This is a genomic window from Streptomyces sp. NPDC049687, assembly GCF_044465285.1.
GTDB lineage: Bacteria > Actinomycetota > Actinomycetes > Streptomycetales > Streptomycetaceae > Streptomyces.
Genome location: NZ_JBITLN010000009.1, coordinates 59,277 through 116,059 on the forward strand (window position 1 = coordinate 59,277; position 56,783 = coordinate 116,059).

Consider the following 56,783-nt stretch of genomic DNA (forward strand, 5'->3'; position numbering starts at 1 on the left):
GTCCTGGTGGCACGGGTTCTTCAGCCACCTCGCCTCCGGACCGCCCGGGCCCCGGCTGCGGCAGCTGCTCGCGTTGTCCCGGGCCGGCGTGCTGAAGTTCGTCGGCGCCGACATGGCCGTACACGCCGAGGACGGGGTGTTCCGGGCGTCCAGCCCGACCGTGCCCGGGTTCTCGGTGACGGCACGGGCCCTTGTCGAGGCCCGGCTGCCCGAGCCGACGCTGCGGCGCGCCCTGGACCCTCTGCTGCGCGAGCTGCACGCCGACGGCGCCGCGGAGACGGCCGACGGACTGCTGCGGGTGGACCGGGCCGACGGGCGGATCCTGGACCGGGCCGGCCGGCCGCACCCACGGCGGTTCGCGCTCGGCCCGCACACCGACGGACGCACACCCGGCGCGTTCACCCGCCCCCGCACGGGCGGACCCGCGTTCCGGCAGAACGACGCCACCGCGCGTGCCGCCCTGGTGTTCCTGCGGGACCTCGGCGCCGACGCCGCCGCGTAAGCCAACCCCCTGCCAGCAAAGGAATCTCCGCGATGAGCGTCATGGTCGACATCAGGTCCGTGCACAAGAGCTTCGGCTCGCTGGAGGTGCTCAAGGGCATCGACCTGGCGGTGCCCACCGGCGAGGTCACCGTCGTCCTCGGGCCCTCCGGCTCGGGCAAGTCGACACTGCTGCGCACCATCAACCACCTGGAGAAGGTGGACAAGGGCTCGATCAGCGTCGACGGCGCCCTCATCGGTTACCGGCGGTCGGGGGACAAGCTGTACGAGCTGCCCGAGCGCGAGGTGCTGAGGCAGCGCACCCGGATCGGTTTCGTCTTCCAGAACTTCAACCTGTTCCCGCACCTCACCGTGCTCGACAACGTCGTCGAGGCGCCGGTGTCCGCGCTGAAGCGGCCCCGGAGGGAGGCGGTGGAGACGGCGCGCAGACTGCTGGAGCGGGTGGGGCTCGGCGACAGGGCCGACGCCCATCCGAAGCAGTTGTCCGGCGGGCAGCAGCAGCGGGTCGCCATCGCACGGGCGCTCGCGCTGGAGCCCAGGCTGCTGCTGTTCGACGAGCCGACCTCCGCGCTCGACCCCGAACTGGTCGGCGAGGTCCTCGATGTCATCAAGGATCTGGCCCGGCAGGGCACCACGATGATCGTCGTCACGCACGAGATCGGGTTCGCCCGCGAGGTCGCCGACACCGTGGTGTTCATGGACGACGGCCGGATCGTCGAGCAGGGCCCGCCCGGTGACGTACTGGACGCTCCCCGGCACGAGCGGACCCGGGCGTTCCTGTCGAAGGTGCTGTGAGCCATGGGACTGCTGCATCTCGCCGCCGCCGTCGATCAGCCCGGCGTGTACGAGGCCGGCCCCTACGTCGAGCTGGCGCGGCTCGCCGAGCGCGGCGGGCTCGACTTCGTGACGCTGGACGACTCCTCCGCCCGGCCCGGACTGGACGCGCCGGCCGTGCTCGCCCGGGTGGCGCCCGCCACGCACCGCGTCGGACTCGTGCCCACCCTCACCGAGCCCTCCCGCGTCCGGGCCGCCGTCGCCACCCTCGACCGGGTCAGCCGGGGCCGGGCCGGCCGGTGGATCGACCTGTCCACCGGCGAGGGTGACCCCCGCCGCTTCGGCCGCCGGAACACCGCCCCGCCGGACGCTCTGTGGCAGGAGGCGGGCGAAGGCGCCGACGGGGCCGCCGGGTTGAGGGGAAGCGGCCCCTCCGGCGTGCCCCGGCCACCACAGGGCCGCCCCGTGCGCGTCGTCGACGCCACCGAGGGACCGGCGCGTCCGGCCGCCGCACGGTACGCCGACGTGGCCCTGGTGCGGGTGGCGAGTTCCGCGCAGGCCCGCGCCGTACGCGAGCGACTGCGCGCCGAGGCCGCCGCGTTCGGCCGGGACCCGGACGGATTGCGCGTGCTGGTGAGCCTGCTCGTCGACCTCGGCGCCGGCGAACACGCGGCCGAGCCGGGCCACGGCGGCGGAGGTCCCCGGCAGACCGCGCAGGGCCCGCTCTACCGCGGCGGCCCCGTCGACCTCGCCGAACTGATCGCCTCCTGGCACCAGGAGGGCACCGCCGACGGCTTCCACCTCGTCCCCCTCGAACCCCACCGCGACCTGGAGCGCCTGGTCAACGGCACGGTCGCGCTGCTGCAGCACCGTGGCCTGTTCCGCACCTTCTACCCGGGCAGCACACTGCGCGAGCACCTGGGCCTGGCCCGGGCCGTCCACCAGCCGCGGTGTCCCACCCCCCTCTCAAAGGACTGATCGGATGACGACGGACGCGGCAGTCGCCTGGAAGCAGTGGCACGCACACCGCATCGACACGGTCTCGGCGCCCTACGGGCCGCTCGCGCTCACCGGCACGCACTGGCTGGAGGACTTTCCGGACGGTCGACTTCCGGACATCCCCGGGGCCTGGACGGCCGCGGCGGACGGGGTGGTGCTCACCGCGGCCGAGGCCGACGGGCTGACCCTGGACGGGCAGCCGTTCCGTGGTGCGGCGCGGCTCGGCGCCGACCCGGGAGTGGTGGCGGCCAGGGTCGGGTACGGGGAGCGGCGGCTGGTCGTGCTGGTCAGGGAGGGTGTCTGGGGGGTGCGCGACTTCGACCCGGGCGCCGCGGCCCGGCGCCTGTTCCGAGGCGTCGAGGCCACCCCGTACCAGGCGCGCTGGTCGGTACCCGGGCGCTTCACGCCGTACGGCGAGGACCGTACCGTCCGGGTGCCGAACGCAGACGGACGGGAGCGCGGGCTCGGGCTCGGCGGAGAACTGGCGTTCGTGCTGGACGGGCAGCACCACACCCTCCAGGTGAGCGTGCAGGGCGACGGCTCGCTGTGGGCGGTGTTCGCCGACGCGACCAGCGGAATGAGCAGTTACCGGTTCCGGTTCCTGCACCCGGGCGCACCCGACCCGCACGGGCGCACGAGGGTCGACTTCAACCGGGCCGTACTGCCTCCGTGTGCTTTCGCCGACGCCTTCATCTGTCCCTTCCCGCCGCCGGGGAACACGCTGGGCGCGGCGATCGAGGCAGGGGAGCGCAACCTGCTCTGAACTGGGGCGAAGAGGGCTTCCACGGGTCTTGGGCAGGGACAACTCGCGCAGTCCGGTCAAGATCTGACGGCCGAAAGGCGCCCTTGCGCCGACCGTCCGTTCGGCCGAATACTCCCCCACAGCGCTTGTCAGGGTCACGGCGTGTCCGAAATCGGGCACCATCGGTCCTGGCTGCGCCTCACGGGCCCCGACCCCACTCGACGGGCCCCCGACTTCCCCTGGGAGGGAACGAAAAGTGAGGATCAAGCGCACCACCCCCACCCCGCGCGGCATCTCGAGACGGAGCCGGCTGGTCGCCGTCGCCACCGGCCTCGTGGCCGCGGCCGCCGTCGCGATCCCCAACGCGAGCGCGGCCGACACCGCCACCTTCAGCACCGCCCAGCTCAAGAGCGCCGGCAGTTCGGTGCTCAAGGCCGACGTCCCGGGCACCGCCTGGGCCGTCGACAGCAAGACCAACCGGCTCGTCGTCACCGTCGACAGCACGGTCTCGCAGGCCGAGATCACGAAGATCAAGGAGCAGGCGGGCAGCAACGCCGGCGCGCTCACGATCAAGCACACGCCGGGCCAGTTCAAGAAGCTGATCACCGGCGGCGACGCCATCTACGGCGGCGGCTACCGCTGCTCGCTCGGCTTCAACGTGCACAGCGGGAGCACCTACTACTTCCTGACCGCCGGTCACTGCGGTGAGGTCGCCTCCACCTGGTACTCCAACTCGGGCCAGAGCACGACGCTGGGCACGAACGTCAGCTACAGCTTCCCGACCAACGACTTCGCCCTGGTGCGGTACACCAACTCGTCGGTCGCCCACCCGAGCACGGTCGGCAGCCAGACGATCTCCAGCGCGGCCACCCCGAGCGTGGGCACCACGGTCTACCGCCGCGGTTCCACCACGGGTACCCACAGCGGCCGGGTCACCGCCCTGAACGCCACCGTCAACTACGGCGGCGGCGACGTCGTCTACGGCATGATCCAGACCACGGTCTGCGCCGAGGGCGGCGACAGCGGCGGCCCCCTGTACGCGGGCACCGTGGCCTACGGTCTGACCTCCGGCGGCAGCGGCAACTGCACCTCCGGCGGCACGACCTTCTTCCAGCCGGTCACCGAGGCTCTCAGCTACTACGGCGTGAGCGTCGGCTGACGATCCCGCCCGGCGAGTTCCACGAGTGAGGGGCGAGCCCCCGTACGCGAATGGCGTGCGGGGGCTCGCTCATGCCGCGGGACCCTTCGTCCGGCGCTGACAAAGGCGCAGCCCGGAGCTGAGTTCTTGTGAGCACCGCCCGATCGCCCGGTCCCCGCGGTCCTACGGTCCGGCCATGGACACGAGTCGCAGCACAGGAAGAACCGCGAAAGCCCTCCGCAGCGCCGCCCTGGCGGTGCTGCTGACCACCGGGACCCTCACCGTGGCCGCCCCGAACGCCCAGGGGGAGACCGGGAGGACCGAAGAGCCCGTGGCCTCGACGAGTCCGGTCGCCGGGGTGACCGAGACGGTGGTGCGCGTGAAGGCACCCCTGCCGGCCGCCTTCGGAGCGCGTCCGGCGGCGTGCGACTGGCTGTCGTACCTGCGCTACCGCTCCGCCGACGGCCCCACGGCATCGGCCGACGCGGACCGGATCCTGCTCGCCCAGCCGGGCATCCTGGAGGGCGCCGGGGCGTTCGACAGTGTCGCCCGCAACACCGTGGCACGTGCCGCCGCGCAGGGCCGGCACATCGAGTTCTGGGCCCTGGACCGGCGCTCCAACTGTCTGGAGGACCACACCGGCATCGCCTCCGGCGACCAGCACACGGCCGTCGACTACTACCACCGCGGCAGACAGGTCGACGGGCGCTCCTTCGCCGGGTTCGTCGGCAACGACCGGCTGGGCTGGATGGCGAAGCTGGGCATCGAACAGACCGTCCGCGACCAGTACGACCTGCTCGCCGCCGAGTTGCCCGACCAGAGCCTGCGCAAGCGGAAGGTGCTGTGCGGCGGCCACTCGCTCGGCGGAGTCGTCACCGGCTACTTCGCCACCGCCGACTTCGACGGGGACCGCGCCACCACCGCCGACGCCGGATACAACCAGTGCGCCGGCTACTTCGCCCTCGACACCACCGTCTCCACCTCGCTCGCCGACCTCAGCGGCAGCATCCCCGACGACACCAACCTCCCCGACATCGGCCTCGGATACGGTGTCGTCCAGGCCGGGCTCGACAGCGGCGTGCTGCCGCGTTCGCTGTCCGCGCCGGTCCTGCTCAACCCCGAGACCATGACCCTGCTGGCCATCGCCGGCCTGGGCGCCGTACGGGATCCCGACGGCGAGGCCGACCTGCCGGCCTACCTGCCCTCCGACGTCAACATCGAGGCGACCAACCGCTTCCTGTTCTCCAAGGACGCCGCCGCCTTCCTCACCGGCTCACCCGCCGTGAAGGACTTCCGGCTCACCAACGCGGCGGTGCTCGGAGCCCTGCTGGACGACAACTCGGTACCGCTGGCGTTCCTGCAGAGCAGCGTCGGCTTCTTCGACGGCGGGCCGGTGGCCGACAAGAGCTTCCCCGTCGCCAACGGCGGCGACCAGCAGCCGGGGCTGTTCGGCACCGCCTACAAGGCCATCCCCGACCGGCCCCACGGGCCGCTGTACACCTGGCGCGACTACGACCGTGTCGGTGATCCCGACGATCCGGGGTACCGGTCGGCCGACGGGACGCCGTTCACCGGCGCCGACAAGGAGGTCACCGACCTCCAGGAGCTGGCCCGCAGCCTCGCCGAGCAGCCACTGGACTTCACCGAACAGTACTTCCCCACCAAGCTCGTCACCGATCTGGAACTGGCCACCTCACCGCAGGTGAAGCGGCTCGTCGCGCATCCGGAGGGGCTCACCGCCAACCCGACGCTCACCGTGCTCGCGGGCGACGGACTGCTGGCCGGCCGCATCCCGGCCGACCTGCACCCCGTGGTCGCCGACGGCTACCAGCACCTCGACGTGCTGACCGCGGCGCCCGTACAGAACAACGGCCTGCCCGAGCCCGTCTCGGCCGGCCTCACGGAGTTCGCGCGCGATCCCCGGTAGTGGCCGCACCCGCACGGCCGAAGGGCCCGGGAGGATCCTCCCGGGCCCTTCGGTGCGGGGCCGTGGCTCGGACTTCGGCGTGGCTCGTGCTCAGACCTTGCCGGCCGCGAAGACGGCCGCCGCGTCGGCGTCTGCCGTGTAGCCGAGGTGCGCGAGCACGTCGCCGCCGCCGTTCTCACAGATGGGGTCGCCCTCGGCGCAGAAGTCGATGGTGCGGCTCTGGTAGGTGCCGGTGACGCTCTTGCCGAGGGCCCGGATCGGGTTGCCGAACAGCAGCACCGCGGAGACCCTCGGTTCGAGAGCGGCGGGGATGGTGGCGACGATGGGACTGCCGACCACCGCGCCGGCGCTGCTGATGCCGATGGAGTTGTCGACGACGTTCGCGCCCTGCGAATAGCCGACGAGCACGAAACGCTGATTCGGGCAGGCGGCCGCCTGGCTGGTGACGTGGTTCACGAGATCCGCGTTGCCCTGTGCGGCCGACGTGAGGGAAAGGTCGGCCGGATAATTCACCCGGTAGCTGGAGAGGCTTTTACCCGTCAGTTTCCTCTGCAGGGCGGAATACACCGGGTCGCCGACGATCAGACCGAGTGTGCCCGGTTCGAAGGTGCCACGAGCTGCCACGACGTCGATGTCCGAGCAGGCGGCGGCCGATGCGGCGGGCGCCGTGAGAGTGGCCAGTCCGGCCCCGCCGAGCAGCGAGAGCGCGGCGAGGCACAAGCGAATACGCATGGGGATCCTTTGCGGGTGGGGCGCGGTGACGCGCCTGGGGAAAAGGACGTCCCGAAGGTATTCGCGTTTCCTGACGGGGTGTTATGGACGGGAATTCAGAAACTCCCGCTTTTTTGTTGCCGACGTGAGCGGACCATCACGTCGTGGCACAGCCGCCGCGGCCCCGCAGTTCCTCGGCGTGCAGGGCCAGGATGAGGTCCAGCCGGGTACCGGGGTCGTGCAGCGCGTCGCCGAACAGCTTCTCCAACTGGCGCAGGCGGTAGCGGACCGTCTGGGGGTGGACGTGCAGCCGGGTGGCGACGTCGGGCACGTTGCTGCCGCCGAGCAGCCAGGCCAGCAGGGTCTCGGCGAGCCGGGGGCGCTGCCCCTCGGAGACCGTGTCGAGCGGCGCGAGGACACGCGCCCGCAACTGGGCGAGCAGCGGCTCGTCGTTGTGCAGCAGCAGGGTCGACAGATGGTCGGAGCACCGCACCACGCCCTGCCGGGGCAGCACCCCACGGCCCATCAGCCCCAGGGCGCGGGTGGCCCAGTGCAGCGACTGGGCGGCCGCGGTGAGCGGGACGGTCGGGCCGATCGCCGCCGGACGGCCGCGCAGCGCGAGGGCGAACGCCCGCCCGCCGAAGCGGCCGGAACCGTCCGGGTCGGGTACCAGCATCCGCGGCGGCCGGGACTCCATGTCCACCAGCGCCCCGGCCGCCGCGAGCGGCCGGTCCTCCTCCCGCTGCTCCGGGGTGGCCGCGAGGGCGACGACCGCCACCTGCCGCGGCACCGACCACCGGGCGCCGTGCGCCAGATCCTGCACGGCGTCCAGGGACGGCGGGACGTCGCCGAGCAGCAGGTCGAGCAGCCGCCTGCGGCGCCGTTCCAGCTCGTCCGTGCTGCGCAGCCGGGCCTCCGCGTAGCCGGCCGCGGCCGCCTCGGCCACCTCGTGGACGGTCCGGAACGCCAGCTCGCCCAGGGCCGCCACGACCGCGGAGTCCAGCCCCAGCTCCTCCGCCGTACGGCCCATCAGCCGCCAGGCGTGCAGTCCCCCGACGCGCAGCGCGGACTGCAACGCGTCCAGACTGCGGCCCTCCAGGGCCTCGCCCCGCCCCAGTTCGTAGTACGTCGCGGCGATCGCGTCCCCCTGCCCGTGCGGGTCGGCGATGTGGTCGACGAACAGGGTGAGAGCCTGCACGACCCCGGCTCTGAGATGCGCGCGGTACGTCCCGTCGGCCGGCCGCGCGTACTCCGGGACCTGGCTGCGCACCTCCTCCTCCACCTCGTCGGCGACGGCCTCGAGCTGAGCGCGCAGCAGCTTGGCCAGATCGGGTGGCACGGCGGAGGCTCCGGGGCCGTCCGCTGTGCCGTGCGGGGTGGGGGAAGCCACGGCGGACCCTCCTTTCACCCGGAAACGGCTCACCCGCGGGCCGCTGCCCGTGGGGCGAGGGAACAGTCCTGTGTTGGACGGGCGTCCCCTGCGCTCCGTTCCGTGCCCCGACGGCACCGACATCACTCCGGCACCCCCAGCGCACGGGCGAGCATCGGCCACGACGCGCTGAACTCCCGCTTCCAGTACGCCCAGCTGTGTCCTCCGCCGGTGTAGTAGTGGGTGGTCACCGGGATGCCGAGCAGCGCGAGCGTGTCGGTGAAGCCGTGGGCGGAGGGCCACAGGGCGCTCTCCAGCGCCTCGGGCAACCAGTCACCGCTGCCGCCCGCCACACCGCTGCCGCCGGAGACGTACAGGCTGGTGCCGCGCAGTCCCGCGGCCCGGGCACGCGGGTTGAAGTCGCGCCAGGTCAGGAGGTTCAGCACCGGGCTGCCCCAGAGGGCGCGGGGCAGCAGGTTCTCGCGCGCGACGATGGCGTCCACGATCGGCGGCACACCCGGTGCCGTGGTGTCGAGGATGCCGCTGTAGGAGGCCGCCGCGGCGAACATGCCCGGATGACGTGCCGCGTGCGCCATCGCGCCGTAGCCGCCGGTGGAGACCCCGGCGACGGCCCGCACCCCGGAAGCCCGGTAGTCCCGGGCGAGCAGCGCCGGCACCTCCTGGAGCTGGAAGGCCTCGTAGTCGGGACCACTGCGCCAGGCGGTGGGAATGCCGGTGGGGCCCGCGTCCGGTATCGCCACGATCAGCTGCCGGCCCTCGGTGAAGGCCTCGATGTCCGTCTCCCGGGTCCAGGAGGTGTAGTCGTCGTGGGCGCCGTGCAGCAGGTACAGCACGGGATACGTCCGCCCCGTCTGCGTGTCGAAGTCCGACGGCAGGATCAGCCGTACCGGCGCGCTGCGGCCCAGGGCCGCGGAGGGCACGGACACGTCCAGGGTGCGTGGTCCGAGCCGGGTCGCGGCCCGGGCCGTGCCGGGCCTGACGCCGAACAGCGCGGAAAGACCGACGGCCGTCGCGGCTCTGGCGACGGCACGGCGGGACACTCCGTCGGTGGGGTGGGACATGGCGGCTCCTCGTCGTCCGGTTCAGCGGCTCTGCTCGGCGAGCGCGCGCCGCAGATGGGCGGCGATCTCGTCGACGTGCGGTGGGTCGAGCAGCGACAGATGGTGTCCCGTGACCCGTACGACGCTCAGGCGTGGGCACACCTCGTCCCACCCCAGCGCCTCGTCGTCCCGTTCATGGGCGGGATCGCGCACGGTGTGCGGGGCGGGCCAGGTCGCCCGGTACAGGACCACCCGACCGTCGTAGGGCCCCGGGACGTGGGCCTCGCCGACCCTGAGGTCCAGGTAGGAGGACCGCTGGTGCTCCAGGGCGGCGGCCGGCACATCGGCCGCCTCGCGCAGGGCCCGCAGCACGGTGTCGATGCGGTCGCCGTCGTCGTCCACCGCGACGAGTTCGTCGTACGGCAACTCCAGCCGGACCCCGTAGGCGTCGGCGACGTGCCGGGCGAAACCCGTGAGGTGGGCGCGGATCCGGTCGGCCGGTGTCACGCCCGGCCGGGGGAGGGGACGTACGGAGTCGATGAGCGCCACCAGTTCCACGTGCCGCCCGGCGGCGGTGAGCTGCCGCGCGGTCTCCTGGGCGAGGAAGCCGCCGAAGGACCAACCACCCAGCGCACACGGCCCGTCGGGGTGGACGGCCGTGATCTGCTCGGCGTAGCGGTGTGCCTTCTCGGTCACCGTACGGGCCTCCTCGATCCGCTCAAGGCCGTACACCGGCCGGTCGTCCCCCAGCCGTTCGGTGAGTGTCCGGTAGACGTCGGTCGTGCCGCCGGCGGCGTGCAGGAGGAAGAGCGGGGGCAGCGTGCCGGTGGCGCGCAGGGTCCGCACCGGGGAGTCCGGCTTCCTCGCGGCAAGCGTCCGCCGTAGGTGATCGGCCACCCGCTCGACGGTGCCGGCGCCGAGCAGGCCGCGCAGCGGCAGTTCGATCCCGAACTCGCGTTCGAGGGCGGTGCGGATGCGGACGGCCATCAGGGAGTCCAGGCCGAGGTCGGCCAGGGCGGTGGTGGGGGTGACGCGGGCCGCCGGGTGGCCGGTGACCGCCGCGATGTGGTGGCGCAGGCGGCCGGAGAGGGAGGTGTCCTCCGCTGTCTCCGTCTCCCCGGCCGATGGGGGCGCGGCCGCCGGACGCCCGTCCGTCCACCAGTGCCGTACGTGCCGCCAGCGCGGGGCGGGCAGGTCGATGACGCGGCCGGGCGGCGGCGGCAGGCGTACGCCTGCCGCGTACAGGGCTCCCACCTGGGTGAGGAACGCGGCGACGTCGTCGGCGTCGCGGCGCAGCGTGCCCAGGGCCACGGCGCCGGGCGCGGTGTCGGTGACGGCCCGGGTCAGGACCGGGTGGGGGGAGATCTCGACGAAGACGGCGTGGCCGTCGGCCGCGGCGGCCGCGACGGCCCGGTCCAGGCGCACGGGCCGCCGCAGGTTCGCGGCCCAGTGGGCGGCGTCGAACACCCCGTCTGCGCGCGGGTCGTCCAGCACGGTGGAGTACACCGGGACGCGCGGCCGCCCGCCCGGGACGCCGGCGAGGGCCTCGGTCAGCTCCGGCAGCAGCGCATCGACCTGGGGCGAGTGCCCGGCGCCGACGACCCGCATGGCGCGGGCGGCCCGCCCCCGCCGCTCCAGCCTTCGCACCAGCCGGGCGACCGCCGGCTCCTCACCGGTGACGACCTTCTGACCGGGCGAGGAGTGCACGGCGACCTGCACGCCGGGGAACTCCTCCGCCAGAGCGGCGAGTTCGCCGTCGTCGAGGTCGACGACAGCCATGGCGCCGCCGCGCAGCCCGCTGAGCAGCCGGGCCCGTACGGCGACGACCCGGGCCGCGTCCGACACGTCCAGCGCGCCCGCGCACACCGCGGCGGCCACTTCGCCCAGCGAGTGCCCGATGACGGCGGCGGGCTCGACACCCTGGGCGCGCCACAGCTCGGCGAGCGCCAACTGCGTACCGAACAGGACGGGTTGGGCGACCTCCACGCGATCGAGGGCCGCACCGGAGGCCAGACAGTCGTACAGGGACAGACCGCACTCCGGGGCCAGCTGGGCGTCGAGCTTCTCCACGGCCGCGGCGAAGACGGGTTCCTCGGCCAGCAGACGGCGCCCCATGCCGGCCCACTGGCTGCCGTACCCGGAGAAGACCCACACCGGTCCCCGTCCGATGAGCCCGCGGTCGTCGGTGACGACCCGTGGGTGGGGCCGGCCCCGCGCCAACGAGGCGAGGCCCTCGGCCAGTTCGTGACGGTCGCGGGCGGTGACGGCGGCCCGCACGGGACCGCGCCCGGCCCGCCCGGCGAGCGTACGCGCCACGTCGGCGGGGTGGGCCGCACTCCCCTCGGGCGTACCGAGCCAGTCGGCCAGCCGGGCCGCGGTGTCCCGGACACGGGCGCTGTCGAGGTCGGAGAGGAGATGGAGCCGGGCGGCCGGCTCGTCGGCCGGGGCCTCGGGCGGCAGGGTGCCCGGCCGCCATTCCTCCAGTACCGCGTGGGCGTTGGTGCCGCCGAAGCCGAACCCGGAGACCCCGGCGGTGGCCGTACCGCCGTAGCGGGGCCACGGCTCCGGCTCGGTCACCACCCGCAGCCGTTCGTCGTCCGGAGCGCTGCCCTCCGCGCAGTGCAGGGACGGCGGAACGAGGTCGTGGTGCAGCGCGAGCACCGTCTTCACCAGCCCGGCGACACCCGCGGCGGACTCCAGGTGGCCGAGGTTGCCCTTGACGGAGCCGAGGAGCAGCGGCTGGTCGGCTTCGCGGCCCGCGCCGAGCACGGCGCCGAGGGCGCCCGCCTCGATCGGGTCGCCGAGCGGGGTGCCGGTGCCGTGCGCCTCGACGTGGTCGATGAGCGCCGGGTCGAGCCCCGCCCGCGCGTAGGCCGTGGTCAACAGGGCTCGCTGCGCTGCCGGGTTGGGCGCCAGGAGCCCGTTGGAACGGCCGTCGGAGTTGACCGCCGTGGCACGGATGACGGCGAGGACGCGGTCGCCGTCCCGCTCGGCGTCGGACAGCCGCTTCAGCAGCACGGCCGCGCAGCCCTCGCCCCGCCCGATACCGTCGGCCGCCGCGGAGAACGGTTTGCACCGCCCGTCCGGGGCGAGGGCACCGGCCCGCCGGAACGCGACGCCGACGGCGGGGGAGAGCAGCACGTTGACCCCGGCGGCGATCGCCGTGTCGACCTCCCCCGTGCGCAGACTGACGCAGGCCTGGTGCACGGCGACCAGCGAGGACGAACAGGCCGTGTCGACAGCCATGCTCGGCCCCCGCGTGTCCAACACGTAGGCCAGACGTCCCGCGGTCACGCTCAACGCCCCGCCGGCCGGTGCCCAGGGGTCGACGGCGGCGGGGTCCGCGCCGGTCAGCGAGCCGTACTCCGGGGCGGAGACACCGACGAAGACGCCGGTGGCGGTGCCGGCGAGGGAGGCGGCCGGGACGGCCGCGTGGTCGAGGGTCTCGTGGACGACCTCCAGCAGAATCCGCTGCTGCGGATCCATCACCGCGGCCTCGCGCGGTGTGATCCGGAAGAAGTCCGCGTCGAACCCGGCGATGTCGTCGAGGTACCCGCCGAACAGGGGCGCCTCGGCAGGCGGGAAGGCGACGAAGTCACGCCACCGCTCCTCCGGGACCCGCCGGATCGCGTCGACGCCCTCGCACAGCAGCCGCCAGTAGTCCGCCGGGCCGTGCACGCCCCCCGGCAGCCGGCAGCCGACCCCGATGACCGCGACGGGCTCGCCGGGCAGTCCCGGCCCGGCCGGGGGAGCGGCGGCCTGCGTCTCGGTGCCGCCGCACAGCCGCGCCACGAGGGCGTCGCCGGTGGACGCCTCCCACAGCAGCGTCACCGGCAGCTCACGACCCGTGGCCCGGGAGAGCTCCCCGGCCAGGACCACCGCGTCGCGCGAGGACATGCCGAGGTCCGCCAGCGGCCGGTCCATCAGGACGTCCGAGGCGGACACGCCGGTCCAGGACGCCACCCGTTCGGCGATCAGCCGGCGCAGCGCTCCCTCCCCGACGGCGCTCACCGCGCGGTCCCCGCCGCGTAGGCGCCCGCCAGATACCGTTCGCGGGTCAGCGCCCGCGACACCTTGCCGCTGGAGGTACGGGGCACGGTGCCCGGCGGCACGAGGACGACGTCGGCGAGCCGCAGTCCGTGCCGGGCGGACACGGCCGCCCGCACCGCGCGCACCAGGGCCGGTACGTCGATCCCGGTGAGACTCGTGGTGCGTACGTGCTCCACCACGACGGCCGCACGCTCGCCCCCGGGGCCGGGCACGGCGAAGGCGGCGAGCCGGTCGCGCCGCACGGCCGGGTGCGCCTCCTGGGCGGTGGCCTCCAGGTCCTGCGGATAGTGGTTGCGGCCGTCGACGACGATGAGGTCCTTCAGCCGGCCGGTGACGACCAACTGGCCGTCCAGGACCGTCCCCAGATCACCGGTGCGCAGCCAGCCGTGCGAGCCGTGCGCGTCGGCCGCCGTGTCGGCGAACGCGGCCCCGAAGACGCTCCTCGTCAGCCGGTCCTGGTTCCAGTAACCGCGCCCGACGTTGGGGCCCCGAACCCAGATCTCACCGATCTCGCCCTCGGCCAGGGCGGTGCGGGACACGGGGTCGGCGATACGGACCCGCTGGCCGGCCGGAGTACCGCAGCCCGCGAGCAGCACGGCCGTCGGATCGTCGGGCCGCGCCGGCAGGGCCTTCCCGGTGGCCAGGGCCTCCCGGTCGAGCGCGAACCGGCGCATCGGCTTCCCGGGCCGGGCGGCGCTGACGAAGACGGTGGCTTCGGCGAGCCCGTACGACGGGCAGTGGGTCTCCGGTGCCAGTCCCCGGGAGGCGAAGGCGGCGTGGAAGGCGTCGGCCGTACCGGGGCGGACCGGCTCGCTGCCGTTGATCAGCGCGGCGACACCGTCCAGCCGCAGGCCCGCCTTCTGTCCGTCGGTGACGGCCGAGGCGCAGTAGTCGTAGGCGAAGTTGGGCGCGGCGCTCACCGCGCGCGGATGGGCGGCGAGCAGGCGCAGCCAGCGCACGGGCTCGTGCAGGAACGCGACCGGGTCCATGAGCACCGACAGCAGTCCCCGCACCACCGGGGCGGCGACACTCAGCACGAGCCCCATGTCGTGGTACAGCGGCAGCCAGCCCACACAGGTCACCGGCTGCTCGTCGGCGCCGTAGGCGGTCAGCGCCTGACGGGCGTTGGCGACGACGTTGGCGTGGCTGATCTCCACGCCCGCCGGGGTGCGGGTCGAACCGGAGGTGTACTGGAGGTAGGCGACCGCCGAGTCGTCCGGTGTGACCGGCCGCCGGTCCCCGGCCGCGGTGTCCGGCACCTGGTCGGCGGCGACGACCGTCACCCCGGCGCCCGCGCAGAACTCCCGTACCTCCTCGAGGGCGCCGCTCGTCGTCACCACGGCCGTCGGACGGGCGTCGGCCAGCACGGCCGAGAGCCGGTCGCCGTGCCCCGGCAGACCGGGCGGGTACAGCGGTACGGCGACCAGACCGGCGGTGAGCGTCGCGAGGAACGCGGTGACGTACTCCGTGCCCTGCGGACACAGCAGCGCGACTCGCGCTCCCGGTTCGGCCTCCTCGGCGAGCCGGGCGGCCAGGGCCCGTACCCGCAGGTCCAGGCGGCGCCAGGTCAGGACGCGGTGGACCCCCCGCGCGTGCGGAGCGGGGTGGTCGACGAAGGTGAACGCCCGGCGGCCGGGGGTCGCCTCGGCCCAGTGCCGCACGTATTCCGGCAGGGTCCGGTACACGGGCGCGAGCGGGGGGCGGGGGGTGTCCATCGGGGATGGCTCCTCACGTCGCGTAGGCGGGGCGGGATCAGAGGGGGATGTTGCCGTGCCGGCGCTCCGGCATCGGGGCGCGTTTGCCGCGCAGCGCCCGCAGGGCACGGCAGACCTGGGCGCGGGTGTCGCGCGGGGCGATGACGGCGTCGACGTATCCGCGCTCGGCGGCGGGATAGGGGTTGCCGTGGGTGCTCTCGTACGCGGCGACGAGGCGGGCGCGCACCGCGTCCGGGTCGGCGGCGGCGGCGAGTTCACGCCGGTGCAGGACGCCGACGGCGCCCTCGGCGCCCATGACCGCGATCCGGGCCGTGGGCCAGGCGAGGTTGATGTCGGCGCCCAGGTGCTTGGAGCCCATCACCGCGTACCCGCCGCCGTACGCCTTGCGCACCACCACGGTGACCTTCGGGACGGTCGCCTCGGCGTAGGCGTACAGCAGTTTGGCGCCGCGCCGGATGATCCCGGCCTGCTCCTGACGGACGCCGGAGAGATAGCCGGGAACGTCGGCGAAGGTCAGCAGGGGGATGCCGAACGCGTCGCAGAACCGTACGAAGCGGGCGGCCTTCTCGGAGGCGTCGATGTCGAGGACCCCGGCGCAGTGCAGCGGCTGGTTGGCGACGACACCGACGGGAGCGCCCTCGACGAGGGCCAGCGCGCAGACGATGTTCGGCGCGAACAGCTCGTGGACCTCGAGCAGTTCGCCGTTGTCGACGACCGCCCGCAGGATGTCGCGCATGTCGTAGGCCTCTTCGAGCCGGTCCGGCACGACCTCGTCCAGCCGCGCACCGGCGGGCGCCGGCGCCGGCGCGTACCGCGGGGGCCGCTCCAGGTTGTTGGCGGGCAGGTACGACAGCAGGTCGCGTACGGTGTTCAGGGCGTCCACCTCGTCGGCGGCGAGGAAGTGGGCGTTGCCGTTGACGGTGTTGCTGGCGCGGGCGCCGCCCAGGCACTCGGCGCTGGTGCGTTCACCGGTGACCGCCTCGATGACGTCGGGTCCGGTGACGAACATGTGCGAGGCGCCGTCCACCATCACGGTGAAGTCGGTGATGGCCGGCGAGTACGCGGCCCCGCCGGCGCACGGTCCCAGGACGACCGAGATCTGCGGGATGACGCCGGACGCCTTGACGTTGCGTCGCACCAGCTCGGCGTAGAGGGCGAGCGAGGCGACGCCCTCCTGGATGCGGGCGCCCCCGCCGTCGTTGAGCCCGACGACCGGACAGCCGGTCTTCAGGGCGAGGTCCATCAGGGCGATCGTCTTCTCGCCGAACGCCTCACCCATGCTGCCGCCGAAGACGGTGGAGTCCTGGGCGAACACACAGACCGGGCGTCCGTCGACCGTGCCGTAGCCGGTGACGACCCCGTCGCCGTAGGGCCCACGAGCGCCGTCCGCGGTGGGCCGGCCCCGGACGAACAGGCCGGTCTCGGTGAACGAGCCCGCGTCCAGCAGCAGGTCGATCCGCTCGCGGGCGCCGTACTCCCCGCGTCGCCCGGGCCCGCCCGATGTCACCGCCCGGACCCGTCGGCTCTCCAGACCGGCGAGGCGTTCGGCGGTGCCGTCGGGCACGCCCGTCGCCGTCTCCCTCACCCGGGATGTTGTCGCCTCTCGCGTCACAGCCACCTCCGAAAGTGGCTTCGAATATGGCAGTGGCCAGGGGGAGGACCGGGGGGATCGCCCTTCTGTGTGCGCGAGATGAGTCTCCTGGGAACCGGGTTCGTGCCTGGGTGACAAGAGACCGCCGGCCAATGGGGTGGTGAAGGAGCGGAGGGCGCGCGGTGCTCACCCTGTGCGCGTCCCGAAGTCGACCTTGTGTGCTCCCTGTGCGGTTGGGAAGAGTGAGCGCCCGTCAACCGTCCTTCCGGCCCCTCCCGCGGTCCCCACTACCGTCCGGGCCGACCCCCCACAGGAGGAAGTGAGTTGCAGCACCGACGCATACCCAGGCGGCGGATGATCACAGCGGGTGCGGGCGTCGCCGCCCTCGTCGCGGCGGGAGTCACCTTCCAGACCGCGAACGCCAGTGAGCCTGCGAAGACCCCCCGGCCCGCCACCCTCTCGGCCCTCGCGGCCGGAAAGCTCGCCTCGAGGCTCGGCGCGGGCCTCGGCACCGACGCGGCGGGCACGTACTACGACGCCAAGAGCGAGAGTCTCGTCGTGAACGTGCTCGACGCGGCCGCCGCCAGGACCGTCGAGGCGGCCGGCGCCAAGGCGAGAGTCGTCGAGAACTCCCTCGCCGAACTGTCCGGCGCCCGGACGAGGCTCAAGGCGGACGCGGCCGTCCCCGGCACCTCCTGGGTGACCGACCCGCGCACCAACAAGGTCGTCGTCACCGCCGACCGCACCGTCTCCGACGCCGAGTGGACCAGACTCACCGAGGTCGTCGACGGGCTCGGCCAGGTGGCCGAACTCCAGCGCGCCAAGGGGGAGTTCAAGCCCTTCATCGCCGGCGGCGACGCGATCACCGGGAGCGGCGGGCGCTGCTCGCTCGGCTTCAACGTGGTCAAGGGCGGCGAGCCGTACTTCCTGACCGCGGGGCACTGCACCGACGCCATCTCCACCTGGGCGGACTCCTCCGGCACCCGGATCGGCACCAACGAGAGCTCCAGCTTCCCGGGCGACGACTACGGCCTGGTCAAGTACACCGCCGGCGTCGACCACCCCAGCGAGGTCGACCTCTACAACGGCTCCGCCCAGCGGATCACCGGCGCCGCCGAGGCCACCGTCGGCATGAAGGTCACCCGCAGCGGCTCCACCACCCAGGTCCACTCCGGCACGGTCACCGGTCTGGACGCCACCGTCAACTACGGCAACGGCGACGTCGTCGACGGCCTCATCCAGACCGACGTCTGCGCCGAGCCCGGCGACAGCGGCGGCCCCCTCTTCTCGGGTGGCAGCGCGGTCGGCCTGACCTCGGGCGGCAGCGGCGACTGCGCCTCCGGCGGCGAGACGTTCTTCCAGCCGGTGACGGAGGCGCTGTCGGCGACGGGGACGCAGATCGGCTGACGCGACCGCTCCCGGAGGTCCCGCCCCCGGCCCGAGGGCGGGACCTCGTGCTGTGTTCCGTGTGACGGAGCACGGTTGCTCGGATGCCCGTCGCGTCGACGGGGCCACCGGCCGTCCGCGCAGGCCATGACCGCGCTTTCGCCTTCCAGGGCGGTCAGGCCCTGCAGCGTGCGCAGGCCCAGGCCGTTCAGTCCGAGCATCTGCGCCTCGTGCGCGGGAATCGTGCTGAGCTCGTCGACCTTTGCCTGCCGCCGCTGGGTCAACGTCGTCCGGGCCGGATCGTATGCCGGCCTCGGCTCTCCTCGCCGGGCCCGCGACGTGTCCCCGGCGACCGCGATGGGTGCGGGTATGTGGTCGTCCTCGTTCACGTAGAGCACGTCCCGGTCCACGTGCACGGCGGCGTTCGGCGTCCGGGTTCGTCTGTGTATTGCCGGTGTGTGGTGGCGTGCAGCCCGTAGAGCCGTCCGGCCGCGGCCGGCGCGAACGCGCCGGTACAAATGGACACCACCCGCCGGCCCCGGTCTCGGGCCGTGGCCGGCGCGTCGAGCACCGCCGCCGGCGGTGGACCCGGCTGCGGCAGCCCGCGGGCCCCCTGCTCAGGGTGCCCACCGCATTTACGCCGCACCCTCCTGGCCTGTGAAGCTCATGTCGCCGGTCGCGGGTTCGGCGGGTGCGATGAGGTGCCTGGCGGTGTCCAGGGTTTCGCGGATGTGCTGGGCGAGGGAGTGTCGGTCGGCGTCGTTGACCCAGCGTTCGTAGGCGACCTTGAACGCGGCGATCCCGATTTCCGCGGCGAGCGCCGCGGTGGTGGTCTCCAGACCGCGTTCGCGCAGCACGTGGGCGAGAGTGGAGGTGAATGCGGCGAGTTTGGCCAGCTCGCGTTCCTGGAGTTCGGGGTTGGCGGCGATGACGGCCTGGCGTTGCCGAGCCAGGTCTCCGCGTTCCTCGAAAACGGGAGCGGCTTCGGTCAGGGCGTGGGTGATCACCTCCAGCGGCGGGAGCGGAACGGGGGCGGCGGCCGAGGCGTCCGCGAGGACGTCGGCGATCGGATTGTCGGCCGGGAAGAGGACTTCCCGTTTGTCGGCGAAGTGCCGGTAGAAGGTCCTTTCGGTGACCCCGGCGCGGGTGGCGATCTCCGCGACGGTGGTGGCGTCGAAGCCCTGGTGGTTGTAGAGCTCCAGCGCCGCCTTCTCCAGGCGGCCTCGTGCGTCGGGTTTCCATCGGCTCATGCTCCGATCCTACCCCCGTGATGACAGGTTCTGACATCAAAGTGATGACAGGGTCTGACATCGGTGCTACCGTGATGTCACGAACTGACATCACGGTCCGCCGCCGCCTCGGCGGAGAGTCCGCAGCAGGAAGGCGCACACCATGCGCGTATTCGTCACCGGAGCCTCCGGACACGTCGGCTCCGCCGTCGTTCCCGAACTTCTCGGAGCGGGACACCAGGTCGTCGGCCTGGCCCGCTCGGACAAGTCCGCCGCCGCCCTGACGGCTGCCGGAGCCGAGGTGCACCGAGGCGACCTCGACGATCCCAGCAGCCTCGCCGCGGCCGCCGCCGCGGCCGACGGCGTCATCCACCTGGCCTTCAAGCACGACGCCATGTTCGCCGGCGACTTCGACAACGCGGTCGCAGCCGACCTGCGCGCCATCGGCACGCTCGGGGACGCGCTCGCCGGCACGGGCAAGCCTCTGGTGACCACGTCGGGAACCATGCTGCTCGCCTTCGCGGGGCTGGACCACGTCGCCACCGAAGCCGATGTGCTCGACGCAGGGCCGCGGATCGACGCCGAGAACGCGGTGGTCGCACTCGCACAACGCGGCATCCGCTCGTCCGTCGTCCGGCTCGCCCCGACCGTCCACAGCCCGCTCGACCACAACGGCTTCATCCCGACCCTGATCTCCCTCGCCCGGTCCAAGGGCGTCGCCGCCTACGTCGGCGACGGGGCCAACCGCTGGCCCGCCGTCCACACCCTCGACGCGGCACGCCTGTACCGGCTGGCGCTGGAATCCGCCCCGGCGGGCTCCCGGCTGCACGCCGCCGACGACCAGGGAATCGCCTTCCGCGAGATCGCCGAGGCCATCGGCCAGGGGCTGAACCTGCCCGTGGCCAGCATCCCGCCGGCCGAGGCCGACGCCCACTTCGGCTTCCTCGGCGGCCACGTCACGGCCGACAACCCGTCCTCGAGCACGCTGACCCAGGACCTCCTCGGCTGGAAGCCCGTCCAGCCCGGCCTCCTCGACGACCTCGGTCAGGGCCACTACTTCGACGTCCCGGCGACCGCCACAGGCTGAGCCCGCTCCAGCCCCCATCCCGCCTCATCCCCGCGCCACCTCCAGGCCCTGCTCGGCCGGTCACCCAGCCGGCCGGGCCCGCCCGAAGACCCAAGGTCCGGCGAAGACCTGGCCGCACCGACGGCCTGAGGACCCTCCCGTGCCCTGCCGCAGACTCCACCCCAGGAAGAGAAGAACCATGCCCCGCTCCCGTCCCGCGATCGACAGCGAACTCGCCGCAGCACTCCAGGTCATGCCGATCGGACCGAACGGCGTCTTCGACGTGACCGACATCCCCGCCACACGCGAGGCCGTCCGCGCGCTCGCCGAAACCATCGCCGCCACCATCCCCGACGAGCCCACCGTCACCGCCGACGAGATCCACGTGCCGCGCGCCGACGCCCCCGACGTCCCGGTCCTCCTGCTGCGTCCGCAGAACGCCCCCGGACCACTGCCGGTCATCGTGTGGTTCCACGGCGGCGGGCAGGTGCTCGGCTTCGCCGCCCAGGACGCACCCTGGCTCAAGCCGCTGTCCGCGGCACTCGGCTGCGCCGTCGCCGCCGTCGACTACCGCCTGGCCCCGGAAACCCCCGCGCCCGGCGCCGCCGAGGACGGATACACCGCCTACCGGTGGATCAGCGACAACGCCACCGACCTCGGTCTCGACCCCACCCGCATCGGCCTGGCCGGCCAGAGCGGTGGCGGAGGCATCGCCGCCGCCACCGCCCTGCTGATCCGCGACCGCGGCGCAACGACCCCCCTGTTCCAGATGCTGCAGTACCCGATGCTCGACGACCGCAACACGACCGACTCGAGCCGGGAGATCGCCGACATCGGCATCTGGGACCGCGCGACCAACCTCCTGGCCTGGCAGGCGATCCTCGGCGACCGCGCCGGCACCGAGGACGTCACGCCCTACAGCGCCGCTTCCCGGGCGACCGACCTCGCCGGCCTGCCCCCGGCCTTCATCGGCGTCGGTGAACTCGACGTCTTCCGCGACGAGGATCTCGACTACGCCGCGCGCCTGCGCGCCCACGGCGTCCCCGTCGAGCTGCACCTCTACCCCGGCGCCTACCACGCCTTCGACCTGTTCGCTCCGCAGTCCCAGCTCGCGGAGAGCTTCCGCCACGCCTGGAACAGCTTCCTCGCCCGGCACCTCACCAAGGCCCCGGCAACGGCGACCGCTTCGTAACACGCGGGTGATGGCGAGCCTCTGTCCGCAATCCCACCGGCGCCTGCGAGCCGACCGCCACCCCGCTCGGCTCGCAGGCGCATCCGACCTTGGCCGTACCGAGAAATCGGTTTGGGTCCGCCGGCCAACTGCTCAGACACAGCCGCGGCGTCACTACCGGAGGGCTCGCAAGTCGGCGTGCTCCGCTCGCAAGCTGTCGTGCTCCGTCACATTCCGGACGTTTCCCCAGGTGAGAGGCGCCCGCATGGTTGTCGTACACATGTTCGGGATTTGGTCTATGGTGGAGGTGGGAGAGTAGGGAACTGATGTTCGAGAGCGGGATCGCGGGAGGTGCGTGTGCCAGGCTTCACGCATCTGCACACCGTCTCCGGGTTCTCCCTGCGGTACGGGGCCTCGCACCCGGAGCGACTGGCCGAGCGCGCCTCCGAGCGGGGCATGGACGCCCTCGCCCTCACCGACCGTGACACCCTCGCCGGCACGGTGCGCTTCGCCAAGGCCTGCGCGAAGGAGGGCGTGCGTCCGCTGTTCGGCGTGGACCTGGCGGTCGCCGCACCGGTACGCGAGGAGACCGACGTACGACGGGAACGGCGCCGCACCCCCGTACGCGGCGGCGCCTTCATCGACGAGTCGACCCCCCGCGTCACCTTCCTCGCCCGCGACGGCGCCCGGGGCTGGGCCGATCTGTGCCGGCTCGTGACGGCCGCGCACGAGGGCGAGGGCACGCCCCTGCTGTCCTGGACCGGCAACCACGGCGACGGCCTGACCGTCCTGCTCGGCCCCGGTTCCGACGTCGGCCGTGCCCTCGCCGCGGGCCGCCCGGACCGGGCCGCGAAGCTCCTCGTCCCCTGGCGCGAGACCTACGGCGACGCCCTGCGCCTGGAGGCCGTCTGGCACGGCCGCACCGGCACCGGACCCGGCTCCCTGCGCCTCGCCGCCCGCACCGTCGGCTTCGCTGCCGAACAGCGGGTCCGCCCGGTGCTCAGCAACGCCGTCCGCTACGCCGACCCCGGCCAGGGCCCGGTCGCCGACGTCCTGGACGCCGCCCGCCGGCTCGTCCCCATCGACCCGACCAAGGAGCTCGACTCGGGCGAGGCCTGGCTGAAGGACGCCGACGCCATGCTCGCGGTGGCGGAGCGGATCGTGGAGGCCGCGGGCTTCCGGCGGGACACCGCCCCCCGGCTGCTGGAGCAGACCCGGGCCACGGCCGCCGAGTGCCTGGTCGACCCCGAGGACGACCTCGGCATGGGCACCGTCCACTTCCCCGAACCGCACCTCGTCGGCGCGGGCCGCCGCACCGCCCAGCGGGCGCTGGCCTCGCGGGCGGCGGCCGGGATGGTGCTGCACGGGTACGCCGACCGGCGCGCCTACTGGGAGCGGATGCACCACGAACTCGACATCATCGCCCACCACGGTTTCGCCTCCTACTTCCTGACGGTCGCTCAAGTCGTCGACGACGTACGGCACATGGGTATCCGGGTGGCCGCGCGCGGCTCCGGTGCCGGCTCCCTCGTCAACCACCTCCTCGGCATCGCGCACGCCGACCCGATCGAACACGGGCTGCTGATGGAGCGGTTCCTGTCGAAGGAACGGGTCGTGCTGCCCGACATCGACATCGACGTGGAGTCCGCGCGCCGCCTGGAGGTCTACCGCGCGATCATCGGCCGCTTCGGCGCCGAGCGGGTCGCGACGGTCGCGATGCCGGAGACGTACCGGATCCGCCATGCCGTCCGGGACGTCGGCGCGGCCCTGTCCATGGACCCCGCCGACATCGACCGCGTCGCCAAGTCCTTCCCGCACATCCGGGCGCGGGACGCACGGGCGGCGCTGGACGAGCTGCCCGAGCTCAGACAGCTGGCAGGGGAGCGGGAGAAGTACGGAAGGCTGTGGGAGCTGGTCGAGGCGCTCGACGCCCTCCCGCGCGGGGTCGCCATGCACCCGTGCGGGGTGCTCCTCTCCGACGCCTCCCTGCTCTCCCGCACGCCGGTCATGCCGACCAGCGGCGAGGGATTCCCCATGGCGCAGTTCGACAAGGACGACGTCGAGGACCTCGGGCTGCTCAAGCTGGACGTGCTGGGCGTGCGGATGCAGTCGGCGATGGCGCACGCGGTGGCGGAGGTGGAGCGGGCGACGGGGGAGCGGGTCGACCTGGACGCGGTCGAGGGCGGCGACCCGGCGACGTATCGACTCATCCGGTCCACCGAGACGCTGGGCTGCTTCCAGATCGAGTCGCCGGGCCAGCGGGACCTCGTGGGGCGGTTGCAGCCGGCCACCTTCCACGACCTGGTCGTCGACATCTCGCTCTTCCGGCCCGGGCCGGTCGCCGCCGACATGGTGCGGCCGTTCATCGAGGCGCGGCACGGGCGGGCGCCCGTCCGCTACCCGCACCCCGATCTGGAGGAGCCGCTGAAGGGGACGTACGGCGTCGTCGTCTTCCACGAGCAGATCATCGACATCGTCGCGATCATGACCGGCTGTGGGCGCGGTGAGGCGGACCGGGTGCGGCGCGGGCTGTCCGACCCGGAGTCGCAGGGGCGGATCAAGGTGTGGTTCGCGCAGCACGCGGCGGCCAACGGGTATGACGCAGAAACGATTCGGCGGACGTGGGAGATCATCGAGGCCTTCGGTTCGTACGGCTTCTGCAAGGCGCACGCGGTCGCCTTCGCCGTCCCGACCTACCAGTCGGCATGGCTGAAGGCGCATCACCCGGCCGCTTTCTACGCCGGGCTGCTCACCCACGACCCCGGGATGTATCCGAAGCGCCTGCTGTTGGCGGACGCGCGGCGGCGCGGGGTGCCGATCCTGCCGTTGGACGTGAACCGGTCGGGAGTCGCACACCGTATCGAACTGGTGTCTGAATCCCCTGGCCCTGGCGGGCGTTGGGGGCTCCGGCTGGCCCTCTCCGACGTGTACGGCATCAGCGAGGCCGAGGCGAAGCGGGTCGCGGACGGGCAGCCGTACGCCTCGCTGCTGGACTTCTGGGAGCGGGCCCGCCCGAGCCGCCCCCTCGCCCAACGGCTCGCACAGGTGGGCGCGTTGGATTCCTTCGGTGCCAACCGGCGAGATCTGCAACTGCACTTGACCGAGCTGCACCGGGGAGCGCGGGGTGCGGGCGGCGGCCAACTCCCGCTGGCCGGTGGACGGAAGACCGCCCCGGCCGGTCTGCCGGACCTGTCCTCCGCCGAGCGGCTCAGCGCCGAGCTGGGCGTGCTGTCCATGGATGCCTCGCGCAACCTGATGGACGACCACCGGGCGTTCCTCGACGAGCTGGGCGTGGTGTCGGCGCGGCGGCTGCGGGAGGCCCGGCACGGGGAGACCGTGCTGGTCGCGGGCGCCAAGGCGGCCACCCAGACCCCGCCGATCCGGTCCGGCAAACGGGTCATCTTCACCACCCTGGACGACGGCACCGGTCTGGTCGACCTCGCCTTCTTCGACGACTCCCACGACGCCTGCGCCCACACCGTCTTCCACTCCTGGCTGCTGCTGGTGCGCGGGGTGGTGCAGCGGCGCGGCCCGCGCAGCCTCAGCGTGGTGGGCGCCGCCGCCTGGAACCTCGCCGAACTCGTCGAACTGCGGGCGGAGGGCGGGCTGGACGAGGTGGCGGCACGGCTTGCGGAGCCGGCGGCCGTGCCCGGCCCGGTGCCGGAAGGGGCCGGTGACCCGGATGCGAGAGAGGGCGGCGATGCGAAAGGGGGCGGTGATTCCACGGGGGGCAGGCGAATCCATCTGTCCACCGGATACGAACTCCATCCGTGGGCCGATCTGCGGCCCGCGGGACAGGAGGCCTCGCAAGGGCCTTCGACGGTACGGAAGTTGTGGCACCAGAGCCCGGGGAGTGCGGGATGACCATCCTCTGCGTACGTTTCCAGCTGCCTCCGATGTACGAAGCCGAAGCGGCCCTGCCGGGGCTGCTCGGGCTGCTGGAGGAGTTCACTCCGGTGGTCGAGGCGCTGCCGCCGGACGGGGCGCTGGCCGATCTGCGGGGCGCCGAACGGTACTTCGGCCGCAGCGCGGTGGAACTGGCGTCGGTGATCCGCGTCCGCGCCCTCGCGCTGTACGGCGTCGACTGTGTGATCGGCGCCGGTCCCGGCCCGATGCTGGCCCGGGTGGCGCTACGAGCCGCCCGGCCGGGGCTGACCTGCGAGGTTCCCGAGGACGGGGTGCGGGAGTTCCTGGCTGAGAAGCCGGTCGCCGCGCTGCCCGGGGTCGGGACGGCCACCGCCCGCACCCTGTGCGAGTACGGCCTCGACACCCTCGGCCGGGTCGCCGCGGCACCCCTGTCGACGCTCCAGCGCCTGATCGGCGCGAGGGTGGGCCGCGAGCTGCACGAGAAGGCGAACGGGATCGACCGCGGACGGGTCGTACCGAACGCCGTCTCCCGCTCCCTCGCCGCCGAACGCCCATTCCAGCGCGACGAGTTGGACCCCGACCGGCACCGCCGGGCCCTGCTGTCGGCCGCCGGGGAACTGGGCGCCCGGCTGCGCGCCCTGGAGAAGGTCTGCCGCACCCTGACCCTCACCGTGCGCTACGCCGACCGCTCCTCCACCACCCGCAGCCGCACCCTCAAGGAACCGACCGCGCACTCGGCGGCCCTGACGAGGGCGGCGTACGGACTGTACGAGGCGCTCGGGCTGCAGCGCGCCCGGGTCCGCGCGATCGTGCTGCGCGCCGAGGCCCTCGGCCCCGCCGAGGAGGCCTCCTACCAGCTCACCTTCGACCCCACCGACGACAAGCTCCGCCGCATCGAGGAGGTCACCGACCGGGTGCGGGCGAAGTTCGGACCGGGGGCGGTGATCCCGGGGGCGCTGGCGGCGTGACCTCAGTTGGCCCAGGGCGGGGTGATCCGCGTCCCGTCGGCCATCTCGGCCTCCAGGCCGACGGACGTGGTGACCCAGGACATCGCGGTGTGACCGGTCGGGTTCTCGACGGCCAGGGTGGAGCCCGGGTTGATGATCAGCGTGTCGCCGGCGGTGATCCGCTCGGCCTTTTGGTCGACTGTGACGAGCAGTTCGCCGACGAGCAGGTGGAAGATCTCCTCCCGGCTGACGGTGTGCGCGGGCGCCTTCGTCCCGGCGGGAATCTCACCGCGCCCGGCGCACAGCTCCTTGCTGCCGGTGAGAGGGCTGGCGTACGAGACGAAGCGGGCGCCGTGGATCTCGAGTCCGCCGCCCTGCTCGCCGTCGCCGGTGAGCTCACGCAGCGCATTCACGAGGGCGTCGTCGCCCGGGGGTTCGAGGGAGTGAGGCCCGCGCACGGCTTCGCCTTCGCCCGGCTCGCCCCGGACGGCGCGACGGTCACCGATCTCGCCGTCCATCTCGGGGTCACCAAGCAGGCGGCGAGTCAGCTCGTCGACGAGCTCGTGCGGAAGGGGTATGTCGAGCGGCGGGCGCATCCGCGGGACGCGCGGGCGCGGCTGGTCGTGCTCACCGCGCGGGGCTGGGAGTGCACTCGGGCGGCGGAGGAGGCGGCCGTCGAGGTGGTGCGGACGTGGGGCGATGTGCTCGGGGAGGGTGAAGTGCGCGTGCTGGGGGAGCAATTGGGACGCATTGCCCCCTATGGTCCCGTCAGGCCCGCCTGGTGAGGGAATGTCAGCGGCCCCGGCCGTCACTGACTATCACTGGAAGTTTTTACTGACGCGTAACTTCACACTTCATCTACTCGTCCGTAACTTGATGAGTGAACAGCATCCTAGTGATCCGGATCACAGGGCGTAAGGCCATCGCACCTCCCTTGAGCCGCAAGGAGATCACACGATGCTGCCCTGGAAGCGCGTGCTCAGACCACTCGCCGCACTGCTGCTGGCGGCCGCGGCCGCCACCGTCCCCGCCTCCGCCGCCCAGGCCTCCTCCGCACCCAGCCGCGGCTGGAACGACTACAGCTGCAAGCCCTCCGCCGCCCACCCCCACCCCGTCGTCCTGGTCCACGGCACCTTCGGGAACTCGATCGACAACTGGCTGTCCCTCGCCCCCTACCTCAAGGACCGGGGCTACTGCGTCTACTCCCTCGACTACGGCCGACTCCCGGGCGTCCCGCTCTTCCACGGCCTCGGCCCCATCGACGAGTCGGCCGGGCAGCTCTCCGCCTTCGTCGACAAGGTGCTCTCCGCGACCGGCGCCGCCGAGGCCGACCTCGTCGGACACTCGCAGGGCGGCATGATGCCCCGTTACTACCTCAAGTTCCTCGGCGGAGCCGCCAAGGTGAACGCGCTGGTCGGCATCGCCCCCGACAACCACGGCACCACGCTCGGTGGCCTCACCAACCTGCTGCCGTACTTCCCCGGCGCCGAGGACCTGCTCTCGGCCGCCACCCCCGGCCTCGCCGACCAGATCGCCGGCTCCGCCTTCCTCACCCGACTCAACGCCGGCGGCGACACCGTCCCCGGCGTCCGCTACACGGTCATCGCCACCAGGTACGACGAGGTGGCCACCCCCTGGCGCAGCCAGTACCTCAGCGGATCCGGCGTCAACAACGTCCTGCTGCAGGACCTGTGCCCGCTCGACCTGTCCGAGCACGTCGCGATCGGCCTGTTCGACCGCATCGCCTTCCACGAGGTGGCCAATGCGCTCGACCCGGCCCACGCCACCGCCACCACCTGCGCCTCCGCGCTGAGCTGACCCGCGGGCCGTTCCGCCGGGGCCTGTCCGACCTGAGCCGCCGGTCAGGCCCCGGAGTCCTCGGATTCCGGTGTGCCGGAACCAAGAAACCGCTAAAACGCCTGCTGGGGGAGGTCTGGAGCGATCTTTAGGGCTGCCTTAAGGGAGCGCTCAGACAGAGATCAGGTAGTTAACGTGTCCGGTATGACGAGCGAGGAGATCCGGCCCGCCACCGCGGCCGACGTGGCGGCCGTGAAGGCGGTCACCGACGCGGCGTACGCGCACTACATCGAGCGCATCGGCGTCGTACCGCTGCCCATGACGGCGGACCACGCGGCGAACGTGGCCGCGGGGAAGGTGTTCGTGACCGGGGACCCCGTCACCGGTCTGGTGGTGGTCGAGGAGTTCCCCGACCACCTGTTCCTCGACAGCATCGCCGTCCATCCCGACGCCCACGGCAGGGGCGTCGGGCGGCGGCTGCTGTCCTTCGTGGACGCACACGCGCGTGCGCTCGGCCTGCCCGAGGTCAGGCTCTTCACGAACGCGATGATGTGGGAGAACCAGAAGATCTACCCGAAGTACGGTTACGAGCTGGTGGGGCGACGGGTGGACGGTCCGTACGACCGGCTCCACTACCGCAAGCGGCTCCGCTGACGAGGGCCGCAGGCGGTCTCACCCGTCCGGCCACCAGGTGCGCGCGATGTCCTTTCGCACCTCGGGGCGCCCGGCGGGGCGCTCGTCCGCCTCTTCGCGGATCCGGCGGGAGTCCGTCTTCTTCAGGGGCTTCTGCACGGTAGTGCGGCGCATGACTGCCTCCTTCAGGGACACCGGGTTCCGCGTTCTCACGGAGGTAGACCCTTTTCGGGAGAGTTCCTCATCGCCCCCTGTTCTGTCAGTGGCGGGTGTCACGATTCGAGTGTCAGTGGCAGGTGTCACTCTTGGGCAGATGCGGAAGAACCATGACGAAAGGACGTCTGTGGGTATCGACTGGGACGCGGAGGCGGCCGCCTTCGACGATGAGCCGGACCACGGGCTGCGCGACCCCGAGGTGCGGGCGGCCTGGGCGGAGCGACTGCGGAGCTGGCTGCCCGAGCGTGCCGGTGACCTCCTCGACCTCGGCTGCGGCACCGGCAGCCTGGCGCTTCTCGCCGCCGAACAGGGGCACCGCGTCACCGGCGTCGACCTCTCCGTGCCCATGATCGGCCTGGCCCGCGCCAAACTCGCCGGGCGTGACGCCGTGTTCCTCGTCGGTGACGCGGCGGCGCCCCCGGTCGGCGAGCAGCGCTTCGACACCGTGCTCGTACGGCATGTGCTGTGGGCGCTGCCCGACCCCGCCCGCGTCCTGCGGCACTGGCGGGACCTGTTGCGCCCGGGAGGGCGGTTGGTGCTGGTGGAGGGCGTCTGGGGGACGGTCACCCCGGTCGGCATACCCGCGGACCACCTCACCGCCCTCCTCGCCCCGCTCACCGCGCACACCCGCCTGGAGCGGCTCTCGGACGACCCCCGACTGTGGGGCGGCGCGGTCCAGGACGAGCGGTACGCGGTGGTGGCGACCCTCCAGCCCCATGAGGCCGAGGACATCCGGCCCGACCGGGCGAACCTCGGCTGACGCGGCACTCGGGCTTGTGGTGAAAGTGGCGTCGTCCGCCCGGACGGCGGGCCCGACAACGCGGCGAGCGTGCCTGGCCAGGCCGCCGGTCGGGCGGGACTCTCACCACACGCCCTGGCCCACCAGGGCCGCGAAGTCGCCCTCCCGTGCCAGCGCCTCCAGCTCGTCGAGGGCGGCCACGGCCGCCGCGGCCGCCTCGGGGTCGGTCCGCGCCAGGCCGCTCTCCGCGAACTCGTCCTCGTCCAGCCGTCGTACGTCCCTACCGTCGGCGGAGCGCCACAGGTCCAGGTCGAGGTCCTCGACGACCAGCTCGGTACCGGAGAGGGTCGCCGGGCGGGTGACATCGCAGTACCAGCCCTTCAGGGCACCCGTCGCGGCCCGGACCTCCTTCACCGCGTACCACCGGTCGCGCCAGTAGTACTCGGTGAAGACGTCACCCCGCTCGAACCGTACGAAGCCGAAGTCGCGCACGCCCTCCCCCGCCCAGGGGGCGCGTACGGCGATGCGCGTGCCGTCGTCCGACAGCAGCTCGGCCGCGTAACGGATTTTCGTACGCCCGCCCTTGACCAGGACGACGTCCAGCGGTCCTGCCGGGTCAGCCGATTGCGCGGACATACCGCACCTCCGTCGCGCGGATCTCGTAGCCGAACCACTTGTTGATCGCGAGCATCGGCCCGTTGTCCGAGTCGTTGCCGGTGTACGCCTCCGTGTATCCCGCGGCGCGGGCGCGGTGCAGGGAGACGTTCTTCACGAGCTTGGCCAGGCCCCGGCCGCGGTGGGCGCGGATGGTTCCGGTCATGGCGGTGCCGTAGCGGCCGACGCCGTCGGTGTGGGCCACGCTGAAGGCGACGGGGCGGCCGTCGGCCACGGCGACCGAGGTCAGCTCCCGGTCGAGATGGGGGTGGTCCCAGGTCTCCGCGACCCAGGCCTCGTAGTCCGTGAACTCGGTGTCGATGTCGCCCGGCTCGTCGGCCACCACGGCCGCGTCCAGGTCGAACAGCGGGCGCGGGTCGTCCGCGAAGTCGGCGGCCGTGCGCAGTTCGACACCCCGCGGCGGGTCCTGCAACGGCGGCAGCGAGGTGCCCGCCAGGTCCAGACGCAGGAAGTGCGCGGAGCGGCTCGCCCGGTAGCCGTGCCGCTCGGCGAACACCCGGTTGCCGGGCTCGTCCAGGACCCAGGCGAACAGCCTGGTCGCCCCGAGTGCCGCCAGATACTCCTCGGCGGTGCGCACCAGCAGCGTGCCGGCGCCCCGGCGGGTACGCGCCGGGTCCACGTACACGTTGAGGTAGCCCTGGCCGGGCTCCGGGCTCTCATGGGCGAGGCCCACCTGGGCCGTGCCGACGATCTCGCCGTCCTCCTCGGCGACCAGCTTGCAGGCGTGGGCATCGGGGTGGGCGTGGGCGAAGTCGTGGAGCACCGACTGCGGGCTGAAGTACACGAACGGCAGAGCGAGGTGGCGGACCCGGACGAATCCCTCGATGTCGGGGGCCGCGTCGGGACGGAGATCGCGCACGATGACGGTCATGTGAGCGCACGCTACGGGCGGGCGGCGTCCCGGTGCCTCTCATTTTCCGGCGGGTGCGGGACAATCGGGCCGTGACGTTGAAGATCCACATCGATGAGGGTGTCGCGCCGTACGAGCAGGTGCGGGCGCAGATCGCCGAGCAGGCCCGTTCGGGAGCGCTGCCGGTCGGGTACCGGCTGCCGACGGTGCGGGGGCTCGCCGAGTCCCTGGGCCTCGCGGCGAACACGGTCGCCAAGGCGTACCGGGCGCTCGAGGCGGACGGGGTGATCGAGACCCGCGGGCGCAACGGCACGTTCGTGGCGGCGGCGGGCTCGGCCGCGGAGCGGGAGGCCGCGTCCGCCGCGCAGGCCTACGCCGAGAGGGTGGTGCGGCTGGGGCTCACCGAGGAGCAGGCGTCGGTCGCGGTACGGGAGGCCCTGCGGGCGGTGTACGGGGGCTGAACGTCACCGGGAGCGGGAAGCCAGCGCACGCGGCGTCCGGGTCACCGTCAGACCCGCTCGTTCCGCCGTTCTGCCGAACAGGGCCGCGTCGCCGACCGCCGCGCCGCCCGGGTCGTTGTTGAAGTACGCGTACACGTCGTCACCGTCGGCCCAGGTCGTGGCGATGCGGTCGATCCACGTCTCCAGGGAGCGCTGGCCGTACCGCGGCCAGGGCTGGGCGCGGCCCTGGTGGAAGCGGACGTACCCCCAGTCGGCGGTGCGCCAGAGCGGGGTGACCGGGCGGGCCAGGACGTCGGCCCAGCACAGGGCCGCTCCCCGGGCCTCCAGGACCCCCCGTACCGCCGGTGTCCACCAGGAGTCGTGGCGGGGCTCCACCGCGACCCGGGTGCCCGACGGGAAGCAGGCCAGGCAGGTGTCCAGGAGCACCGGGTCGGCGCGCAGGGTCGGCGGGAGCTGCAGCAGGACCGGCCCCAGGCGGGCGCCGAGCCCGGCCGCGTGGCCCATCAGCCGGTGCACCGGCTCCTCGGGGTCCCGCAACCGCTTGATGTGGGTCAGATAGCGGCTCGCCTTGACCGCGACCACGAAGTCCGACGGGACGCGTTCGGCCCAGGACGCGAAGGTGTCCTTCGCCGGCAGCCGGTAGAACGCGTTGTTGATCTCGACGGTGGCGAAGTGATCGGTGTACTCCTCCAGCCACCGCCGCATGGGGACGTCGGCCGGGTACAGGACCTCACGCCAGTCCTTGTACTGCCAGCCGGACGTGCCGACGTACAGGGTCATACCTCCATCAAAGCACTTCTACAGGTACAGCCCCGCGTCCGAGCGGCCCCTCGGCTCCGGCAGTGCGGTCGGGGAGGTGCCCCGCCGCAGGGCGTACAGCTCCGCCAGGGTCGCCCCCTGGTGGCCGATGCCCTCTTCGTCGCCGAGCCAGTCGACCGCCTCCCGCCGGGTCAGCGGGCCCACCTCGATCCGGGCCAGACAGCGGCCCGGGCGGACGACGGCCGGGTGGAGGCGTTCGAGGTCCTCGTTGGTGGTGACGCCGACCAGGACGTTGCGCCCCTGGCCGAGCAGGCCGTCGGTGAGGTTGAGCAGGCGGGACAACGCCTGGCCCGCCGTGTGCTTCGCCTCGCCGCGGATCAGCTCGTCGCAGTCCTCCAGGAGCAGCAGCCGCCAACGGCCCTTGCCCGTGGCGTCCTCCTCGCCGATCGCGATGTCCATCAGATAGCCGACGTCGGAGAAGAGCCGCTCGGGGTCCAGGACGCAGTCCACCTGGCACCATTCCCGCCAGGACCGGGCCAGGGTGCGCAGCGCCGAGGTCTTGCCGGTGCCGGGCGGGCCGTGCAACAGGAGCAGCCGCCCGGCGATGTCCTCGGGGGTGGTCGCCATCAGCCGGTCCATCGCCTCGGCCACCGGCGCCGTGTAGTTGGGGCGCACCTCCTCCCACGTACCCGCGGAGATCTGACGGGTCGTGCGGTGCGGGCCGCGCCTCGGGGAGACGTACCAGAACCCCATCGTCACGTTCTCCGGCTGGGGTTCGGGCTCGTCCACGGCACCGTCCGTGGCCTCGCCCAGCACCTTCGCGGCGAGTTCGGCGGTGGTCGCGGTGACCGTGACGTCGGCGCCGCGGTTCCAGCGGGAGACCAGCAGCGTCCAGCCGTCGCCCTCGGCGAGCGTGGCGCTGCGGTCCTCGTCGCGGGCGACGCGCAGCACCCGGGCCTGGGGCGGCAGCAGGGTCGCGCCGGAGCGGACGCGGTCGATGTTCGCCGCGTGCGAGTAAGGCTGCTCGCCCGTCGCGAAGCGGCCGAGGAACAGCGCGTCGACGACGTCGGACGGGGAGTCGGAGTCGTCGACGTTGAGCCGGATCGGCAGAGCGTCGTGTGGCTGAGCGGACATGCCGCCATGATCCGGCACGGGGGCGTCCTGCGCACCCGGTTTCCGCGGTGCGCGCGGTGTGTCGGCCGCCTCAGGCGGTTCTGGCGCATCGGACGGTTCCGGTGGTTTGGGGGCGCGCCGGTCGCCCGGCGCGCCCCGTGGCCTTCGTCGGCTCATACGAGGGCGTCGACCGCCCTGCGCCGAAGCCGGCGTGTCCTGCGCACCACGGCGTATCCCTTCGTCATCATCCGGTCCCGGGCGAACGTACGGCCGATCGTCCGTCCGTCGAGGAGCCGTTCGAACTCCTCGGCGTCCGTGCCACACCGTACGGTCACCCGCCGCAGGGCGTACGGCCCCTGGGCACGGCGGGCGAGGGAGTTGCCGACGGCCAGCGCCTGGGCGAAGCCGTGGGCGCGGACCGCCGTGCGCACCCGGCGGCTGGAGTAGCCGTAGGGGTAGGCGAACGACACCGGCGGGGCGCCCAGTTCGTCCGCGACGATGTCCCGGCAGCGGGTCAGCTCGGTGCGCAGCGCGAGGTCGTCGAGCTGGTCGAGCTGCGGGTGGCTGTGGCTGTGGCCCCCGATCTCCACGCCCGCGTCGGCCAGTCGGCGCACCTGCGGCCAGTCCAGCATGGTGTCCAGCCCGCCGCCGGTGTCGTGGGCGCCCTTGATCCAGCCGGTGGAGACGAACAGCGTGGCCGGGAAGCCGTGTCCGGCGAGGGCCGGGAGGGCGTGCCGGTGCACACCCTCGTAGCCGTCGTCGAACGTGATCAGCACCGGCCGGGCGGGCAGCGGCCGCCCGGTCCGCCAGCGGGCCGCGAGGTCGGCCGTGCTGAGCGGGGTGAGGCCGCGGTCCGCGATCACCGCCATCTGCTCGGCGAAGGCCTCCGGCGACACCGAGAGGGCACGGGTGGCGTTGTTCGGACGGTCGGCGACCGAGTGGTACATGAGAATCGGAACGCGCGCCCGCGTCATCCGGCCCGCCCCCTCCTCCACGCCTCCGTCACGCGGCAGCCTCCTCACTTCGTACGGTCCCGGTCCGCACGACCTCGAACGTCGTGCCGTTCCTGCGCCCCCGCAGGCTGCCGACCACGTACCCCCCGGCCGCCGTCAGCACCCCCGCGACGATCGCACCCGCCCGCCGGGCCCCGCCGGGCCGGGCCAGCAGCTGGTCGCGAAGTCCGCGCACCACGCCCGCCGGCAGCACCCGGGTGGTGTACCGGCGTTCGGACTCCAGCCCCTTGCCGATGCCGACGCTGCGGGCGACGAGTGCCTTGGACAGGCCCTCGGCGTAGGTGCGGGTGCGGAAGTAGCCGAAGCGCTCGCGCGCCTCGGGCACCTTGTGGTGGATCACCGCGCGGTCGTCGACCAGCAGGATCGCGTCGGGTCTCGCCTGACCGAGCCGGATGCACAACTCCGTCTCCTCGCCGCCCAGCGGCCGCTTGTCGCCGTCGCGTCCGATGCCGCTGGCGAAGCCGCCCGCGATGTCGAAGGCGGTGCGCCGGAAGGAGGCGTTTCCGCCGAGGATGTTGCGCACTCTGACACGGCCGGGCGGCAGGCCCCGGTAGGAGCAGCCCACCACCCAGTCGAACTCCTCGGGGAACCAGTCGGGCCGCCGGCCCGAGGACCAGACGGGCACGCACCGGCCGCCCACCGCCATCACCCGCGGGTCGGAGTACGGGTCGGCGAAGCGGCGCAGCCAGTCCCGTTCCGCGACGGCGTCGTCGTCGAGGAAGGCGATGACCTCGCCGGACGAGGCGGCGATACCGGTGTTGCGGCCGGCCGACAGCCCGCGCGGGCCGGCGTTGGGCAGCACCCGTACCTCGTCGTCCTCCTTGTACTCCTGGGCCAGCCGGTCCAGGAGCGCCGGGTTGTGGTCGACGACCAGCAGGGTCTCCAGGGCCGGGTGGGTCTGGGCGCGCACCGAGGCGACCGCCGCGAGGATGTCCGCCCAGCGGTCCTCGGTGTACACGCAGATGACGACGGACATGCCGAGCGCGCTCAAGACACCTCTCCCCGGACCGAGTCGAGCAGGGGCGAGCGGCGGCCGGTGCGGCGCAGCGCCCGCCGGTTGGAGCGCTCCTTGAGGATCACCCGCAGGACGCGCAGCCCGTCGCGCACCGCGCGCAGGTTGCTGACGCCGTGGATGCGCAGGTACTCGTGGCTGGGGATCTCCTGCACCCGCAGCCCCGCCTTGACGACCCGGATGTTCATCAGGGTCTCCACCTCGAAGCCCGTGCAGTCCAGCTCGATCTTGTCCAGGCAGTGCCGCCAGAACGCGTTGTAGCCGTAGCACAGGTCGGTGTACCGGGCGCCGAACTTGCGGTTGACCACCGCGCACAGCACCCGGTTGCCCAGCCGGCGGATGAAGGTCATGTCGTCGGTGCCGCCGCCGTTGGCGAAGCGGGAGCCCTTGGCGAAGTCCGCGCCGGAGACCAGGGCGGAGACGTACGACACGATCTCGTTGCCGTCGGCCGAGCCGTCCGCGTCGACCATCACGATGATGTCGCCGGAGCAGGCCTCGAAGCCGGTGATCAGGGCGTCGCCCTTGCCGCGGCCCTGCTGTCCGACGACCTTGACGCCGGGCCACAGCTCGCGGGCGACCTCGACGGTGTCGTCGGTGGAGTTGCCGTCGACCAGGACCACCTCGTGGATCCAGTCCGGCAGGGTCTTGAAGACGTACGGAAGGTTCTCGGCCTCGTTCATCGCGGGGATGACCACACTCACCGGCGGCGCGATGGCCAGGTGAGAGGAGATCGGCCGGTACTTGCCGACGGCGGACGGGCCTTTCAGGTCCTGGCCCGATGTCGCCGGCTGCAGAACGGAACTCATGAGCTTGGTCCCTCTCGTCCGGTGGGCCGCCCGCCCCTGGGGGCGGCCCGGATCCACGTCCGGTTCGAAAGGGGGGTTTCTCACCCATGGCGGACTGGTCTCCGCCGCATGCCGGAGCGATCTCCGTGCACACTGGGTGAGCTGGCAAAACTGACCGGCCACCGGCGAATGACGGCAGCCGACCGCGCGGCACGGCCCGGTCACCACTGCGGCAACCGAGCACGGCACCCCCCTACCGCGCTCTCGCCCCGGACACCGTCGCGGTCCCTGAGCCCTCCCCTGGAGCCGTTGCCGACGGTCCGCTGCGAGTGAGGTGTATGACGGTATTGATGATTTAGCCCGGATGGCAAGCCCTTGACGGTCCTCTGACCATTTTGTTCGTTTGACCGTTACAGAACGGTGTGTCCCATCGGGAGTGAGAGAACGCGAGTGTTCCCCGGAGGCGAAACATGCCTCCGGGGAACGGTGTTGCCGCTCAGGACGCGGTGGCCGAGAGCGCGCAACAAGGTGGGCGGAAACGGTCGCCGAACGATCCCGTTGAGACCCGAAAAGTCTTGGCATGGACACTTCCCGTCAACACGCGTAGTTGCTACGACGGTTGTGGCAGAGATCCTGCTAAAGGGAGGTTCCATGAGACGTTCCCGACTTGTCGTATTCGTCAGCTCGCTCCTCCTCGCCGCGGGCGCGGCCCTCACCGGGGCCACCGCGGCGCACGCGTCCCCGCTCGCCGCGACCGGCGGCTATGTGGCGCTCGGCGACTCCTACTCCTCCGGTGTCGGCGCCGGCAGCTACCTCAGCTCCAGCGGCAACTGCAAGCGCAGCACCAAGGCGTACCCGTACCTGTGGAACGCCGCGCACGCCCCCGCCTCGTTCACCTTCGCGGCCTGCTCGGGCGCCCGAACGGATGATGTGCTGGCGAGTCAGCTCGGCGGCCTCAACTCCGCCACCGGCCTGGTCTCGATCAGCGTCGGCGGCAACGACGCGGGCTTCGCCGACGTCATGACGACCTGCGTCACCAGCTCCGACAGCACCTGCGTCAACCGCATCAACACGGCCAAGGCGTACGTCGACTCGACGCTCCCCGGCAAGCTCGACACCGTCTACTCGACGATCAGCTCCAAGGCGCCCGACGCCAAGGTCGTCGTCCTCGGCTACCCCCGCTTCTACAAGCTGGGCACCACCTGCCTCGGCCTGTCCGAGACCAAGCGCTCCGCCATCAACAACGCGGCCGACTACCTCGACGCCGCCGTCGCCAGGCGCGCCGCCGCCCACGGATTCGTCTTCGGCGACGTCCGCACGCCGTTCGGCGGCCACGAGATCTGCTCCGGCAGCTCCTGGCTGCACAGCCTCAACCTGCTCAACATCGGCGAGTCCTACCACCCGACCGCGTCCGGCCAGTCGGGTGGCTATCTGCCGGTTCTGAACAGCGCGGCCTGACCTACTCGGTGGGCGAGGTCGAGGGGGAGGCCCCGGTCGACGGGGTCTCCGTCTCGCAGGTGATCGTGAACGGCACGAAGTTGGACGTCGTACTCACCGGATCGCGCACCTCGACACCGATCGAGTTCTGGAACGTCCCGCTCCCGGCGGGCGTCGACACGGTCACCGTGTCCTGCTTCGACTTGCCGCCGCCCTCCTGGAAACTGAGGGTCTTCCAGGTCTGGCCGGACAGTTCGCCGTCCTTCGACACCCAGCGGTAGGACACCGTCGCGGGCAGCCTCCCCACCGTGATCGTCGCCGTGAAGGCGGGCGTCGAGGCGCCCGGCGGCGGGCAGGAGCCCGAGTACTCGGTGTGGGCGCCGGTCACGGCGGCCGCGACGCTCTGCCGGGGAGCGGCGGACGACGCGCTGTGACTCGGGCTCGCGGAGGGGCTCGCCGGCTCGCTGGACTCCTGCCGCGTCGGCGCCGAACTCAGGCCCTGTGTCTGGCTGCTGGTGACCCCACTGGTGCCGCCCTGGTCGTCGTCGCCCCGGTTCAGCAGCCCGTACGTCAGCCCGGCGACGGCCAGCGCGAGGACGATCACGCCGGTGACGAGGACCACGCCGCTCCGCCGGTTGCCTTCCGGCTCCTCCCGGGTGGCGCCGGTGGTCGTCCACGGCGGGGACGGCGGCGGCGCCTCGTGGCGGAAGGGCTCGACGGGGGGCGGCGGGGTCGTGACGGTCGTCGGATACGGCGCGTACGGCGCCGAGCGGACCGTGCCCGGCCGCGGGCCGCCTCCCCCGGAGGGGGCACCCCCAGCCGCGACGACCCGCAGATCCTGCTCGGCCTGCGCGGCCGGGGTCCGCTCGGCCGGGTCCTTGCGCAGCAGCCCCTCGATCACGGGCGTCAGCGGACCGGCCCGGCGCGGCGGCGGCAGCTCCTCGTCGACGATCGCGCGCAGGGTGCTCAGCGGCGTGTCGTGCCGGAACGGGGAATTGCCCTCGACCGCCGCGTAGAGCAGTACCCCCAGCGACCACAGGTCCGACTCGGGCCCCGGCGTACGCCCCAGCGCGCGCTCCGGCGCGAGGAACTCGGGGGAGCCGATGACCTCACCGGTCATGGTCAGAGCCGAGGTGCCCTCGACCGTCGCGATACCGAAGTCGGTGAGCACCACCCGGCCGTCGTTCGACATCAGCACATTGGCCGGTTTCACGTCCCGGTGCAGCACCCCGGCCTCGTGCGCGGCCCGCAGCGCGGACAGCACCTCGGCGCCGATGTGCGCGGCCCGCGCCGGCTCCAGCGGGCCCTCGGCGTCCAGCAGCTCGGCGAGGGAGATGCCGCGCACGATCTCCATGACGATCCACGGGCGGCCGTCCTCCATGGCCACGTCGTACACCGTGACCACGTTCCGGTTGGCGACCCGGGCCGCGGCCCAGGCCTCCCGCTCCAGCCGGGCGTACATCCGCTCGACGTCCGAGGCCGCGAGCCCGTGCGGGGCGCGCACCTCCTTGACGGCGACCTCGCGGCCCAGCACCTCGTCACGGGCCCGCCACACCGTCCCCATGCCGCCCTCGCCGAGCGGGGACAGCAGACGGTAGCGGCCCGCGATCAGACGTTCACGGCCCGGTTCTTCGGACACCGCGTCCCCCATTCGCACTTCGCATCCGGGCGAAAACCTCCGCAACCCCACAAACGTAGCTCAGCCGAGTACGGATGCGGCCCCCTTGAGTACCAGTCCGGCCCCCAGGGCCACCACGAGCAGCGCCGACCACAGGGGCAGACCGCGGCGGACCAGTGTCACCACGGGGCGGCCGGTCCAGCGCGGACGTTTGTCCAGGAGGCGGGTCGCGCCCGCGCCCAGCTTGACGACGGCGAACCCGGCGGCCGTCAGGGTCAGCGCGAGACCGACGCCGTAGGCGACGACGAGCAGCAGCCCGAACCAGGCCTGCCCGAGCGCCGCCGCGCCGACCAGGACCACGACGGCGGAGGGACTGGGCACCATGCCGCCGGCGAAGCCGAGCAGGATCGTGCCGCGGAGGGTGGGGGCGACGGCGTGGGTGTGGGTGTGACCGCCGTGCGTGTGCGTGTGACCACTGTGGGTGTGGTCGTGGTCGTGGTCGTGGTGATGGTGGTCGTGGCTGTGCTCGTGGTGCGGGTGCGCGGGGGCTTCCGGGAGCGTGGTGGGGTGGGTGTCGCCGGTGGGGGCGCCGGCGAGGACCAGCTCGCGGTGGGGGGTGTGCGCGTGGTCGTGATCGTGGCCGTGCGGGTGGTCGTCGTCGGGCCCGTGGGTGTGGGCGTGGCCGCCGTGACTGTGCCCGTGGCCGTGCCCGTGTCGCCGGTTGCGCCAGGCGCGGCGTACGAGGGTCACTCCGGCGCAGAGCACCAGGGCGCCGCTGGCCAGGCCCAGCCAGGCGATCACCGAGGGGGCCGCGGCCGAACCGGCGGTGACCAGGAGACCGAGGGCGACCACGCCCAGGGTGTGGGTGATGGTCACCGACGCGGCCAGGGGCAGGACGTCCTTCATCCGGGCCTTGCCGCCGCGGGCCGCCGCCGTAGCGGCCATGATGGTCTTGCCGTGGCCCGGGGCGACCGCGTGCATCGCGCCGAGGCCGACGGCGATCACCAGGGCCAGCGCGGCGAAGCCGAGGGTGAGGTCCTGCCGGGCGACGAGGCCGTCCAGGGCCCGTGTCCAGCGGTCGGCCCCGCGCGGCAGCACGGACGCGGCGGGCGCGTCCCGGTCCTCCTCGACCAGCGCCGCGCCACCCGGGCGCACCGTCAGCGCCGCGGTCGCGGTGTCGGCCGGGGAGGAGAGCAACTCCTTGGGGTACGTGGTCAGTTCGTCGGAGACCGACTTCTTCGGTACGTCGGACTTCGCGAGCGTCATCCGGTCGCCTCGCGCGGTGATCTCGCGCCAGCCGGGGCCGGTGGAGGCGCCCGCGCTGTGGAAGGAGAGGGAGACGGTGTCCTTCTCGGGCAGCGGGGCCGTCAGCCGGCACTCCACGCGCAGGGTGTTCAGCCCGGCCTGGCCGGGCCGCAGCGTCGCCTTGCCGCTGCCCGCCGTGAGGGTCACGGCACGCCCGTCGACGGTGAGCCCGCTGTCGCTCGCGGCGGTGGCGCAGCGCTCCCGGGCCCACTCGGTCATGCCGAGCCGTTCGATGTCCGGTTTGGCCTGGGTCGCGGGGATCTCGGCGAGGTCCTCCACGTGGTCGACGCGGAGCTGTCCGGGGGCGGCGACGAGACCGTCGTAGCGGTTGACGGTGAAGTTGCCGAGGGGGTGCGCGCTCGCGCTGGTGGAAGGAGCCAGCGCGAGCGCGACGCCGGCCGTGAACACGGCCGCGCAGGAGGCGAACAGACGACGGGTACTCACTTGTCCGCCTCCAGCGTCTTCAGGGCCGTACGGGCCTCACGGGCGCCCAGCGGGGAGAAGCCGGGGTTCAGCTTCAGCGCGGCCGAGAGGTGGGTACGGGCGTCGTCGGGGTGACCGGTGGCCTTCTCGATCACACCGCGGTGGTAGAGGAAGGACGCGTTGCGGTAACCGGTGGCCGTGGCCTGCCGGGCGTAGGTGAGGGCCTCGGCGTCCTTGCCGTTGACGTGCAGCGCCCAGGCGAGGGCGTCCGCCGTGTGCACGGTGTGCCGGCGGGACCAGTCGTCGCGGGCCGCGCGCAGGGCCGTCGCCCGGTCGCCGTGGTCGGCGGCGGCGAGCGCGGTGTCGAGGTCGACGTTGACGCCGTTGGCACGGGCGATCGCCGTCCAGGCGTCGACGAGGGTGTACTGGTCCTCGGCCTTCGCCGCATCGCCCTTCGTGCCCCGGAGCTCGTACAGCTCCCCGAGGGCGACGAGCGGGCCGGGCAGCGGGTAGCGGGCGACGACGTCCTCCAAGCCCTTGACGGCCTCGGTCCGTCGGCCGCTCGCGGCCTGGGCGCGGGCCCTGCCCTCCAGCGCCGGGAGATAGGTGTCGTCGGCGGCGAGGGCGCGGGCGTAGAAGGTGAGGGCTTCTGCGTACTGGCCCTGGTTCCAGGCGAGTTGGCCGAGCTGGGTGGCGACGTAGGCGATGTCGCCGGGGGAAGTGGCGGCGGAGAGCGCCTGGTCGAGGACACGGCGGGCGGTGGTGACGTCGCCGCGCAGCTCGTGGACGTACGCGTAGCGGGTGAACACCGGGACGCCCGGGCGCCGTTCGTCCGCGAGGTTCGCGGCCTTCTCGGCGTCGTCGTAGCGGCCGAGTTCGACGAGGGCGTCGATACGGGAGCACAGGGCGCGTTCGCTGTAGGGGTTCTGCTTCAGGGCGCGGTCGGCGTACTCCAGCGCGCCCGCGAAGTCATGGCGGGCGGCGGCGAGCGCGGCGCGGCCGGCCAGTGCCTGGTCGTTGTCCGCGCGCAGGGAGAGGGAGCGCTTCAGTGCCTGCTCGGCCTGCGGATAGCGGGAGGGGTCGCCCTTGGTGCGGGCCTGCTCGACGTAGGCCAGCCCCAGGGTGGCCCAGCTGCCGAAGTCCCTCGGCTGGGCGCGGAGATGGGCCTGGAGCGCGGTGATGCTCGAGTCGAGGTCGCCGTTCGCGAGGAGTCCGGGGGACACGGCGGCGGCCGTGGCCACGGCCGGGCGCTGTCCGTCCCGTGCCGCTCCGACCGCGACCGCCCCCGCGGTGAGGGCGACGGCCAGCATGGCCGCACAGGCCCCGAGCTGAACGGATCGCCAGCGACGGCCGGCGGCGGCGACCCTGCGGACGGCGGCGACGCGGTCATCGGCGTCCGTCGCCTCCAGGGCCTGCGTCGCCTCGGTGTCCTCCACGGCGAAGGCGTCCTCGGAGTCGGTATCGGACGGGCCCTCCGCCACGGCGTCCACCTGGTGCCGCTCGCTCTCCGGTTCGCCGTCGTTCGTACGCGGGGACATGCCCTCTCCTCGGTCGCCTGGGGTGGATCGGCCTGCTGGGGTGTGGGGGGTGGCGCGGCCCGCGCCGTGGGGGATGAGTACGCGGGCCGCGCCAGTCTCTGGGGGTGAGGCGGGCCGGGGAGCGCAGGATTCTCCCCGGCCCACCTGCTCGGTGGGTCCTCCGGGTGGCTCAGTGGCGCCGGTAGGACGGCCGGCTCATCCGGCGCCACCACATCAGGCCGCCGCCGATGAGGAGGATGCCCGCCGCGCCGGCGCCCGCGGAGGCGGCGATCAGCGGAGTGTTCTCGGACGTGGCGCCGGTCAGGCTGTCACCGAGGGCGCTCTTGGTGTCGGCGCCGCTCTTGGCGGTCTTGCCACGCGAACCCTCGGTCGGCAGGGCGACGTAGGGGAAGTACTTCTCGAAGTTCTTGTCGTTCTTGTCGACCGCGTCACCCAGGTCGTTCTTGGCACCGACCAGTTCGCCTTCGACGACCTGCAGCGAGGCGTCGATCACGTCGTCCGTGAGGCGACGGCCGTTCGGGAAGCCCGCGTTGTCGCCGTCCAGCACACCGAGTCGCTTCGGGCTGGAGGCGGGCTTGATCGAGGTGTTGAGGCGCAGTTCCTCGGACGCCGTCACGTACGGCGGCTGGTTGAGGCCCTTGACGCCCTTCAGGAACACGTCGACGAGGTCGTTGCGCGGCTCCGCCGGGGCCTTGATCTTGTAGATCGCCTCGATGAGCTTCGGCAGCTCGGGGTTGGTGACGTTCTTCAGGAACTGGCCGTCGTCCTTCGGCTGGGACGCGTTGAACTTGTCCTTGTCCTTCAGCGGGTTGACGACCTCGTTGACCAGCGGGTTGCCGAGGCGCGAGACCTGGGAGTAGTAGCCCTGCGCGTTCTTGCGCTGGGTGGTCGACCAGATGCCGACGATCGGCTGGTGCTTCGCCTCGACGATCATGTCGTTCGGCACCTGCAGGGCGATCGTGTTGACGTTGTAGCCCTTGAGGGTGTCGTTGCCGACCTCGGAGAGGTCACCGCCGTACAACAGGTCGAAGACGCGCAGGTCGGCGAAGAACGGGTCGTCGGCCTGGCCGGCGAACGTCTTGGCGCCGTTGGAGAGCTTGTAGATCGCCTGGTCGCGCAGCTTGGAGTACTTCGGCATCGACGCCTTGCCCACGTTGGACGGCGCCACCGGCACGTCGTCGGCGAGCTTGGTGTCGTGGACGACCTTGCCGTTCTTCTCCTTGATCAGCTCCAGGTCGTAGGTCTGCGTGACGTTCAGGTCGGGGTCGTACAGGCTGTCGACGACCCCGGTGTTGTAGAGGAAGGACTTCCGGTTCTTGACGTTCGTCTTGAAGGTGTAGCGGAAGACCAGCTCCTCCTTCGCGTCGCCGTTGTTGTCGATCCGGATGTCGTACTGGGCGTCCTCGGCGAACTGGTAGAAGTTCGGGCCGCCGCCGGGTTCCTCGAACGGGATCACGTTCGCGATGATGGTCGTCGTGTCCGGATGGTCCGGGCTGACGAACGCGTAGAGGTCGGTGTTGTCGTACTGCGGGGTCCCCGAGATGAGGGGCGCCTCGCGGTGGCTGGAGGCCTGTGCAGCCCCTGGAGCCAGCACCACGACGCCGGCGGCAGTGAGCGCCCCGGCGGCAAGTGCCGCACTGATGAGAGTCGCGACGCCCTTGCGTCCCGTGCCGCTCTTGGAGATTGCTGCTGTCATGCCGTCCTGCCGTCCGTCCTCTGTGCCAACTTGCCTGACGGACAGAGATACGGAGCGGAGGGGCGATCGGATTGGTCGAAACCGAAAAACTTTTTTTCGCTGCTCGACCCGCGTTTTCCGGCCGCTGATCCGTACCCCATCCGGAGGTGTGTCCGTTGCGAATGCCTGGTGTGACGGGGCGGCCCGGATGTGGCCGCGGAGAGGGGGACCGGATGGAGGCGGACGAGCTACTGGTGCTCGTCGCAGGGGGCGACCAGAGGGCATTCGAGCAGTTGTACGGATTGGTGTCCGGGCCGGTGTTCGGACTGGTACGGAGGGTCCTGCGCGACCCGGCCCAGTCGGAGGAGGTCGCCCAGGAGGTCCTTCTGGAGGCCTGGCGCTCCGCCGCCCGCTTCGACCCGAGCCGCGGCAGCGCCCTGTCCTGGATCCTCACGCTGGCCCACCGCCGCGCCGTCGACCGGGTGCGCAGCGCCCGCGCGGCCAGCGACCGGGAGCAGCGCGAGGCCCGGCGCTACCACGACCCCGCCTTCGACCAGGTGGCGGAGGAGGTCGAGGCGGGCCTGGAACGCCAGTTGGTCCGCCGCTGCCTCAACCGTCTGACGGACCTTCAGCGCCAGTCCGTCACCCTCGCCTACTACGACGGCTACACGTACCGTGAGGTCGCCGAGCGGCTCAAGCTGCCGCTGGGCACCGTGAAGACCCGGATGCGCGACGGACTCACGCGGCTGCGCGACTGTTTGGGAGGTGTCGCGTGAGCGTCCTCGGATCGTTGTTCCGCCGGGAGGACCCGCACTCGCTGGCCGCCCCCTACGCCCTCGACGCCCTCGAACCGGACGAACGCCGTCGTTTCGAGAAGCACCTCAAGGGCTGTGACCGGTGCGCCGCCGAGGTGCGTGACCTGGCCGAGGACGCCGTCCGGCTCGCCTGGTCCCAGGCCGCTCCGCCGCCGGCCGCGATGCGCGACCGGGTGCTGGCCGCCGTACGCGCCACCCCGCAGGAACCGGGGCGTGCGCCGGTGCGGGAGCACGCGCCCCAACTGCCTCCGCATGTGTGGGGCACGCAGCCGCTGCCGGGACGCTTCCGTGCGCCCCGCGCGCGCCGCCCGCTGTTCGTGCCGTTCGCCACGGTCACCGCCGCCGCGGCCCTCGTCGTCGCCTCGCTCTTCGCCGTCCAGGCCAACCGCACCCAGGACCAGCTGAACGCCGAGCGCGCCCAGGCACGTGAGATCGCCCACGTTCTCGCTGCTCCGGACGCCCGGGCGAGCACCGGCACCGACACCGAGGGCCGCAGTATCGGAGTGATCGCTTCCGCATCCGAGGGGCAGGCGATCGTCACCTTGAGCGGCTACGGAGATCTGCCCGCGGGGCAGGTGCACCAGCTCTGGCTCATGCGCCCCGACGTGCAACCCCGCTCCCTGGGGCTCTTCGACGGTGACACGCCCTTGATCGCGACAGGTCTCGACAAGACCTCCACGTCACTGGCTGTGACCGTCGAGCCCGACGGGGGGTCACCTCAACCCACCAGCCAGCCGGTTGTCCAACTCACCCTGAAATCGGTCGGATTCGGAGAGTGATCGAAGAGGGTACGTCAACCCCCGTACGGGGAAGGTGATTCCTGTGAGCTCGATACACGCGTGCCCGGACGGGGCGATAGGGTTACCCTGCCCGGGCCGGGTGGACTCGTACGGGTGGGGAGTGACATGGAACAGATAACGATGCCCAGCAGGGCGAGGGTCCCTGCGATCACGTGCGGGAGCAGCGCGACCAGTTCGCGGCTCGACCGCCATCTCTCGGTGCTGGCGGGCCCCGCCATACCGCAACGGGAGACGGTCGAGGCGACCTCGCTCATGCGGGAACTGACCGCGCGCGAGCCTGCCGCCCGGCGCGACTCCAGGACGGCCCGCGTCTCGCTGTTCGCGCCGCTGCGCCGACTGCGCCGCTCGCTGTTCGGCGGACACAAGCACTGAGCCCCACGCTGAGGACCTGTCACCGGCACCACCCAGACAGTGCCGCATTCCTGCGACCTGATCGGCCGGACAGGTCCTAGGCGGCCACACCGTCCCGGCGCAGGGCTGCGATCTCGTCGTCCGTCATCCCCACGGCACGCAGCAGCGCTTCGGTGTGCTCCCCGAGCGCGGGCACGTCCCCCATCCGCGCCTCCGACCCGCCCGGCAGTGTGATCGGAGGCAGCAGCGCCCGGAGCGGCCCGACCGGCGATCCCACTTCCCGCCACCGCTCACGGGCCGCCAGTTGCGGATGCTCCGCCAGTTCCCGCAGATCCCTCAGGCGTGCGCACGCGATGCCCGCGCCTTCCAGTCGGGCCAGTGCCTCGTCGGTGTCCAGCGCGCCCAGCGCCTTCGCCACCAGGGCGTCCGTGCGCTCCCGGTTCGTCACCCGTGCCGCGTTCGTCGCGTACGCCGGGTCCGTCCCCAACTCCGGCCGTCCGACGACCTGTTCGGCCAGCCGCCGCCACTCCCGGTCGTTCTGCACCGACAGCAGCACCCGTGCGCCGTCACGCGTCGGATAGGCGTCGTAGGGCGCGATCACGGCGTGCGCGAGACCGGTGCGCTCCGGCGGAGTGCCCCCGTGGATCGTGTGGTGCAGCGGATGCCCCATCCACTCCGCGAGCGCCTCCAGCATGGACACCTCGACCGGCCCGCCCCGCCCGGTCGTGCCCCGCCGCACCAGCGCCGCCAGCACCCCCGAGAAGGCGTACATGGCCGCCGCGATGTCCGCCGCCGGGACCCCCGCCTTCACCGGCTGCTCCGGCGTTCCCGTCACCGACACGAGCCCCGCCTCGCACTGCACGAGCATGTCGTACGCCCGCTTGTCCGCGTACGGCCCGAAAGCCCCGTATCCCGAGATGTCCACGGCGACCAGCCGCGGATGCGCCGCGCACAGCGTGGCCGCGTCAAGGCCGAGCCGGGCGGCGGCGCCCTGCGCGAGGTTCTGCACGAACACGTCCGCGTCCGCGACCAGCTTTCGTACGACGTCCAGGCCGCGCGGGTCCTTGAGATCGAGGGCGATGGACTCCTTGCCCCGATTGCACCACACGAAGTGCGAGGCGAGGCCGTGTGCGGCGGTGTCGTAGCCGCGCGCGAAGTCGCCGCCGTCGATCCGCTCCACCTTGATGACCCGGGCGCCGAGATCGGCGAGCTGACGGGTGGCGAAGGGGGCCGCGACGGCCTGCTCGACGGCGACGACGGTGAGGCCCTCCAGGGGCAGGGGGAGTCCATCCATGGGACGGATCATGTCACCGGTCGGCGTGGGCGTGCCTTCGCACGGCGAGCGGCGCGAACAGGGCGATCTAGAGCAGCGAGAACTGGCCCTCCGGGCCCTCCTCGTGGTGGTCCAGGACGGTCGCCGGGTGGCGGGCCGAGTCGGGGACCGGCAGGACGCCCGCCGCCCGGAGCTCCGCGGTGGTGACCGGGTCCGTGACCTCCACCTCCGCCTGTTGGGCGCGTACTTCGGCCAGGAGCGCCAACACCGTGATCAGCTCCAGGAGTTCGGAGGTCCATGCCTGCTGCCAGGCCGCCGGGCGGATCGCCGCCAGGGTGCCGGGTTCGGCGCTCTCCGCCGTCCGCGCCGCGAACCACCGCTCCAGCACCCGCACTCCCGCGCCCGCCTCGAAGTCCCAGGCCTCCGGCGGCACGGGGGAGACACGGCCCTCGTCGAGGTGGAGGGTCTCCTCCTCGCGGTCGTAGAGGAGGGTGAGGGGGCGGGACGGGAGCGGGGCGCGGACGTAGGGGCGGCGGCCGCCGGGGAGCTTGGGGCGCTCGCCGTCCCGGCGCAGCAACCACAGCGCACGCCGACCCAAGTCGACTCCCCGGGACCAGAGTTCGGGATCCCGGGTGAGCGGGACGGTGAGATCGGGGCGGACGGCCGTCAGGGTCCAGGCCAGGAAGTCCACCGGATCGGGGGAGTGGCCGATCCGGGCCAGCTGCTCCAGCAGGCCCGGCGCCAGGTTCGGCTCCTCGCCGCCCGGACGCCGGTACAGCGGGCGGATCCGGCCGGGGCGCGTGAACGGGATCAGGGAGGTCACCAGCGGCGGCGCGTCCGGTGTCTCCACCACGAACACCTGCCGCTCGTCCGCCACCCGCCACACCTCCGGGCGGGCGGCGTCGATCAGTCGGTGGTCGGGGATGAGCCACTGCTCGTCGAAGGGCGCGGCCAGCACCCGCACGGGTTCCGGGCAGGGACCCGAGGCGCGGACCAGTCGTCCCGTGCCGCCCGCCCGGCCCGGCAGCTGTCCCACCGCCGAGTGCAGGGTGCGGGAGCGCGTCTGCTCGAACAGCGCCTCGCGGTCCGGGCCCTGCGCCTTCATCAGGGCGTCCCAGCGGGCCTTGAGGGAAGCCGGATCGGGGGCCGTCGGCCACCCCCGGCCGAGCCGCGGCGGTGCGACGGACCACGGCATGAGGTCCGCCAGCGGCGGAGCGTCGTCGTGCGTCACGCTGGGCATGGTACGTGGGACCACCCGCGGCACGTCACGTCGCGTCGAGGGTGACCGTGAAGGAGAAACGGTCCCCCCGGTAGTGGATCACGGCAGCGTCGAGCACCCGCCCGACGGCGTCGTAGGTGACGCCCGTGTAGTGCAGGATCGGACTCAGCAGCGGGACGTCCAGCAGCTGGGCGGTCTCCGGGTCCGCGAGCCGGGCCTCCACCGTGTCCGTGATCCGGCCGATGTCCGCGCCCACCACGTCCCGCAGCACCTTGGTCATCGGCCAGCGCACCAGGTCGTCCGGGTCGATACGGGCGGCGATCTCGGGACGGACGTAGTTGCGGGCGTGGTTGGTCGGCTCGCCCGTCTTCTCGTCGCCGCGCAGCCGGTGGTAGGTCGCCACCTCGGCCAGGTCCGGGAAGTACTCGGCGAGTTCGGCGGGGACGGCCGCCGTCCCGTGCTCCAGCAGTTCCGTCGCCATGCCCGACTGCTGGGCCACGATCGCGTCGACCGAGCCGAGCAGCCGCACCGGAGCGCCCCGCCGCGCCCCGGGCTCGATGAACGTGCCGCGCCGGCGATGCCGGGTGATCAGCCCCTCCTCCTCCAGCTCCTTCAGCGCCTGCCGCATGGTCAGCACGCTCACCCCGTAATGCCCCGCCAGCTGCTCCTCGGTGGGCAGCCGCAGCGGGTCCCGGGGAGAGCGGCCGAGTATCGAGGCGCGCAGCGACTGCGACACCTGGTACCACAGCGGCAGCTTGCGGTTGAGGACGATCGAGTCCGGCGCGAAGGAGGTCACGGGCTATCCGTACCGGTCGTCCGCGATCAGTGCAACGGGCGGAAATGCCGTTCGAGCCCCTGCCACACGTCGTCGTAGCGCTGTTGCAGGTGCTCCGCCCCGGCCGCGTGCGCGGTGAGGGTGACCGGCCAGCGCGTCTCGAACATGAACGCCAGCCCGTCGTCCACCTTCTGCGGCCGCAGCTCCGCCGCGCTCGCCCGGTCGAACGTCTCCCGGTCCGGCCCGTGCGCCGACATCATGTTGTGCAGCGAACCGCCCCCGGGGACGAAGCCCCCCTTCCCTGCCGTCTTCGCGTCGTAGGCGCCCTCGATCAGGCCCATGTACTCGCTCATCACGTTCCGGTGGAAGTACGGCGGCCGGAAGGTGTCCTCGCCCACCAGCCAGCGCGGCGCGAAGACGACGAAATCGACCCCGGCGAGGCCGGGGGTGTCGCTCGGAGCGGTCAGCACCGTGAAGATCGACGGGTCGGGGTGGTCGTACGAGATCGTCCCGATGACGTTGAAACGGCGCAGGTCGTAGACGTACGGGACGTGGTTGCCGTGCCAGGCGACCACGTCGAGGGGGGAGTGGTCGTACGTCGCCCTCCAGAGGTTGCCGCAGAACTTGCCGACCACCTCCACCGGGCCCTCGACATCCTCGTAGGCGGCGACCGGTGCCCGGAAGTCGCGGGCGTTGGCGAGGCCGTTGGCCCCGATGGGGCCGAGGTCGGGGAGGCGGAAGGGAGCGCCGTAGTTCTCGCACACGTACCCCCGGGCAGAGGCGTCCAGCAGTTCCACGCGGAAGCGCACCCCGCGCGGGATCAGCGCCACCTCGCCGGGCTCGGCGTGCAGCAGCCCGAACTCCGTGCGCAGCAGCAGCCCGCCCCGCTCGGGGACGATCAGCAGTTCGCCGTCGGCGTCACTGAGGACGCGGTCCATGGAGGCGTTGGCGTGGTAGAGGTGCACGGCCATGCCGGTGCGCTGGGTGACGTCGCCGTTGCCGCCGAGGGTCCACAGGCCGGCCAGGAAGTCCGTGCCCTCGGCGGGCTCCGGCAGGGGGTTCCAGCGCAGGCGGTTGGGGTCGGGGACCGTCTCCGTGAAGGGGCCGGTGCGCAGCGCCCCGTTGTCGGTGCGGGTGAAGGCCGGGTGTGCGGCCGAGGGGCGGATCCGGTACAGCCAGGAACGGCGGTTGTGGGCGCGCGGTTCGGTGAAGGCCGTCCCGCTGAGCTGTTCCGCGTACAGGCCGAGGGGGGCGCGCTGCGGCGAGTTGCGGCCCTCGGGGAGGGCGCCCGGCACCGCCTCGGAGGCGTGCTCGTTGCCGAACCCCGAGAGGTACGACAGCCCCTCGGCGGTCTTGCGTGCGTCCCCGCTGCTCATGTCGCTCCCCTGCCTGCCGGCTCTCGCCCTGCCGATTCCTATGCAACACCGTAGGATTGCGTTTTCACGGGCGCAAGAGGTCCACCGGTTCCCTTCTCGTGCGCCCGTCCTCCTCTCGGAGGACGATCGGACCCGTCCAGAACCAGCCTTCAGGGGGATCCGTGGTGTCGGACAGGTGCCCTAATCTCCCGGGCATGTCGTGGAAGCGCGCAATCGTCGCCGCGCTCGCGGTCTGTGTCCTGCTGCTGACGGGAGCCGCGGGCTGCGGCTCCAGCGGTACACAGAAGCGGGGGACCGTCGTGTCCCCCTCGCCCGTCGGAAAGGTCCTGGACAACACGGACGACGACGGGCGCCACTACCGCGAGGTGGACAAGAAGGGGGCGCCCGAGGTCGGCGTCGAGGTCCAGCCGGACACCGACGGCAGCTGGGACGTCCGGCTGAAACTGGCCAACTTCCGTCTCTCGTCGACCGGCGCCCCGGCGAAGGCGGTCTCGGGCCGCGGCGCCGCCCGCCTCTACGTGGACGACCAGCCCGTCGCCGAACTGCGCACCCGGTCCTACCGGATCCCCGCCGGCTATCTCCCGCACGGTACGCACCAGGTCACCGCGCGGCTGTACGCGGACGACGGCACGGTGTGGGCGGTGGACGGCAAACCGGTGCAGAGCACGGCGGACATCACGGTGTCCGAGCCCTCGCCCTCCCCGTGACCGCCGCGGAGCCCTCGTCGAGCGCGTCCAAGCCCTCGTCGAGCACATCGAAGCCCACGTTGAGTGCGTCCAGCATCTTTCCCCGTACTCAGGGGCGAGGTTCACCACGCCGCGACGGAAAGGCATCATGAAGTCCGTGCCCCAAGCGACATCGCTCCGTCGTGCGCCCGTCCAGCGGCGCAGTGCCGAACGGCTGACCAGGATCCTCGACGCCTGCGCCGACCTGCTGGACGAGGTCGGCTACGACGCCCTGAGCACCCGGGCCGTCGCCCAGCGCGCGGGCGTCCCGATCGGCTCCGTCTACCGCTTCTTCGGCAACAAGCGGCAGATGGCCGACGCGCTCGCCCAGCGCAACCTGGAGCGCTACGCCGAGCGCGTCACCGAGCGCCTGAAGGGAGCCCGGCACGGAGACTGGCGGGCCGCCATGGACGCCGTGCTCGACGAGTACCTGGCCATGAAGCGCACCGCGCCCGGCTTCTCCCTCGTCGACTTCGGCAACCAGATCCCGGTCGGCGTCCGCCAGGCCGAACCCAACCACCGCGTCGCCGACCGCCTCACCGACCTGCTCTCCGACTACCTCGAGCGTGCCCCCGACGAGGATCTGCGCCGCACCTTCCTGATCGCCGTGGAGACCGCCGACGCCCTCGTCCAGCTGGCCTTCCGGGTGGATCCGGAGGGGGACGCGAAGGTGATCGAGGAGACGCGGGAGCTGTTGCGGGCGTATCTGGCGCGGGTGCTGGACTGACCGGCCCACCGGCGCGGGCCGGGGTCGTGGCGCAAGACTCCGTCGTCCCCCTCCCCGTGCGGCATACCGGTCGGTATGCTCGGCCGGAAGAAGGCAACGCCGCCCCCAGGAGGACCCGTGTCCCGCACCGCCCTGCGAATCTGCCCCCTGTGCGAGGCCACCTGCGGGCTCACGCTCACCATCGAGGGGACGGAGGTCACCGGCGCCCGCGGCGACCGGGAGGACGTGTTCAGCAAGGGGTTCATCTGCCCCAAGGGCGCCTCCTTCGGCGCCGTCGACGGCGATCCCGACCGGCTGCGCACCCCGCTCGTCCGCCGGGACGGCGAGCTGCGCGAGGCCACCTGGGCCGAGGCCTTCGACGCCGTGGCCGCCGGCATCCGCCCGGTCGTCGAGCGGCACGGCCCGCACTCCGTCGGGGTCGTCCTCGGCAACCCCAACGTGCACACCATGGCCGGTGCCCTCTATCCGCCCGTACTGCTCGCCGGGCTCGGCACCCGCAGCATCTTCACCGCCTCCACGGTCGACCAGATGCCCAAGCACGTCTCCAGCGGACTGCTCTTCGGTGACGCCAACGCGATCCCCGTGCCGGACCTCGACCGCACCGACCATCTCCTCCTCATCGGCGCCAACCCCCTGGAGTCCAACGGGAGTCTGTGCACCGCCCCCGACTTCCCCGGCAAGCTCAAGGCACTCAAGGCCCGCGGCGGCACCCTCACCGTCATCGACCCGCGCCGCACCCGTACCGCGAAACTCGCCGACCGGCACATCGAGATCCGCCCCGGCACCGACGCCCTGCTCCTCGCGGCCATGGCGTACGTCCTGTTCGAGGAAGGCCTGGTGGAACTGGGGGAGTTGGCCGCACACGTCGAGGGAGTCGGCGAACTGAGGGGCGCCGTACGGGATTTCACCCCGGACGCCGTGGCCCCCGCCTGTGACGTCGACGCCGGCACCATCCGCGTCCTGGCCCGCGAACTCGCCGCCGCCCCCACCGCCGCCGTCTACGGCCGCATCGGCAGCTGCACGGTCCCGTTCGGCACCCTGGGCAGCTGGCTCGTAGACGTCCTCAACGTCCTCACCGGCAACCTGGACCGGCCGGGCGGCGCGCTCTTTCCGCAGGCCGCCACCGACAAGACCCCCCGCCCGGCCGGGCCGGGCCGCGGCTTCCAGCTCGGCCGCTGGCACTCCCGGGTGAGCCGGCACCCCGAGGCGAAGGGCGAGTTGCCGCTCTCCGCGCTCGCCGAGGAGATCGACACCGCGACGGAGGAGGGCGAGCCGATCCGCGCGCTCATCGCGGTGGCCGCCAACCCCGTCCTCTCCGCCCCGGACGGCGACCGGCTCGACAAGGCGCTCGGCTCGCTCGACTTCATGGTCAGCGTCGACCCGTACCTGAACGAGACCTCGCGCCACGCCGACGTCGTCCTGCCGCCGCCCCCGCCCTCCCGGAGCGCGCACCACGACTTCGCCTTCAACACCCTCGCCGTGCGCAACCAGGTCCGTTACACCCGCCCCGCCGTCCCGCTGGAACCCGGCAGGATGGCCGAGACCGAGATCCTCGCCCGGCTGATCCTGGCCGCGACCGGCATGCACGGCGCCGACCCGTCCGCAGTCGACGACCTCGTCATCGGCCAGACCCTCGGCAAGGCGGTCACGGAGCCGCACTCGCCCGTGCACGGCCGCGCTCCGCAGGACCTGGCCGCCCTCCTCACCGGCGAGAACGGTCCCGAACGCCGGCTCGACATGATGCTGCGCCTCGGCCCCTACGGCGACGGATTCGGCGCCCGACCGGACGGGCTGAGCCTGGAGAAGCTGCTGGCCCATCCGCACGGCATCGACCTCGGACCGCTGGCGTCCCGGCTGCCGCAGCCGCTGAAGACCAGGAGCGGAAAGATCGAGCTGCTGCCGCAGCCGATCGTCGACGATCTTCCCCGGCTCGAGCAGGCGCTGCGGGAGCGTCCCGCCGGACTCGTCCTCGTCGGGCGACGCCATCTGCGGTCCAACAACAGCTGGATGCACAACGTCCCGGCCCTCACCGGCGGCACCAACCGCTGCACCCTGCACATCCACCCCGAGGACGCCGAGCGGCTGGGCGTGCGGGACGGGGCCGCCGTGCGCGTGAAGGGCGCCGGGGGGGAGGTGACCGCCCCGGCCGAGGTCACCGACGGCGTGCGCCGGGGTGTGGTGAGCCTGCCGCACGGCTGGGGGCACGACCGGCCCGGCACCCGTCTCAGCCACGCTTCCACGGACCCCGGCGTCAACGTCAACCAGCTCATCGACGGCAGCCTGCTCGACCCGCTGTCGGGCAACGCGGTCCTCAACGGAGTGCCCATCGAGATCACGGCGATCATGGCAACGCTGTGACCTGGAATTTTGCGCTTATTGCTCGCGCGTCAACGTCTTGTTAACAGCGTTTGAACGGACCTAACGTCAACCCACCGCCGACCCCCAGGTGGGATGTTCAAGGGCGAACGTTAGGTATCCATACATGTTGACCATCCTCGGCTTCGCCATGATCGCGACCTTCCTGGTCCTGATCATGCTGAAGAAGATGTCGCCGATCGCGGCGCTCGTCTTGATCCCGGCATTGTTCTGCGTCTTCGTCGGGAAGGGCGCCAAGCTCGGTGACTACGTCATCGAAGGCGTCGGCAGCCTCGCCCCCACGGCGGCGATGCTCATGTTCGCGATCGTCTACTTCGGTGTGATGATCGACGTCGGCCTCTTCGACCCGATCGTCCGGGCGATCCTGAAGTTCTGCAAGGCCGACCCGCTCCGGATCGTCGTCGGTACGGCGGTCCTCGCCGCGATCGTCTCGCTCGACGGCGACGGCTCCACCACCTTCATGATCACCGTCTCGGCCATGTACCCGCTGTACAAGCGCCTGAAGATGAGCCTGGTCGTGATGACCGGGGTGGCCGCCATGGCCAACGGCGTGATGAACACGCTGCCCTGGGGCGGTCCGACCGCCCGCGCCGCCACCGCGCTGAAGCTGGACGCCAGCGACATCTTCGTGCCGATGATCCCGGCCCTGGCCGTGGGCCTCCTCTTCGTCATCGCGCTCTCGTTCGTCCTCGGCCGCCGTGAGCGCAAGCGGCTGGGCGTGCTGACGCTGGACGAGGTGCTGGTGGAGGAGAAGGAGGCCGAGACCGTCCTGGTCGGCGCCGGCGGCACCGGCTCCGGCAAGGGTGCCGCTCCGGCCGCGGGCTCCGGCGCCGCCGCCACCCTCGGCGACGACGAGGCCGAGGACGGCTTCAAGGGCCTCGACCCGAACCGGGCCACCCTGCGCCCCAGGCTGTACTGGTTCAACGCGCTGCTCACGGTCGCGCTGCTCACCGCCATGATCATGGAATGGCTGCCGATCCCGGTGCTGTTCCTGATCGGCGCCGCCCTCGTGCTCACCGTGAACTTCCCGCACATCCCGGACCAGAAGGCCCGGCTCGCCGCCCACGCCGACAACGTCCTCAACGTCTCCGGCATGGTCTTCGCCGCCGCCGTCTTCACCGGCGTGCTGCAGGGCACCGGCATGGTCGACCACATGGCCAAGTGGATGGTGGACGTCATCCCCGAGGGCATGGGCCCGCACATGGCGCTCGTCACCGGCGTCCTGAGCCTGCCGCTCACCTACTTCATGTCGAACGACGGCTTCTACTTCGGTGTCCTCCCGGTGCTCGCCGAGGCCGGCGCCGCCCACGGCGTCACCCCGCTGGAGATGGCCCGCGCCTCCCTCGTCGGCCAGCCCCTGCACATGTCGAGCCCGCTGGTCCCGGCCGTCTACGTCCTGGTCGGCATGGCCAAGGTCGAGTTCGGCGACCACACCCGGTTCGTCGTCAAGTGGGCGGCACTCACCTGCCTGGTGATCCTCGGGGCGGGCCTGCTGTTCGGCATCATCTGACCGCTCCGGCGCGTACATGGAGGAACTTGTGAGGCCCGGCAGGAACCGCGGCTGGCTGCTCCGTCTCGTCATCGCCTTCGGCTTCGCGCAGGGGGCGGTGTCGATGGCCAGGCCGGCCGTCTCCTACCGGGCCCTCGCGCTGGGCGCCGACGAACGGGCGATCGGCGTCGTCGCGGGCGTGTACGCGCTGCTGCCGCTCTTCGCCGCCGTACCCCTGGGCCGCCGCACGGACCACGGTCGCTGCGCCCCGCTGCTGCCGGTGGGCGTGGTGCTCATATCCGGCGGCTGCGCCCTGAGCGGTCTCGCCGGCTCGCTCTGGGCGATGGCCCTGTGGAGCGGGGTGATGGGCCTCGGCCACCTCTGCTTCGTCATCGGCTCCCAGTCGCTGGTCGCCCGGCAGTCCGCCCCGGACGAACAGGACCGCAACTTCGGCCACTTCACGATCGGGGCCTCCCTCGGCCAGCTGGTCGGCCCGATCGCGGCGGGCACCCTGATCGGCGGCGACGACATGGCGGGCAGCAGCGCCCTCGCCCTGCTCGTCGC

The 56,783-nt window shown here is 72.5% G+C and carries 49 protein-coding genes (2 of these 49 cut by a window edge); 25 read left to right on the forward strand and 24 right to left on the reverse strand.

Going from position 1 to position 56,783, the window contains the following annotated elements; all coding sequences use genetic code 11:
* From ACIBVL_RS26570 to ACIBVL_RS26595, 6 genes are all read left to right on the forward strand, one after another.
* On the forward strand, nt 1–502 hold the final stretch of the coding sequence (locus ACIBVL_RS26570) for an FAD/NAD(P)-binding protein (RefSeq protein WP_399100532.1). Its footprint begins 1,256 nt before the window's first position; 502 of the gene's 1,758 nt are visible here — the last part of the coding sequence; its start codon lies beyond the left edge, outside the window; its stop codon occupies nt 500–502.
* 32 nt (nt 503–534) lie between these two features.
* Nucleotides 535–1,296 carry an amino acid ABC transporter ATP-binding protein gene (locus ACIBVL_RS26575; RefSeq protein WP_399100534.1) on the forward strand — a complete coding sequence of 254 codons (762 nt, stop codon included), beginning with the start codon at nt 535–537 and terminating at the stop codon, nt 1,294–1,296.
* Nucleotides 1,297–1,299: 3 nt separating this feature from the next.
* Nucleotides 1,300–2,253 (forward strand): LLM class flavin-dependent oxidoreductase, encoded by a 954-nt coding sequence (locus ACIBVL_RS26580; protein WP_399100536.1) that lies wholly within the window; start codon nt 1,300–1,302, stop codon nt 2,251–2,253.
* Nucleotides 2,254–2,257: 4 nt separating this feature from the next.
* On the forward strand, nt 2,258–3,037 hold the full coding sequence (locus tag ACIBVL_RS26585) for a DUF1684 domain-containing protein (RefSeq protein WP_399100539.1): 780 nt from the start codon (nt 2,258–2,260) through the stop codon (nt 3,035–3,037).
* Nucleotides 3,038–3,272: 235 nt separating this feature from the next.
* The gene (locus ACIBVL_RS26590; protein ID WP_399100541.1) at nt 3,273–4,175 is read left to right on the forward strand and encodes a S1 family peptidase; all 903 of its coding nucleotides are present in this window, start codon (nt 3,273–3,275) and stop codon (nt 4,173–4,175) included.
* Nucleotides 4,176–4,350: 175 nt separating this feature from the next.
* Nucleotides 4,351–6,081 carry a hypothetical protein gene (locus ACIBVL_RS26595; protein ID WP_399100544.1) on the forward strand — a complete coding sequence of 577 codons (1,731 nt, stop codon included), beginning with the start codon at nt 4,351–4,353 and terminating at the stop codon, nt 6,079–6,081.
* 90 nt (nt 6,082–6,171) lie between these two features.
* Here ACIBVL_RS26595 and ACIBVL_RS26600 read toward each other — a convergent pair whose 3' ends face one another.
* The 6 genes from ACIBVL_RS26600 to ACIBVL_RS26625 form a co-directional block, all read right to left on the reverse strand.
* Entirely contained in the window at nt 6,172–6,813 is a 642-nt protein-coding gene (locus ACIBVL_RS26600) for a cutinase family protein (RefSeq protein WP_399100546.1), read from the reverse strand.
* A gap of 136 nt (nt 6,814–6,949) precedes the next feature.
* Entirely contained in the window at nt 6,950–8,182 is a 1,233-nt protein-coding gene (locus tag ACIBVL_RS26605; RefSeq protein ID WP_399100548.1) for a PucR family transcriptional regulator, read from the reverse strand.
* 122 nt (nt 8,183–8,304) lie between these two features.
* A complete protein-coding gene (locus ACIBVL_RS26610) occupies nt 8,305–9,243 on the reverse strand; it encodes an alpha/beta hydrolase (protein WP_399100550.1) in 939 nt (312 codons plus the stop codon).
* A 21-nt stretch (nt 9,244–9,264) separates the two neighbouring features.
* Nucleotides 9,265–13,233 (reverse strand): acyltransferase domain-containing protein, encoded by a 3,969-nt coding sequence (locus ACIBVL_RS26615; protein ID WP_399100552.1) that lies wholly within the window; start codon nt 13,231–13,233, stop codon nt 9,265–9,267.
* Nucleotides 13,230–14,987 (reverse strand): fatty acyl-AMP ligase, encoded by a 1,758-nt coding sequence (locus ACIBVL_RS26620; RefSeq protein WP_399100554.1) that lies wholly within the window; start codon nt 14,985–14,987, stop codon nt 13,230–13,232. The genes ACIBVL_RS26615 and ACIBVL_RS26620 overlap by 4 nt, the downstream gene beginning before the upstream one ends.
* 37 nt (nt 14,988–15,024) lie before the next feature.
* Nucleotides 15,025–16,551 (reverse strand): acyl-CoA carboxylase subunit beta, encoded by a 1,527-nt coding sequence (locus tag ACIBVL_RS26625; protein ID WP_399100557.1) that lies wholly within the window; start codon nt 16,549–16,551, stop codon nt 15,025–15,027.
* A gap of 351 nt (nt 16,552–16,902) precedes the next feature.
* Between ACIBVL_RS26625 and ACIBVL_RS26630 the strand changes: the two genes are divergently transcribed.
* On the forward strand, nt 16,903–17,985 hold the full coding sequence (locus ACIBVL_RS26630; protein ID WP_399100558.1) for a S1 family peptidase: 1,083 nt from the start codon (nt 16,903–16,905) through the stop codon (nt 17,983–17,985).
* Between the two features lie 614 nt (nt 17,986–18,599).
* Here ACIBVL_RS26630 and ACIBVL_RS26635 read toward each other — a convergent pair.
* Nucleotides 18,600–19,214, reverse strand: coding sequence for a TetR family transcriptional regulator (locus ACIBVL_RS26635; RefSeq protein ID WP_399100560.1), 615 nt, complete (start codon nt 19,212–19,214; stop codon nt 18,600–18,602).
* Between the two features lie 142 nt (nt 19,215–19,356).
* Between ACIBVL_RS26635 and ACIBVL_RS26640 the strand changes: the two genes are divergently transcribed.
* The 4 genes from ACIBVL_RS26640 (at nt 19,357) to ACIBVL_RS26655 (ending at nt 26,265) form a co-directional block, all read left to right on the forward strand.
* Nucleotides 19,357–20,280 (forward strand): SDR family oxidoreductase, encoded by a 924-nt coding sequence (locus ACIBVL_RS26640; protein WP_399100562.1) that lies wholly within the window; start codon nt 19,357–19,359, stop codon nt 20,278–20,280.
* A 178-nt stretch (nt 20,281–20,458) separates the two neighbouring features.
* Nucleotides 20,459–21,451 carry an alpha/beta hydrolase fold domain-containing protein gene (locus ACIBVL_RS26645; protein ID WP_399100564.1) on the forward strand — a complete coding sequence of 331 codons (993 nt, stop codon included), beginning with the start codon at nt 20,459–20,461 and terminating at the stop codon, nt 21,449–21,451.
* A gap of 336 nt (nt 21,452–21,787) precedes the next feature.
* Nucleotides 21,788–25,294 (forward strand): DNA polymerase III subunit alpha, encoded by a 3,507-nt coding sequence (locus tag ACIBVL_RS26650; RefSeq protein ID WP_399100566.1) that lies wholly within the window; start codon nt 21,788–21,790, stop codon nt 25,292–25,294.
* The gene (locus tag ACIBVL_RS26655) at nt 25,291–26,265 is read left to right on the forward strand and encodes a DNA polymerase thumb domain-containing protein (protein WP_399100568.1); all 975 of its coding nucleotides are present in this window, start codon (nt 25,291–25,293) and stop codon (nt 26,263–26,265) included. Before ACIBVL_RS26650 ends, ACIBVL_RS26655 begins: the two co-directional genes overlap by 4 nt.
* 2 nt (nt 26,266–26,267) lie before the next feature.
* On the opposite strand, the gene ACIBVL_RS26660 is transcribed toward ACIBVL_RS26655, so the two are convergent.
* Entirely contained in the window at nt 26,268–26,648 is a 381-nt protein-coding gene (locus ACIBVL_RS26660) for a cupin domain-containing protein (protein ID WP_399101227.1), read from the reverse strand.
* Between ACIBVL_RS26660 and ACIBVL_RS26665 the strand changes: the two genes are divergently transcribed.
* The 3 genes from ACIBVL_RS26665 (at nt 26,598) to ACIBVL_RS26675 (ending at nt 28,695) form a co-directional block, all read left to right on the forward strand.
* Nucleotides 26,598–27,029: a MarR family winged helix-turn-helix transcriptional regulator gene (locus ACIBVL_RS26665; RefSeq protein ID WP_399100570.1), complete on the forward strand. Its 432-nt coding sequence runs from the start codon at nt 26,598–26,600 to the stop codon at nt 27,027–27,029. The genes ACIBVL_RS26660 and ACIBVL_RS26665 overlap by 51 nt on opposite strands.
* 172 nt (nt 27,030–27,201) lie before the next feature.
* Nucleotides 27,202–28,062, forward strand: a complete 861-nt coding sequence (locus ACIBVL_RS26670) for an esterase/lipase family protein (RefSeq protein ID WP_399100572.1) — start codon at nt 27,202–27,204, stop codon at nt 28,060–28,062.
* A 183-nt stretch (nt 28,063–28,245) separates the two neighbouring features.
* Nucleotides 28,246–28,695: a GNAT family N-acetyltransferase gene (locus ACIBVL_RS26675; RefSeq protein WP_399100574.1), complete on the forward strand. Its 450-nt coding sequence runs from the start codon at nt 28,246–28,248 to the stop codon at nt 28,693–28,695.
* A gap of 18 nt (nt 28,696–28,713) precedes the next feature.
* Here ACIBVL_RS26675 and ACIBVL_RS26680 read toward each other — a convergent pair whose 3' ends face one another.
* Entirely contained in the window at nt 28,714–28,848 is a 135-nt protein-coding gene (locus tag ACIBVL_RS26680) for a hypothetical protein (RefSeq protein ID WP_133913577.1), read from the reverse strand.
* Between the two features lie 139 nt (nt 28,849–28,987).
* Between ACIBVL_RS26680 and ACIBVL_RS26685 the strand changes: the two genes are divergently transcribed.
* Nucleotides 28,988–29,650, forward strand: a complete 663-nt coding sequence (locus tag ACIBVL_RS26685) for a class I SAM-dependent methyltransferase (protein ID WP_399100576.1) — start codon at nt 28,988–28,990, stop codon at nt 29,648–29,650.
* 102 nt (nt 29,651–29,752) lie between these two features.
* Here the strand turns inward: ACIBVL_RS26685 and ACIBVL_RS26690 are convergent, their stop codons facing one another.
* Together ACIBVL_RS26690 and ACIBVL_RS26695 are read right to left on the reverse strand one after the other, a co-directional pair.
* A complete protein-coding gene (locus ACIBVL_RS26690) occupies nt 29,753–30,265 on the reverse strand; it encodes a DUF402 domain-containing protein (protein WP_399100578.1) in 513 nt (170 codons plus the stop codon).
* The gene (locus ACIBVL_RS26695; RefSeq protein ID WP_399100580.1) at nt 30,246–31,175 is read right to left on the reverse strand and encodes a GNAT family N-acetyltransferase; all 930 of its coding nucleotides are present in this window, start codon (nt 31,173–31,175) and stop codon (nt 30,246–30,248) included. Before ACIBVL_RS26695 ends, ACIBVL_RS26690 begins: the two co-directional genes overlap by 20 nt.
* Before the next feature lie 71 nt (nt 31,176–31,246).
* Between ACIBVL_RS26695 and ACIBVL_RS26700 the strand changes: the two genes are divergently transcribed.
* Nucleotides 31,247–31,615, forward strand: a complete 369-nt coding sequence (locus ACIBVL_RS26700) for a GntR family transcriptional regulator (protein WP_399100582.1) — start codon at nt 31,247–31,249, stop codon at nt 31,613–31,615.
* A 3-nt stretch (nt 31,616–31,618) separates the two neighbouring features.
* Here ACIBVL_RS26700 and ACIBVL_RS26705 read toward each other — a convergent pair whose 3' ends face one another.
* From ACIBVL_RS26705 to ACIBVL_RS26725, 5 genes are all read right to left on the reverse strand, one after another.
* Nucleotides 31,619–32,395 (reverse strand): DUF72 domain-containing protein, encoded by a 777-nt coding sequence (locus tag ACIBVL_RS26705; protein WP_399100584.1) that lies wholly within the window; start codon nt 32,393–32,395, stop codon nt 31,619–31,621.
* Between the two features lie 18 nt (nt 32,396–32,413).
* Nucleotides 32,414–33,508, reverse strand: a complete 1,095-nt coding sequence (locus ACIBVL_RS26710; protein WP_399100586.1) for a DUF5925 domain-containing protein — start codon at nt 33,506–33,508, stop codon at nt 32,414–32,416.
* Nucleotides 33,509–33,660: 152 nt separating this feature from the next.
* Nucleotides 33,661–34,461 (reverse strand): polysaccharide deacetylase family protein, encoded by an 801-nt coding sequence (locus tag ACIBVL_RS26715; protein WP_399100587.1) that lies wholly within the window; start codon nt 34,459–34,461, stop codon nt 33,661–33,663.
* Nucleotides 34,462–34,489: 28 nt separating this feature from the next.
* Complete coding sequence (locus ACIBVL_RS26720; protein ID WP_399101229.1) at nt 34,490–35,476, reverse strand: glycosyltransferase family 2 protein; 987 nt, start codon at nt 35,474–35,476, stop codon at nt 34,490–34,492.
* An 11-nt stretch (nt 35,477–35,487) separates the two neighbouring features.
* Nucleotides 35,488–36,318 carry a glycosyltransferase family 2 protein gene (locus ACIBVL_RS26725; protein WP_399100588.1) on the reverse strand — a complete coding sequence of 277 codons (831 nt, stop codon included), beginning with the start codon at nt 36,316–36,318 and terminating at the stop codon, nt 35,488–35,490.
* Nucleotides 36,319–36,948: 630 nt separating this feature from the next.
* Between ACIBVL_RS26725 and ACIBVL_RS26730 the strand changes: the two genes are divergently transcribed.
* The gene (locus ACIBVL_RS26730) at nt 36,949–37,755 is read left to right on the forward strand and encodes an SGNH/GDSL hydrolase family protein (protein ID WP_399100589.1); all 807 of its coding nucleotides are present in this window, start codon (nt 36,949–36,951) and stop codon (nt 37,753–37,755) included.
* Nucleotide 37,756: 1 nt separating this feature from the next.
* On the opposite strand, the gene ACIBVL_RS26735 is transcribed toward ACIBVL_RS26730, so the two are convergent.
* The 4 genes from ACIBVL_RS26735 to ACIBVL_RS26750 all read right to left on the reverse strand — a co-directional run bounded on the left by ACIBVL_RS26735 (nt 37,757) and on the right by ACIBVL_RS26750 (nt 44,314).
* Nucleotides 37,757–39,385, reverse strand: coding sequence for a serine/threonine-protein kinase (locus tag ACIBVL_RS26735; protein WP_399100590.1), 1,629 nt, complete (start codon nt 39,383–39,385; stop codon nt 37,757–37,759).
* A 48-nt stretch (nt 39,386–39,433) separates the two neighbouring features.
* The gene (locus ACIBVL_RS26740) at nt 39,434–41,101 is read right to left on the reverse strand and encodes a nickel transporter (RefSeq protein WP_399100591.1); all 1,668 of its coding nucleotides are present in this window, start codon (nt 41,099–41,101) and stop codon (nt 39,434–39,436) included.
* On the reverse strand, nt 41,098–42,618 hold the full coding sequence (locus tag ACIBVL_RS26745; RefSeq protein ID WP_399100593.1) for a tetratricopeptide repeat protein: 1,521 nt from the start codon (nt 42,616–42,618) through the stop codon (nt 41,098–41,100). The genes ACIBVL_RS26740 and ACIBVL_RS26745 overlap by 4 nt, the downstream gene beginning before the upstream one ends.
* Nucleotides 42,619–42,787: 169 nt before the next feature.
* Nucleotides 42,788–44,314, reverse strand: a complete 1,527-nt coding sequence (locus tag ACIBVL_RS26750) for a DUF4331 domain-containing protein (RefSeq protein ID WP_399100595.1) — start codon at nt 44,312–44,314, stop codon at nt 42,788–42,790.
* Between the two features lie 212 nt (nt 44,315–44,526).
* Here ACIBVL_RS26750 and ACIBVL_RS26755 point away from each other — a divergent pair, with 212 nt between their 5' ends.
* The 3 genes from ACIBVL_RS26755 to ACIBVL_RS26765 all read left to right on the forward strand — a co-directional run bounded on the left by ACIBVL_RS26755 (nt 44,527) and on the right by ACIBVL_RS26765 (nt 46,280).
* Entirely contained in the window at nt 44,527–45,069 is a 543-nt protein-coding gene (locus ACIBVL_RS26755) for a sigma-70 family RNA polymerase sigma factor (RefSeq protein ID WP_399100597.1), read from the forward strand.
* A complete protein-coding gene (locus tag ACIBVL_RS26760) occupies nt 45,066–45,887 on the forward strand; it encodes an anti-sigma factor domain-containing protein (protein WP_399100599.1) in 822 nt (273 codons plus the stop codon). Before ACIBVL_RS26755 ends, ACIBVL_RS26760 begins: the two co-directional genes overlap by 4 nt.
* A gap of 126 nt (nt 45,888–46,013) precedes the next feature.
* Nucleotides 46,014–46,280 carry a hypothetical protein gene (locus ACIBVL_RS26765; protein WP_399100601.1) on the forward strand — a complete coding sequence of 89 codons (267 nt, stop codon included), beginning with the start codon at nt 46,014–46,016 and terminating at the stop codon, nt 46,278–46,280.
* A 76-nt stretch (nt 46,281–46,356) separates the two neighbouring features.
* On the opposite strand, the gene ACIBVL_RS26770 is transcribed toward ACIBVL_RS26765, so the two are convergent.
* From ACIBVL_RS26770 to hmgA, 4 genes are all read right to left on the reverse strand, one after another.
* A complete protein-coding gene (locus tag ACIBVL_RS26770) occupies nt 46,357–47,553 on the reverse strand; it encodes a CaiB/BaiF CoA transferase family protein (protein WP_399100603.1) in 1,197 nt (398 codons plus the stop codon).
* A gap of 67 nt (nt 47,554–47,620) precedes the next feature.
* A complete protein-coding gene (locus ACIBVL_RS26775) occupies nt 47,621–48,772 on the reverse strand; it encodes a type ISP restriction/modification enzyme (protein ID WP_399100604.1) in 1,152 nt (383 codons plus the stop codon).
* Between the two features lie 25 nt (nt 48,773–48,797).
* On the reverse strand, nt 48,798–49,547 hold the full coding sequence (locus tag ACIBVL_RS26780; RefSeq protein ID WP_399100607.1) for a GntR family transcriptional regulator: 750 nt from the start codon (nt 49,545–49,547) through the stop codon (nt 48,798–48,800).
* A 26-nt stretch (nt 49,548–49,573) separates the two neighbouring features.
* The gene (gene hmgA / locus ACIBVL_RS26785; protein WP_399100609.1) at nt 49,574–50,902 is read right to left on the reverse strand and encodes a homogentisate 1,2-dioxygenase; all 1,329 of its coding nucleotides are present in this window, start codon (nt 50,900–50,902) and stop codon (nt 49,574–49,576) included.
* Between the two features lie 194 nt (nt 50,903–51,096).
* Between hmgA and ACIBVL_RS26790 the strand changes: the two genes are divergently transcribed.
* The 5 genes from ACIBVL_RS26790 to ACIBVL_RS26810 form a co-directional block, all read left to right on the forward strand.
* On the forward strand, nt 51,097–51,609 hold the full coding sequence (locus tag ACIBVL_RS26790) for a hypothetical protein (protein ID WP_399100611.1): 513 nt from the start codon (nt 51,097–51,099) through the stop codon (nt 51,607–51,609).
* Between the two features lie 127 nt (nt 51,610–51,736).
* A complete protein-coding gene (locus ACIBVL_RS26795) occupies nt 51,737–52,354 on the forward strand; it encodes a TetR family transcriptional regulator (RefSeq protein WP_399100613.1) in 618 nt (205 codons plus the stop codon).
* 117 nt (nt 52,355–52,471) lie between these two features.
* Complete coding sequence (locus tag ACIBVL_RS26800) at nt 52,472–54,712, forward strand: molybdopterin oxidoreductase family protein (protein ID WP_399100615.1); 2,241 nt, start codon at nt 52,472–52,474, stop codon at nt 54,710–54,712.
* Between the two features lie 124 nt (nt 54,713–54,836).
* Complete coding sequence (locus tag ACIBVL_RS26805) at nt 54,837–56,240, forward strand: CitMHS family transporter (RefSeq protein WP_399100617.1); 1,404 nt, start codon at nt 54,837–54,839, stop codon at nt 56,238–56,240.
* A gap of 28 nt (nt 56,241–56,268) precedes the next feature.
* Nucleotides 56,269–56,783: the start of an MFS transporter gene (locus tag ACIBVL_RS26810; RefSeq protein ID WP_399100619.1), read on the forward strand. 730 nt of this gene lie beyond the right edge of the window; only the first 515 of its 1,245 coding nucleotides appear in the window; its start codon is at nt 56,269–56,271; its stop codon lies off the right edge, out of view.

Coding starts and splice junctions, on each gene's coding strand:
- ACIBVL_RS26575 (WP_399100534.1), top strand. CDS start 535: ATGAGCGTCATGGTCGACATCAGGTCCGTGCACAAGAGCTTCGGCTCG.
- ACIBVL_RS26595 (WP_399100544.1), top strand. CDS start 4,351: ATGGACACGAGTCGCAGCACAGGAAGAACCGCGAAAGCCCTCCGCAGC.
- ACIBVL_RS26600 (WP_399100546.1), bottom strand. CDS start 6,813: ATGCGTATTCGCTTGTGCCTCGCCGCGCTCTCGCTGCTCGGCGGGGCC.
- ACIBVL_RS26775 (WP_399100604.1), bottom strand. CDS start 48,772: ATGCCCAGCGTGACGCACGACGACGCTCCGCCGCTGGCGGACCTCATG.
- ACIBVL_RS26790 (WP_399100611.1), top strand. CDS start 51,097: ATGTCGTGGAAGCGCGCAATCGTCGCCGCGCTCGCGGTCTGTGTCCTG.
- ACIBVL_RS26770 (WP_399100603.1), bottom strand. CDS start 47,553: ATGGATGGACTCCCCCTGCCCCTGGAGGGCCTCACCGTCGTCGCCGTC.
- ACIBVL_RS26675 (WP_399100574.1), top strand. CDS start 28,246: ATGACGAGCGAGGAGATCCGGCCCGCCACCGCGGCCGACGTGGCGGCC.
- ACIBVL_RS26610 (WP_399100550.1), bottom strand. CDS start 9,243: ATGTCCCACCCCACCGACGGAGTGTCCCGCCGTGCCGTCGCCAGAGCC.
- ACIBVL_RS26645 (WP_399100564.1), top strand. CDS start 20,459: ATGCCCCGCTCCCGTCCCGCGATCGACAGCGAACTCGCCGCAGCACTC.
- ACIBVL_RS26690 (WP_399100578.1), bottom strand. CDS start 30,265: ATGTCCGCGCAATCGGCTGACCCGGCAGGACCGCTGGACGTCGTCCTG.
- ACIBVL_RS26730 (WP_399100589.1), top strand. CDS start 36,949: ATGAGACGTTCCCGACTTGTCGTATTCGTCAGCTCGCTCCTCCTCGCC.
- ACIBVL_RS26805 (WP_399100617.1), top strand. CDS start 54,837: ATGTTGACCATCCTCGGCTTCGCCATGATCGCGACCTTCCTGGTCCTG.
- ACIBVL_RS26715 (WP_399100587.1), bottom strand. CDS start 34,461: ATGACGCGGGCGCGCGTTCCGATTCTCATGTACCACTCGGTCGCCGAC.
- ACIBVL_RS26750 (WP_399100595.1), bottom strand. CDS start 44,314: ATGACAGCAGCAATCTCCAAGAGCGGCACGGGACGCAAGGGCGTCGCG.
- ACIBVL_RS26680 (WP_133913577.1), bottom strand. CDS start 28,848: ATGCGCCGCACTACCGTGCAGAAGCCCCTGAAGAAGACGGACTCCCGC.
- ACIBVL_RS26580 (WP_399100536.1), top strand. CDS start 1,300: ATGGGACTGCTGCATCTCGCCGCCGCCGTCGATCAGCCCGGCGTGTAC.
- ACIBVL_RS26725 (WP_399100588.1), bottom strand. CDS start 36,318: ATGAGTTCCGTTCTGCAGCCGGCGACATCGGGCCAGGACCTGAAAGGC.
- ACIBVL_RS26685 (WP_399100576.1), top strand. CDS start 28,988: ATGCGGAAGAACCATGACGAAAGGACGTCTGTGGGTATCGACTGGGAC.
- ACIBVL_RS26670 (WP_399100572.1), top strand. CDS start 27,202: ATGCTGCCCTGGAAGCGCGTGCTCAGACCACTCGCCGCACTGCTGCTG.
- ACIBVL_RS26705 (WP_399100584.1), bottom strand. CDS start 32,395: ATGACCCTGTACGTCGGCACGTCCGGCTGGCAGTACAAGGACTGGCGT.
- ACIBVL_RS26765 (WP_399100601.1), top strand. CDS start 46,014: ATGGAACAGATAACGATGCCCAGCAGGGCGAGGGTCCCTGCGATCACG.
- ACIBVL_RS26755 (WP_399100597.1), top strand. CDS start 44,527: ATGGAGGCGGACGAGCTACTGGTGCTCGTCGCAGGGGGCGACCAGAGG.
- ACIBVL_RS26710 (WP_399100586.1), bottom strand. CDS start 33,508: ATGTCCGCTCAGCCACACGACGCTCTGCCGATCCGGCTCAACGTCGAC.
- ACIBVL_RS26745 (WP_399100593.1), bottom strand. CDS start 42,618: ATGTCCCCGCGTACGAACGACGGCGAACCGGAGAGCGAGCGGCACCAG.
- ACIBVL_RS26640 (WP_399100562.1), top strand. CDS start 19,357: ATGCGCGTATTCGTCACCGGAGCCTCCGGACACGTCGGCTCCGCCGTC.
- ACIBVL_RS26695 (WP_399100580.1), bottom strand. CDS start 31,175: ATGACCGTCATCGTGCGCGATCTCCGTCCCGACGCGGCCCCCGACATC.
- hmgA (WP_399100609.1), bottom strand. CDS start 50,902: ATGAGCAGCGGGGACGCACGCAAGACCGCCGAGGGGCTGTCGTACCTC.
- ACIBVL_RS26655 (WP_399100568.1), top strand. CDS start 25,291: ATGACCATCCTCTGCGTACGTTTCCAGCTGCCTCCGATGTACGAAGCC.
- ACIBVL_RS26635 (WP_399100560.1), bottom strand. CDS start 19,214: ATGAGCCGATGGAAACCCGACGCACGAGGCCGCCTGGAGAAGGCGGCG.
- ACIBVL_RS26620 (WP_399100554.1), bottom strand. CDS start 14,987: ATGGACACCCCCCGCCCCCCGCTCGCGCCCGTGTACCGGACCCTGCCG.
- ACIBVL_RS26720 (WP_399101229.1), bottom strand. CDS start 35,476: ATGTCCGTCGTCATCTGCGTGTACACCGAGGACCGCTGGGCGGACATC.
- ACIBVL_RS26795 (WP_399100613.1), top strand. CDS start 51,737: ATGAAGTCCGTGCCCCAAGCGACATCGCTCCGTCGTGCGCCCGTCCAG.
- ACIBVL_RS26585 (WP_399100539.1), top strand. CDS start 2,258: ATGACGACGGACGCGGCAGTCGCCTGGAAGCAGTGGCACGCACACCGC.
- ACIBVL_RS26735 (WP_399100590.1), bottom strand. CDS start 39,385: ATGGGGGACGCGGTGTCCGAAGAACCGGGCCGTGAACGTCTGATCGCG.